The sequence below is a fragment of the Janibacter alkaliphilus genome (assembly GCF_013408565.1).
Classification (GTDB): domain Bacteria; phylum Actinomycetota; class Actinomycetes; order Actinomycetales; family Dermatophilaceae; genus Janibacter; species Janibacter alkaliphilus.
Window position 1 is genome coordinate 953,769 of sequence record NZ_JACBZX010000001.1, and the last position, 53,692, is coordinate 1,007,460.

58 protein-coding genes and 1 pseudogene (2 of these 59 only partly in view) are annotated in these 53,692 nt (G+C 71.6%); 19 read left to right on the top strand and 40 right to left on the bottom strand.

Going from position 1 to position 53,692, the window contains the following annotated elements:
* Window positions 1-152, top strand: the final stretch of a protein-coding gene (locus BJY28_RS04575) for a cation:proton antiporter domain-containing protein (protein WP_179461956.1). The gene continues 430 nt to the left of window position 1, outside the view; the window shows 152 of its 582 coding nt (coding positions 431-582); its start codon lies beyond the left edge, outside the window; the stop codon is at window positions 150-152.
* Window positions 34-1,467 (top strand): cation:proton antiporter, encoded by a 1,434-nt coding sequence (locus tag BJY28_RS04580; RefSeq protein WP_179461957.1) that lies wholly within the window; start codon window positions 34-36, stop codon window positions 1,465-1,467. The genes BJY28_RS04575 and BJY28_RS04580 overlap by 119 nt, the downstream gene beginning before the upstream one ends.
* Before the next feature lie 238 nt (window positions 1,468-1,705).
* On the opposite strand, the gene BJY28_RS04585 is transcribed toward BJY28_RS04580, so the two are convergent.
* From BJY28_RS04585 to BJY28_RS04600, 5 genes and pseudogenes are all read right to left on the bottom strand, one after another.
* A complete protein-coding gene (locus BJY28_RS04585; RefSeq protein ID WP_179461958.1) occupies window positions 1,706-2,317 on the bottom strand; it encodes an aldehyde dehydrogenase family protein in 612 nt (203 codons plus the stop codon).
* Window positions 2,318-2,518: 201 nt separating this feature from the next.
* Window positions 2,519-3,094 carry an AMP-binding enzyme gene (locus BJY28_RS16080; RefSeq protein WP_343037159.1) on the bottom strand — a complete coding sequence of 192 codons (576 nt, stop codon included), beginning with the start codon at window positions 3,092-3,094 and terminating at the stop codon, window positions 2,519-2,521.
* Window positions 3,089-3,445 (bottom strand): annotated as a pseudogene (locus BJY28_RS16085) (acetoacetate--CoA ligase); the annotation flags it as partial. The pseudogene BJY28_RS16085 and the gene BJY28_RS16080, both read right to left, overlap by 6 nt.
* Before the next feature lie 33 nt (window positions 3,446-3,478).
* Window positions 3,479-4,687: an IS110 family RNA-guided transposase gene (locus BJY28_RS04595; protein ID WP_179461960.1), complete on the bottom strand. Its 1,209-nt coding sequence runs from the start codon at window positions 4,685-4,687 to the stop codon at window positions 3,479-3,481.
* A 72-nt stretch (window positions 4,688-4,759) separates the two neighbouring features.
* On the bottom strand, window positions 4,760-5,956 hold the full coding sequence (locus tag BJY28_RS04600) for an AMP-binding protein (protein WP_179461961.1): 1,197 nt from the start codon (window positions 5,954-5,956) through the stop codon (window positions 4,760-4,762).
* A 188-nt stretch (window positions 5,957-6,144) separates the two neighbouring features.
* Here BJY28_RS04600 and BJY28_RS04605 point away from each other — a divergent pair, with 188 nt between their 5' ends.
* Window positions 6,145-6,927, top strand: coding sequence for an aspartate/glutamate racemase family protein (locus BJY28_RS04605; RefSeq protein WP_246313344.1), 783 nt, complete (start codon window positions 6,145-6,147; stop codon window positions 6,925-6,927).
* A gap of 71 nt (window positions 6,928-6,998) precedes the next feature.
* On the opposite strand, the gene BJY28_RS04610 is transcribed toward BJY28_RS04605, so the two are convergent.
* The 4 genes from BJY28_RS04610 to BJY28_RS04625 all read right to left on the bottom strand — a co-directional run bounded on the left by BJY28_RS04610 (window position 6,999) and on the right by BJY28_RS04625 (window position 10,494).
* Entirely contained in the window at window positions 6,999-7,991 is a 993-nt protein-coding gene (locus BJY28_RS04610) for a quinone oxidoreductase family protein (RefSeq protein ID WP_179461962.1), read from the bottom strand.
* A 48-nt stretch (window positions 7,992-8,039) separates the two neighbouring features.
* Entirely contained in the window at window positions 8,040-8,438 is a 399-nt protein-coding gene (locus BJY28_RS04615) for a (R)-mandelonitrile lyase (RefSeq protein ID WP_179461963.1), read from the bottom strand.
* 3 nt (window positions 8,439-8,441) lie between these two features.
* On the bottom strand, window positions 8,442-9,323 hold the full coding sequence (locus BJY28_RS04620; protein WP_179461964.1) for an aldo/keto reductase: 882 nt from the start codon (window positions 9,321-9,323) through the stop codon (window positions 8,442-8,444).
* 121 nt (window positions 9,324-9,444) lie between these two features.
* A complete protein-coding gene (locus BJY28_RS04625; protein WP_179463945.1) occupies window positions 9,445-10,494 on the bottom strand; it encodes an alcohol dehydrogenase catalytic domain-containing protein in 1,050 nt (349 codons plus the stop codon).
* 110 nt (window positions 10,495-10,604) lie between these two features.
* Between BJY28_RS04625 and BJY28_RS04630 the strand changes: the two genes are divergently transcribed.
* Window positions 10,605-11,489, top strand: coding sequence for a helix-turn-helix transcriptional regulator (locus BJY28_RS04630; protein WP_218875692.1), 885 nt, complete (start codon window positions 10,605-10,607; stop codon window positions 11,487-11,489).
* Between the two features lie 13 nt (window positions 11,490-11,502).
* Here BJY28_RS04630 and BJY28_RS04635 read toward each other — a convergent pair whose 3' ends face one another.
* Together BJY28_RS04635 and BJY28_RS04640 are read right to left on the bottom strand one after the other, a co-directional pair.
* Window positions 11,503-12,081: a PIN domain-containing protein gene (locus tag BJY28_RS04635; protein ID WP_179461966.1), complete on the bottom strand. Its 579-nt coding sequence runs from the start codon at window positions 12,079-12,081 to the stop codon at window positions 11,503-11,505.
* A 45-nt stretch (window positions 12,082-12,126) separates the two neighbouring features.
* Window positions 12,127-12,558, bottom strand: coding sequence for a helix-turn-helix domain-containing protein (locus BJY28_RS04640; protein WP_179461967.1), 432 nt, complete (start codon window positions 12,556-12,558; stop codon window positions 12,127-12,129).
* Window positions 12,559-12,688: 130 nt separating this feature from the next.
* On the opposite strand from BJY28_RS04640, the gene BJY28_RS04645 reads away from it, so the two are divergent.
* The gene (locus tag BJY28_RS04645) at window positions 12,689-13,183 is read left to right on the top strand and encodes an alpha/beta fold hydrolase (protein ID WP_179461968.1); all 495 of its coding nucleotides are present in this window, start codon (window positions 12,689-12,691) and stop codon (window positions 13,181-13,183) included.
* 184 nt (window positions 13,184-13,367) lie between these two features.
* Here BJY28_RS04645 and BJY28_RS04650 read toward each other — a convergent pair whose 3' ends face one another.
* Window positions 13,368-14,573: an NAD(P)/FAD-dependent oxidoreductase gene (locus BJY28_RS04650; protein ID WP_179461969.1), complete on the bottom strand. Its 1,206-nt coding sequence runs from the start codon at window positions 14,571-14,573 to the stop codon at window positions 13,368-13,370.
* Between the two features lie 161 nt (window positions 14,574-14,734).
* Between BJY28_RS04650 and solA the strand changes: the two genes are divergently transcribed.
* Window positions 14,735-15,874, top strand: coding sequence for an N-methyl-L-tryptophan oxidase (gene solA, locus BJY28_RS04655; protein WP_179461970.1), 1,140 nt, complete (start codon window positions 14,735-14,737; stop codon window positions 15,872-15,874).
* Between the two features lie 9 nt (window positions 15,875-15,883).
* On the opposite strand, the gene BJY28_RS04660 is transcribed toward solA, so the two are convergent.
* The 4 genes from BJY28_RS04660 to BJY28_RS04675 form a co-directional block, all read right to left on the bottom strand.
* Window positions 15,884-16,324 (bottom strand): helix-turn-helix domain-containing protein, encoded by a 441-nt coding sequence (locus tag BJY28_RS04660; protein ID WP_179461971.1) that lies wholly within the window; start codon window positions 16,322-16,324, stop codon window positions 15,884-15,886.
* On the bottom strand, window positions 16,321-17,013 hold the full coding sequence (locus BJY28_RS04665; protein WP_179461972.1) for a hypothetical protein: 693 nt from the start codon (window positions 17,011-17,013) through the stop codon (window positions 16,321-16,323). The genes BJY28_RS04660 and BJY28_RS04665 overlap by 4 nt, the downstream gene beginning before the upstream one ends.
* 68 nt (window positions 17,014-17,081) lie before the next feature.
* Complete coding sequence (locus tag BJY28_RS04670) at window positions 17,082-17,978, bottom strand: amidohydrolase family protein (protein WP_179461973.1); 897 nt, start codon at window positions 17,976-17,978, stop codon at window positions 17,082-17,084.
* 72 nt (window positions 17,979-18,050) lie between these two features.
* Window positions 18,051-18,404 (bottom strand): nuclear transport factor 2 family protein, encoded by a 354-nt coding sequence (locus tag BJY28_RS04675; protein WP_179461974.1) that lies wholly within the window; start codon window positions 18,402-18,404, stop codon window positions 18,051-18,053.
* 115 nt (window positions 18,405-18,519) lie between these two features.
* Between BJY28_RS04675 and BJY28_RS17010 the strand changes: the two genes are divergently transcribed.
* Both BJY28_RS17010 and BJY28_RS04680 read left to right on the top strand, forming a co-directional pair.
* Window positions 18,520-18,801, top strand: a complete 282-nt coding sequence (locus BJY28_RS17010; protein ID WP_218875186.1) for a helix-turn-helix domain-containing protein — start codon at window positions 18,520-18,522, stop codon at window positions 18,799-18,801.
* Window positions 18,711-19,298, top strand: coding sequence for an MmyB family transcriptional regulator (locus BJY28_RS04680; protein WP_218875188.1), 588 nt, complete (start codon window positions 18,711-18,713; stop codon window positions 19,296-19,298). Before BJY28_RS17010 ends, BJY28_RS04680 begins: the two co-directional genes overlap by 91 nt.
* A gap of 15 nt (window positions 19,299-19,313) precedes the next feature.
* Here BJY28_RS04680 and BJY28_RS04685 read toward each other — a convergent pair whose 3' ends face one another.
* From BJY28_RS04685 to BJY28_RS04705, 5 genes are all read right to left on the bottom strand, one after another.
* A complete protein-coding gene (locus BJY28_RS04685) occupies window positions 19,314-19,892 on the bottom strand; it encodes a DUF4919 domain-containing protein (protein ID WP_246313346.1) in 579 nt (192 codons plus the stop codon).
* A 17-nt stretch (window positions 19,893-19,909) separates the two neighbouring features.
* A complete protein-coding gene (locus tag BJY28_RS04690; protein ID WP_179461975.1) occupies window positions 19,910-20,929 on the bottom strand; it encodes a WD40 repeat domain-containing protein in 1,020 nt (339 codons plus the stop codon).
* A gap of 58 nt (window positions 20,930-20,987) precedes the next feature.
* Window positions 20,988-22,031: a WXG100 family type VII secretion target gene (locus tag BJY28_RS04695; protein ID WP_179461976.1), complete on the bottom strand. Its 1,044-nt coding sequence runs from the start codon at window positions 22,029-22,031 to the stop codon at window positions 20,988-20,990.
* A 101-nt stretch (window positions 22,032-22,132) separates the two neighbouring features.
* Complete coding sequence (locus BJY28_RS04700) at window positions 22,133-23,374, bottom strand: hypothetical protein (protein WP_179461977.1); 1,242 nt, start codon at window positions 23,372-23,374, stop codon at window positions 22,133-22,135.
* A gap of 170 nt (window positions 23,375-23,544) precedes the next feature.
* The gene (locus BJY28_RS04705) at window positions 23,545-23,988 is read right to left on the bottom strand and encodes a hypothetical protein (RefSeq protein ID WP_218875191.1); all 444 of its coding nucleotides are present in this window, start codon (window positions 23,986-23,988) and stop codon (window positions 23,545-23,547) included.
* 166 nt (window positions 23,989-24,154) lie between these two features.
* Here BJY28_RS04705 and BJY28_RS04710 point away from each other — a divergent pair, with 166 nt between their 5' ends.
* Both BJY28_RS04710 and BJY28_RS04715 read left to right on the top strand, forming a co-directional pair.
* Entirely contained in the window at window positions 24,155-24,550 is a 396-nt protein-coding gene (locus BJY28_RS04710; RefSeq protein ID WP_179461978.1) for an ArsR/SmtB family transcription factor, read from the top strand.
* Window positions 24,550-24,996: an SRPBCC family protein gene (locus BJY28_RS04715; RefSeq protein ID WP_179461979.1), complete on the top strand. Its 447-nt coding sequence runs from the start codon at window positions 24,550-24,552 to the stop codon at window positions 24,994-24,996. Before BJY28_RS04710 ends, BJY28_RS04715 begins: the two co-directional genes overlap by 1 nt.
* 27 nt (window positions 24,997-25,023) lie before the next feature.
* On the opposite strand, the gene BJY28_RS04720 is transcribed toward BJY28_RS04715, so the two are convergent.
* The 13 genes from BJY28_RS04720 to BJY28_RS16755 all read right to left on the bottom strand — a co-directional run bounded on the left by BJY28_RS04720 (window position 25,024) and on the right by BJY28_RS16755 (window position 35,690).
* On the bottom strand, window positions 25,024-25,803 hold the full coding sequence (locus BJY28_RS04720) for a MerR family transcriptional regulator (protein WP_179461980.1): 780 nt from the start codon (window positions 25,801-25,803) through the stop codon (window positions 25,024-25,026).
* Window positions 25,804-25,815: 12 nt separating this feature from the next.
* On the bottom strand, window positions 25,816-26,646 hold the full coding sequence (locus tag BJY28_RS04725; protein WP_179461981.1) for an ABC transporter permease: 831 nt from the start codon (window positions 26,644-26,646) through the stop codon (window positions 25,816-25,818).
* On the bottom strand, window positions 26,646-27,611 hold the full coding sequence (locus tag BJY28_RS04730) for an ATP-binding cassette domain-containing protein (RefSeq protein ID WP_179461982.1): 966 nt from the start codon (window positions 27,609-27,611) through the stop codon (window positions 26,646-26,648). Before BJY28_RS04730 ends, BJY28_RS04725 begins: the two co-directional genes overlap by 1 nt.
* A gap of 109 nt (window positions 27,612-27,720) precedes the next feature.
* Window positions 27,721-28,230 (bottom strand): SRPBCC family protein, encoded by a 510-nt coding sequence (locus tag BJY28_RS04735; protein WP_179461983.1) that lies wholly within the window; start codon window positions 28,228-28,230, stop codon window positions 27,721-27,723.
* Between the two features lie 35 nt (window positions 28,231-28,265).
* Window positions 28,266-29,057, bottom strand: a complete 792-nt coding sequence (locus tag BJY28_RS04740; protein ID WP_179461984.1) for an ArsR/SmtB family transcription factor — start codon at window positions 29,055-29,057, stop codon at window positions 28,266-28,268.
* 135 nt (window positions 29,058-29,192) lie between these two features.
* Window positions 29,193-29,618 (bottom strand): TA system VapC family ribonuclease toxin, encoded by a 426-nt coding sequence (locus tag BJY28_RS04745; protein WP_179461985.1) that lies wholly within the window; start codon window positions 29,616-29,618, stop codon window positions 29,193-29,195.
* Complete coding sequence (locus BJY28_RS04750) at window positions 29,615-29,845, bottom strand: CopG family transcriptional regulator (protein WP_179461986.1); 231 nt, start codon at window positions 29,843-29,845, stop codon at window positions 29,615-29,617. Before BJY28_RS04750 ends, BJY28_RS04745 begins: the two co-directional genes overlap by 4 nt.
* A 281-nt stretch (window positions 29,846-30,126) precedes the next feature.
* Window positions 30,127-30,564 (bottom strand): DUF411 domain-containing protein, encoded by a 438-nt coding sequence (locus tag BJY28_RS04755; protein ID WP_179461987.1) that lies wholly within the window; start codon window positions 30,562-30,564, stop codon window positions 30,127-30,129.
* A 197-nt stretch (window positions 30,565-30,761) separates the two neighbouring features.
* The gene (locus tag BJY28_RS04760) at window positions 30,762-31,379 is read right to left on the bottom strand and encodes a DUF305 domain-containing protein (RefSeq protein WP_179461988.1); all 618 of its coding nucleotides are present in this window, start codon (window positions 31,377-31,379) and stop codon (window positions 30,762-30,764) included.
* A gap of 91 nt (window positions 31,380-31,470) precedes the next feature.
* Entirely contained in the window at window positions 31,471-31,902 is a 432-nt protein-coding gene (locus BJY28_RS04765; protein WP_179461989.1) for a DUF6153 family protein, read from the bottom strand.
* 541 nt (window positions 31,903-32,443) lie between these two features.
* A complete protein-coding gene (locus tag BJY28_RS04770; RefSeq protein WP_343036961.1) occupies window positions 32,444-33,238 on the bottom strand; it encodes a transposase in 795 nt (264 codons plus the stop codon).
* Window positions 33,198-34,289 (bottom strand): hypothetical protein, encoded by a 1,092-nt coding sequence (locus BJY28_RS04775; RefSeq protein ID WP_179461991.1) that lies wholly within the window; start codon window positions 34,287-34,289, stop codon window positions 33,198-33,200. The genes BJY28_RS04770 and BJY28_RS04775 overlap by 41 nt, the downstream gene beginning before the upstream one ends.
* Before the next feature lie 486 nt (window positions 34,290-34,775).
* Window positions 34,776-35,690 carry a transposase gene (locus BJY28_RS16755; protein ID WP_179461992.1) on the bottom strand — a complete coding sequence of 305 codons (915 nt, stop codon included), beginning with the start codon at window positions 35,688-35,690 and terminating at the stop codon, window positions 34,776-34,778.
* 64 nt (window positions 35,691-35,754) lie between these two features.
* Here BJY28_RS16755 and BJY28_RS04785 point away from each other — a divergent pair, with 64 nt between their 5' ends.
* Complete coding sequence (locus BJY28_RS04785; RefSeq protein WP_179461993.1) at window positions 35,755-36,240, top strand: hypothetical protein; 486 nt, start codon at window positions 35,755-35,757, stop codon at window positions 36,238-36,240.
* A gap of 127 nt (window positions 36,241-36,367) precedes the next feature.
* On the opposite strand, the gene dnaB is transcribed toward BJY28_RS04785, so the two are convergent.
* Both dnaB and BJY28_RS04795 read right to left on the bottom strand, forming a co-directional pair.
* On the bottom strand, window positions 36,368-37,747 hold the full coding sequence (gene dnaB, locus BJY28_RS04790; RefSeq protein ID WP_425485697.1) for a replicative DNA helicase: 1,380 nt from the start codon (window positions 37,745-37,747) through the stop codon (window positions 36,368-36,370).
* Between the two features lie 422 nt (window positions 37,748-38,169).
* On the bottom strand, window positions 38,170-38,445 hold the full coding sequence (locus BJY28_RS04795; RefSeq protein WP_179463949.1) for a DUF2277 domain-containing protein: 276 nt from the start codon (window positions 38,443-38,445) through the stop codon (window positions 38,170-38,172).
* 145 nt (window positions 38,446-38,590) lie between these two features.
* On the opposite strand from BJY28_RS04795, the gene BJY28_RS04800 reads away from it, so the two are divergent.
* Window positions 38,591-39,235, top strand: coding sequence for an SDR family oxidoreductase (locus BJY28_RS04800; protein WP_179461994.1), 645 nt, complete (start codon window positions 38,591-38,593; stop codon window positions 39,233-39,235).
* A gap of 3 nt (window positions 39,236-39,238) precedes the next feature.
* On the opposite strand, the gene BJY28_RS04805 is transcribed toward BJY28_RS04800, so the two are convergent.
* Window positions 39,239-40,450: a globin domain-containing protein gene (locus BJY28_RS04805; protein WP_179461995.1), complete on the bottom strand. Its 1,212-nt coding sequence runs from the start codon at window positions 40,448-40,450 to the stop codon at window positions 39,239-39,241.
* Window positions 40,451-40,685: 235 nt separating this feature from the next.
* On the opposite strand from BJY28_RS04805, the gene BJY28_RS04810 reads away from it, so the two are divergent.
* The 3 genes from BJY28_RS04810 (at window position 40,686) to BJY28_RS04820 (ending at window position 45,286) form a co-directional block, all read left to right on the top strand.
* Window positions 40,686-42,182 carry a DHA2 family efflux MFS transporter permease subunit gene (locus BJY28_RS04810; protein WP_218913344.1) on the top strand — a complete coding sequence of 499 codons (1,497 nt, stop codon included), beginning with the start codon at window positions 40,686-40,688 and terminating at the stop codon, window positions 42,180-42,182.
* Window positions 42,183-42,618: 436 nt separating this feature from the next.
* Window positions 42,619-44,301 carry an FAD-dependent oxidoreductase gene (locus BJY28_RS16760; protein WP_179461997.1) on the top strand — a complete coding sequence of 561 codons (1,683 nt, stop codon included), beginning with the start codon at window positions 42,619-42,621 and terminating at the stop codon, window positions 44,299-44,301.
* A gap of 4 nt (window positions 44,302-44,305) precedes the next feature.
* Entirely contained in the window at window positions 44,306-45,286 is a 981-nt protein-coding gene (locus BJY28_RS04820) for a hypothetical protein (RefSeq protein ID WP_179461998.1), read from the top strand.
* 6 nt (window positions 45,287-45,292) lie between these two features.
* Here BJY28_RS04820 and BJY28_RS04825 read toward each other — a convergent pair whose 3' ends face one another.
* Window positions 45,293-46,264 carry an alpha/beta hydrolase gene (locus tag BJY28_RS04825; protein WP_179461999.1) on the bottom strand — a complete coding sequence of 324 codons (972 nt, stop codon included), beginning with the start codon at window positions 46,262-46,264 and terminating at the stop codon, window positions 45,293-45,295.
* A 126-nt stretch (window positions 46,265-46,390) separates the two neighbouring features.
* On the bottom strand, window positions 46,391-47,932 hold the full coding sequence (locus tag BJY28_RS04830) for a BCCT family transporter (protein ID WP_179462000.1): 1,542 nt from the start codon (window positions 47,930-47,932) through the stop codon (window positions 46,391-46,393).
* 71 nt (window positions 47,933-48,003) lie between these two features.
* Between BJY28_RS04830 and BJY28_RS04835 the strand changes: the two genes are divergently transcribed.
* From BJY28_RS04835 to BJY28_RS04845, 3 genes are all read left to right on the top strand, one after another.
* Window positions 48,004-49,803 (top strand): alkaline phosphatase D family protein, encoded by a 1,800-nt coding sequence (locus tag BJY28_RS04835; RefSeq protein ID WP_179462001.1) that lies wholly within the window; start codon window positions 48,004-48,006, stop codon window positions 49,801-49,803.
* A gap of 149 nt (window positions 49,804-49,952) precedes the next feature.
* Window positions 49,953-51,077, top strand: a complete 1,125-nt coding sequence (locus BJY28_RS04840; RefSeq protein WP_179462002.1) for an acyltransferase family protein — start codon at window positions 49,953-49,955, stop codon at window positions 51,075-51,077.
* Between the two features lie 159 nt (window positions 51,078-51,236).
* Window positions 51,237-51,857: a TetR/AcrR family transcriptional regulator gene (locus BJY28_RS04845; RefSeq protein ID WP_179462003.1), complete on the top strand. Its 621-nt coding sequence runs from the start codon at window positions 51,237-51,239 to the stop codon at window positions 51,855-51,857.
* Between the two features lie 60 nt (window positions 51,858-51,917).
* On the opposite strand, the gene wrbA is transcribed toward BJY28_RS04845, so the two are convergent.
* Window positions 51,918-52,517 (bottom strand): NAD(P)H:quinone oxidoreductase, encoded by a 600-nt coding sequence (wrbA, locus tag BJY28_RS04850; RefSeq protein WP_179462004.1) that lies wholly within the window; start codon window positions 52,515-52,517, stop codon window positions 51,918-51,920.
* A gap of 223 nt (window positions 52,518-52,740) precedes the next feature.
* Here wrbA and BJY28_RS04855 point away from each other — a divergent pair, with 223 nt between their 5' ends.
* Window positions 52,741-53,692: the 5' portion of a glutathione S-transferase C-terminal domain-containing protein gene (locus tag BJY28_RS04855; protein WP_179462005.1), read on the top strand. The gene runs 86 nt beyond the window's last position; the window shows 952 of its 1,038 coding nt (coding positions 1-952); it begins with the start codon at window positions 52,741-52,743; its stop codon lies off the right edge, out of view.

Consider the following 53,692-nt stretch of genomic DNA (forward strand, 5'->3'; position numbering starts at 1 on the left):
GGCCGACCGTCATCAACCCCGATCCTGCGGCAGATGCGCCCCACCCGACGGGTGTCCTCGCTGCTGCGCTGGGAGGGCATCGTGGTCGACCCGATCGGGGCCATCCTCGCGGTGCTCGTCTTCCAGGCGATCGTCGCCGGCCGCGAGGGTGACCCGGCGCTGGCCATCGCCGGGACCCTGGGGATCACCCTGCTCGTCGCGCTGGCGCTGTCCGTGCCGGTGGCGCTCGCGCTGGGTTTCGCGGTGCGCCGGCACTGGGTGCCGGACTATCTGCAGGGGGTGCTGTTCCTCGCCGTGGCGGTCGCCACGCTGGTCGCCTCGAACGCCGTCGCCAGCGAGTCCGGGCTGCTCACCGTCACCGTCCTCGGCATCGTGCTGGCCAACCAGCCCGGGCTGGAGCTGCACCACGTCCGCGAGTTCAAGGAGCACCTGCAGGTGCTGCTCGTCGGCGTGCTCTTCGTGCTGCTCGCCGGCCGGGTGAGCCTGGACGCGGCCCTCGACGTCGCCCCGCAGGCGCTCGCCTTCGTCGCGCTGGCGATCCTGCTGGTCCGGCCGGTGAGCATCGGCCTGGACCTGCTCGGGACGTCCGCCACCCGCCAGGAGCGCACCCTGCTGGCCTGCATGGCTCCTCGGGGCATCGTCGCCGCCGCGGTGGTGAGCATCTTCGCCCTCGAGCTCGGTCACGGGGCGGAGGCGGTGCGCGAGGAGGCGGCCACGGCCACCGACCCGGCGGAGGCCGCCGAGCTGACCGACCGCGCCGACGCCCTGGCCGCGCTGGGCACCGAGGCCGAGGGGCTGGTGCCGCTGGTCTTCATCCTCATCGTCGTCACCGTCGCCGTCTACGGGCTCGGCATCGGTCGGCTGGCCGAGCGCCTCGGGCTGGCCAGCACCTCGCCGCAGGAGGTGCTCTTCGCCGGGGCCGACCGCTGGGTCGTCGAGGCGGCCGAGCAGCTGGAGCGGCTGGAGGTGCCGACGATGATCGTGCACGACCGCTACCCCGAGCTCACCCCCGCCCGGATGGCCGGGATCCGCACCGTGACGACGAACATCGTCAGCGAGTTCGCCGTCGAGGATCTCGAGCTCGGCGGGCTGGGCCACTTCGTCGGCGCCACCGCGGTGGACTCGACCAACTCCACCGCCGCCCGGGAGTTCGCCCACATCTTCGGCCGGACCGGCGCCTGGCAGCTGCGCCGGGACGACGACCCGGAGGGCGAAGGGAGCCACCGTCGCCAGCCCGCCGCGCACCTCGTGGCGCGCTACCCCTTCGCCCCGGCGCCGACCCGGGAGGAGATGCTCGCCCGCAGCCGGGAGGGGATGACGGTGCGGCGGACGACGCTGACCCGGGAGTACTCGCTGGAGCGCTTCCGCGAGCTGCACCCTGACGCGGTGCTGCTCTTCACCCACAGCGAGGGGCGGCTGAGCGTCGTCACCGAGGACTCGTCGGTGCCGGGCCCTGCACGGTGCTGATCGCGCTCATGCCGCAGCGCGACGTCGAGCAGCGCGCCGAGCGGCGGGCCCGCCGCGAGAGCGGGCCGCGCAGCACCTGATGCCGGTCGTGCCCGCAGGTTGCCGCACCATCCAGCACCCGCCCCTGCACCACCATCCGCCCCCGCCCCACCACCCGCGCTGACGTATGGCGACACGCGGTAAGCCCCGGCCGATGGACGGCGTGTCTCCATACGTCAGCGTGGTCGTGCTCCGTCAGTCAGTCAGCCCGAAGGCGTCCAGCAGCACCGCCACGTGATGCTCGAAAAGCTGGTGCGGCCGAGAAAAGCGCGTAGGCGTTGATCGGGGCGACCTCGCTGAGCTTGGCGACGACGGTGTTGCCCGCGGCGAGCGCCGGCGCGACCTTGGCGACGATCTGGTGCAGCGGGTAGTTCCACGGGGTGATCGAGGCGACGACGCCGATGGGCTTCTTGATGACCAGCGAGTTGAAGACCTGCCGCTCGAAGGGGTAGCCCAGCGCGATCTCCGCGGTGGCCGACAGCGACATCAGCGGCAGCCCCACCTGGACGACGTTGCTCGTCGCGTAGGGCATGCCCATCTCCTGGGCGACGATGGTGGCGATCTCGTTCTGTCGCCGGCTCAGCTCCTCGGCGGCGAGCTTGAGGTAGCCGACCCGCTCGCTGACGTCGAGGGCGGCCCAGCCGGGGAAGGCGGCCCGGGCGGCCTGCACGGCGAGGTCGACCTCCTCGGCGGTGCCGGCCGGGACGGTGGCCAGGACGGACCCGTCGCTGGCGTTGGTGACCGTGAGGGTCTCGGTGCCGGTGGCCTCACGCCACTGACCGTTGATGAAGTGTGCGGTGCGCGAGCTCATCGGCGCCTCCTCGTCGTTGGGGTGGTGCCCTTGAATCCTTCGTCACCGAGGAGACAGCGACAATGTGCGGCCGCCACGACTTGCCCTGCTCGTCCGGGCAGCCGCACTCCCCTTCGACCTGCACAAACCTAGGACTGTCGCCCCGGCCCGGCTGCGCGCGCGGTCCGGGACGACAGTCCTAGGTTTGTCGCCCTTGCGGGCTCAGCTCGGGTAGCGCTGCGACCGGATCGAGGCGAACTCCCCGAGCAGGCTCGGGTCGTCGAGGGTCTCCGGGTTGGCCACCTTCGTCGCGTCCATGCCCTGGAGGATCCGCTTGACCGGGACCTCGAGCTTCTTGCCGGTCTTGGTGTGCGGCACCCCGCGCACCTGGACGATCTCGTCCGGCACGTGCCGCGGCGAGGCCTTCTCCCGGATCGCGGTGCGCAGCCGGGTGGTCAGCTCCTCGTCGAGCTCACGGTCGTCGGCGAGGACGACGAAGAGCGGCATCCAGTAGGAGCCGTCCTCCTGCTCAGCGCCGATGACCAGGGCCTCGGTGACCTCCGGCATGGTCTCGACGGCGGCGTAGATGTCGGCGCTGCCCATCCGGATGCCGTTGCGGTTGATCGTGCTGTCCGAGCGGCCGTGGATGATCACCGAGCCGCGGTCGGTGATGGTGATCCAGTCGCCCTGGCGCCAGGCCCCGGGGTAGGTGGAGAAGTACGCGTCGCGGTAGCGCTCGTGCCCCTCGTCGCCCCACAGCCCGAGCGGCATCGACGGCATCGGCCGGGTGATGACCATCTCGCCGACGTCCTCGCGGACCGGGCGGCCCTCCTCGTCCCAGGCGTCGAGCGCCACGCCGAGGCAGGGCGCGGAGATCTCGCCGGCCCAGATCGGCAGGGTCGGGGCGCCGCCGACGAAGCCGCTGGCGATGTCGGTGCCGCCGCTGAGCGACCACAGCGGCGCCGGGGTGACCGCCTCCTGGACCCAGCGGTGGCTGTGCGGGGATAGCGGTGAGCCGGTCGAGCCCATCGACTGCAGCGCGGAGAGGTCGTGCTGCTCCCCCGGTCGCAGGCCGGCACCCTCGCTGGCCACGAGGTAGCCCGGCGAGATCCCGAGGAAGGTCACCTTCTCCTCGGCCGCGACCTCCCAGACCCGGTCCGGGGTGTGTCCCTATGGGTTTCGTCAAGCGGCGGTGGCGGGGCGGGGCTGGTAGGGGGTGCCGTCGCGGAGCATGGCGTAGATGACGTCGCAGCGTCGTCTGGCCAGGCAGATCAGCGCGGCGTTGTGCTTCTTGCCTTGGGCTCTTTTGCGGTCGTAGTAGGCGCGTGAGGTCGGGTCGGACAGTGCGGCGAACGCGGCGAGGAACATGGCGCGTTTGAGGTTCTTGTTGCCGGCTCGGGAGGGGTGCTCGCCGCGGATGGAGGAGCCTGATCTGCGGGTGACTGGAGCCAGTCCGGCGTAGGCGGCCAGGTGGCCCGGCGTGGGGAAGCTCGACCCGTCGCCGACCTCGAGGAGGATCCGCGCTCCGGTCCTGACCCCGATGCCGGGCATCGAGGTCAGGACCGCGGCAAGAGGGTGCGCATCGAGCATCCCCTCGACCTGCGTGGCGGCCTGCTCGCGTTGAGCCAGCAGCGAGGTCAGCTGGTCGGCCAGTTGGGGCAGGACCAGCTCGGTGGCCCGGGTGCCGGGCACGGTCACGCTCTGCTCGTCCAGCGCGGACATGATCGCTTCGACGATCGCGTGGTGGCTGCGTGGAGCCCGCGCCCGGACCGCTGCAGCGATCCGGCGTTTGCCTGCTTGACGTAGGCCGGTCGGTCCACCGAAGCGGCGGAGCAGTTCCAGGATCGCCTTGTGGTGCAACTTGCCGCCGATAGCCCGTTCGAGGGCGGGGTGGATCTGGGTGAGCAGCCCGTGGATGCGGTTGGTCACCCGGGTGACCTCGGCGGCCAGGTCGTCGTCGAATCCGACGATGACTTCCAGGTCGGCTAGGGCTTCGTCGCCGGTGTCGACCCGCCGCAGGGCGTGCGGCATCGACCGTGCCGCTTCAGCGATCACGTACGCGTCGCGGGCATCGGTCTTGGCGTTGCCCGGGTGCAGGTCAGCGATCCTGCGCATGGCCAGCCCGGGAAGGTAGGCCACGTCCACGCCCACATCGCGCGCGACCGTGACCGGCAGTGCGCCGATCGAGGCGGGCTGGTCGACCACGACGAGCACGGGCCCGTGCTCGCTCAGCTGCTCGAACAGGCCCCCCAGGGCGTGCTCGTCCTGCGGCAACGGCTTGTCGTGCACCCGTCGCCCGTCAGGGTCGAGAGCGGTGGCGTGGTGCTCGCCCTTGCCCACGTCCAACCCGAGGAACACCGCGTACCCATGATCTGCTGATGGCTCTTCCATGACGGGCCTCCTTGCCCCACGCGGACAGTGATCATGCTGGCCGCGGTCAGGCGTCAGCAGCCGGCAGCCACGTTACGAAGAGACCACCCGTTCGGGGGTCGTGTCCCTATCAGCGGTCAGACCGACGCCACCAGGCCCGGTGACAACACCCCCCGGATCATCGACGAGACAGGGGCGGTCAGTCATGCCGGACCCAGCGACCAACACCCCCATCATCGAGGGCACGAAGAAGGTAACGGGGGCGACCGGGGAGCCGTCGAAGGCGACGACCGCGGCGCCGGTGGCCAGCGCGCACACCTGGATGTTCCACATCACCCAGCTCGGCGAGGTGTACCAGAAGAAACGGTCCTCCCCCGTGATGTCGAACTGCAGCTGCAGCTGCTTGAGCTGCTCCAGCAGCACCCCGCCGTGGCTGTGCACCAGGCCCTTGGGCAGGCCGGTGGTGCCGGAGGAGTAGAGGACCCACAGCGGGTGCTCGAAGGGGACCGCCACCGGTTCGACGTCGCCGGGGCCCTGGGCGACGACGTCGTCCCAGGAGATGACCCCCTCCGGGGTGTCCAGGCCGACGTGGTCGACGAGCACGACGTGCTGGACGGTGGGCAGACCCTCCCGGATCTCGGCCAGCGCGGGGCGGCGGTCGACGACCTTGCCGCCCCAGTGGTGGCCGTCGGCGACGACGAGCACGGTCGGCTCGAGCTGGGCGAAGCGGTCGACGACCGCGCCGGGTGCGTAGTCCTGGCCGACGCCGCTCCAGACGGCGCCGACGGAGGCGGCGCCGAGCAGGGCGGCGACCCCTTCGGGGGTGTTCGGGAGGTAGCCGACGACCCGGTCACCGGCCCCGACCCCGAGCTCGGTCAGGGTCCGGGCGAAGGAGAGCGCCTGGTGACGCAGCTCGGCGCGGGTGAGGCTGGTGCGCTCACCGGACTCGCAGACCCCGATGACGGCCTCCTGGTCGGGGTCGCCCTGGGCGAGCAGGTAGCTGGCGAAGCTCAGCTCGGCGCCGGGGAACCACCGGGTGCCGCCGGGCATCTGCTCACCGTCGAGCACGGTGTCGTACGGGGTGGCGTGCTCGTCGAGGCGGAACCAGTCCCACACCTCGGCCCAGAAGCCGGCGAGGTCGTCGACGGACCACTGCCACAGCGCGTGGTAGTCGGTCGGGTCGATGCCGTGCCGCTCGGCGACCCCGCGCTGGAAGCCCAGCAGCGAGGGCTCCGGCTCGGGGTCCGTCGGCGGGGTCCACAGCGGGGCGTCGGTCTCCTGGGCAGACATCGTCGTCGGCCTCCTCGTCATCGCAGGTGCTGGTCCGAAGGTGGGCGGAGCCGGGCTGGTCCTCCGGGGTCCGCATCCGTCCCCCATCTTGGCCTGTCCGCGCTCCGCGGTCCCCAGCGGCCCGCACACGATCACCGTCGCTGGTTGTGCTGCCGGCACACGACCGGGCGCCGGGGCAGACTGGGGCCATGCCGACCACGAGCGCACCGACCGCGTCCGCACCGTCTCCTGACACCCGAGCGGCCGAGGCCGACGGGTCTCCTGCGGGGAGCCCGCTGCAGACCCTCGGGCTCGTGGGCGGGATGAGCTGGCACTCGACCGCGACCTACTACCGCATCGTCAACGAGCAGGTCGCGGCCGCGCGGGGCGGGCACAGCTCGGCGAAGGTGGTCCTGGAGAGCCTGGACTTCGCCGAGATCCGGGAGTGCCAGATCGCCCAGGACTGGGACCGGGCCGGTGGCCTCATCGCCGGTGCCGCGGTGCGCTGCCAGGACAGCGGCGCCGACGTCGTGGCGATCTGCACCAACCTCATGCACCGGGTCGCGCCGCAGGTGGAGCAGGCGCTGTCGGTGCCGCTGGTGCACATCGGCGACGCGGTCGCGGCCGCCGCCCGGCGCGAGGGCTGGAGCACCCTGGGCATCCTGGGCACCGACGGGGTGATGTCGCAGCCCTTCTACGCCGACCGGCTGGCCGAGCACGGCGTGGCGGCGGTGGTGCCGGGGCCCGAGGCCCGCGCCGACGTCGACCGGATCATCTTCGACGAGCTGACCCACGGCACGATCCGCGAGGAGTCCCGGGAGCGCTACCTGCGGGTGATCGACGACCTGGCCGCGGCGGGCGCGGAGGCGGTCGTGCTGGCCTGCACCGAGATCGGCCTGCTGGTCGGCCCGGACGTCAGCCCGCTCCCGGTCATCGACAGCGCCGAGGTGCACGCGCACGAGCTGGCGGCCCGGGCGCTCGGCCAGGCCTGAGCCGCTGGGTCCAGGACCTGGCTCGGCCTGGGCCCGGCTCCGGGCCGGGCCCAGGCATGGGCGGCTGCGGCTCAGCCGAGGGTGAGCACGAGCTTGCCGCGGGCGCTGCCGTCGCGCATCAGCTGCACCACGCGCTCGTGCTCGCCCCACGACACGGTCTCGGCGACCACCGGCCGGATCCGCCCGTCGGCGACGGCGGGCAGCAGGTGCTCGCGCACCCCGGCGATGACCCGGGCCATCTCGTCCTCCCGGGCACCGAAGGACACCCCGTGCACGGTGAGGTGGCGGAAGGAGAGCGCGTCGATGTCGATCGTCGAGGCGGGACCGCCGACCCGGCCGATGTTGACCACCTGGCCGTCCTCGGCGGTGGCCGGCAGGCAGTCGGCGAAGGTCTGCCCGGCGACGTGGTCGAGCACGAGGTCGACCCCGCGACCCTCGGTGGCCGCGAGCACCGCCTCGGTGAGCTCCTGCTCGCTGGTGACGACGACGGTGTCCACGCCCACCTCACGGAGCAGGTCGGCCTTGTCGTCGCTGCGGGTGGTGCCGATGACCTGCCCCGCGCCGAGCGCGCGGACCACCTGCACCCCGATCAGCCCGATCGCCGTGGAGGCGCCGGTGATCAGCACGCTGCGGCCGTCGAGGCCTGACTCCAGCCCGGCGGCGGCGAGCGCGCCGTGCTCGGTGAGCAGCCCGGTCGGCAGGGCGCAGCCGACCTCGGGGGCCAGCCCGTCCGGGCGCGGCATGACGTAGCGCTGGTCGACGAGCACCAGCTCGGCGAAGGCCGCACCGGTCGAGGCCATCACCTGGTCGCCGACGGCGACCTGGTCGACACCTTCGCCGAGCGCGACCACCTCGCCGGCGACCTCGAACCCGGCCACCGCCTGCTCGCCGCTGCCGCCGGCGCCGGGGTCGGCACCGTCGATGATGCCGAGGTCGGCGTTGTTGACGGCGACCGCGGCCGCGCGCACCAGCACCTCGCCGGGGCCGGGGGTGGGCGCGGGCACCTCGGTCAGCGTCCAGGTGGGGCCGCCTCCGGTGACGAGGGCGCTCATCGTGCCGGTCATGTCGGTCTCCTTCGGGGTCGTGGGCGGGTCACGGGTGCCGGCGTCGCCTCAGGCGAGGTACTCCTCGTCGGTGACGTGCTCCAGCCAGGTCGTCGAGGCGGCCGGGTCGTCGGCCATGTCCAGCATCGCCAGGTGCTCCATGAAGCTGTCCGGCGAGGCCCCGTGCCAGTGCTCCTCGTCCGGCGGGCAGTAGAGGGTCTGACCCGCGCGGGCCTCGACCTTCTCCTGGCCGCGGGACTGCACCCAGGCGACCCCCTGGGTGACGTGCAGGGTCTGGCCGCGGGCGTGGCTGTGCCAGGCCGTGCGGGCGCCGGGGGCGAACCGCACCTTCGCCACGACCATCCGCTGCCCCTCCTCGCGGGGCGAGGCGATCGGGTCGAGCCAGACGTCTCCGGTGAACTGCTCCGGCGGGTTCTTCGTCGTCGGCGGCGTCTCGATGATCTCCACGGCTCAGGCCTCCGGGATCGGCATGCCGTACTGCTCCAAGGTCATCGACCCCGGCTCGGGGCCGCCGCGCTGGCCGGTCTCCAGGGCGTCGATGGCCCGCAGCTCGTCCTCGCTCAGCGTGACGCCGAAGATGTCGATGTTCTCCTGGATCCGCGAGGGGGTCACCGACTTGGGGATGACCTGGCGACCCTCCTGGACGTGCCAGCGGAGCATGACCTGGGCCGGGGTGGCGCCGTGCTTCTCGGCGATGTCGGTGATCACCGGGTCCTCCAGGGTGGAGCCGGTCTGACCGTCGCGGTAGAAGGTGATTCCGCCGATCGGGGACCAGGCCTGGGTGAGGATGCCGTGCTCGGCGTCGGCGGCGATGAGCTCCGGCTGCCGGAAGTAGGGGTGCGACTCGATCTGGTTGACGGCGGGCACGACGCTGGTCGCGGCCAGCAGCTGGTCGAGCTGGTCGGGCATGAAGTTGCTGACGCCGATGGCGCGGACCTTGCCCTGCTCCAGCAGCGTCTCCAGCGCCCGGTAGGCGTCGATGCTCGCCTGGAAGGTGGGCTGGGTGAGCGGCTGGTGCAGGATCAGCAGGTCGATGACGTCGAGGCCGAGCTTGCCGGCCGCCTTGTCGAAGGCGTGCAGGGTCTCGTCGTAGCCGTAGTCGCTGATCCAGATCTTGGTCTCGACGAAGATCTCCTCGCGCGGGATGCCGGAGGCGGCGATCGCCTCGCCGACCTCCCGCTCGTTGCCGTACGCGGCGGCGGTGTCGATGTGCCGGTAGCCGGCCTCCAGCGCGGCGGCCACGGCCTGCCGGGTCTCCTCGGCCGGGGTCTGGAAGACGCCGAAGCCGAGGACCGGCATGGTGACGCCGTTGTTGAGGGTGAAGGTGTCCATGGGGTTCTCCTTCTGCTGGTGATGCTGCGTGGTCAAGGACCCGCCGGCGCGGCGGCAGGGGGACCGGCCGCGCCGACGGGGGTCGGTGCGTCGGCAGGCACCGACGCGGGGGCGGACGACGTCAGGGGCGGAGGGCCACCTTCAGCGCCTCGCGGTCGTCCATGAGGCGGTACGCCTCGGCGGTCTCCTCCAGGCCCACGGTCCGGTCGAAGACGCGGCCGGGGTCGACGGTCCCGTCGAGGACGGCCGGGAGCAGCTGCTCGGTGTAGGCGCGCACCGGGGCCGGGCCGCCGGTGAGGGTGATGTTGCCGCCGAAGAGGCTGCCGAAGCCGACCGGGGCCTCCTCGTACTGCGGGACGCCGACCCGGCTGATGACGCCGCCGGGGCGGACGATGCCGACGGACTGCTCGTAGGCCGGCATGTGGCCGACCGCCTCGAGGACGACCTGGCTGCCGCCGTCGGTGAGCTCACGGACGGCGGCGATGCCCTCCTCGCCACGCTCGGCGACGACGTCGGTGGCGCCGAAGTCGCGGCCGAGGTCGGTGCGGACCTGGTGGCGGCCCATGAGGATGATCCGCTCGGCGCCCAGCTGCTTGGCCGAGAGCACGGCGAGCAGGCCGACCGCGCCGTCGCCGATGACGGTCACGGTGCTGCCCGGGCCCACCTTCGCCATGTGGGCGGCGTGCCAGCCGGTGCCGTAGACGTCGGTGAGGGTGAGCAGCGAGTTCAGCAGGGCCTCGTCGGCGTCGGCGCCGACGCCCGGGACGGGCACCAGGCTGCCGTCGGCGAGCGGGACGCGGGCGGCCTCGGCCTGGGTGCCGGCGGTGCCGAAGCCGGGGTCGCCCCAGAAGCCTCCGCGCACGCACGAGGTCTGCAGACCGGCGCGGCAGAACTCGCAGACTCCGCAGGAGAGGGCGAAGGGGGCGATCACCAGGTCGCCGGGCGAGACGGTGCGTACCTCCGACCCGACCTCCTCGACGACGCCGAGGATCTCGTGGCCCATGGCCGCGCCGTCCTCGGAGGCCGGCATCGAGTGGTAGGGGTGCAGGTCGCTGCCGCAGACGCAGGCGCGAGTCGTGCGCACGATGGCGTCGGTGGGCTGCTGGATGGTCGGGTCGGGAGCGTCGGTGACGCGGACGTCGCCGACGGCGTACATGTAGGTGGCTCGCATGTCGTCCATGCAACCGCATCCCGCGGACGCGCGGGAGGTGCGGACGGTCGGGGTATCAGCAGTACCCCCTTCGGCCGGCGCCGCGCCCCTACCGTGGGGGGATGAGCTCGATGGACCTGCGCGCCGAGATCCGGGACTTCCTGCGCACCCGGCGGGACCGGATCACCCCCGAGGAGGCCGGGCTGCCGGCCTACGGCGGGAACCGTCGGGTCAAGGGGCTGCGCCGCGAGGAGGTGGCGATGCTCGCCGGGGTCTCGGTGGACTACTACGTGCGGATGGAGCGCGGCAGCCTCGCCGGCGCCTCGGAGAGCGTGCTGGACGCGCTGGCGAACGCGCTGCGGCTGGAGGAGGCCGAGCGGGACCACCTCTACGCGCTGGCCCGCGAGTCCGGGGCGGGGTCGGCGCAGCGGCGGCGGCGCAAGGCACCGGAGGCCACGGTGCGACCGGCGGTGCAGCAGGTCGTCGACGCGATCAGCGACGCGCCGGCCTGGGTGCGCAACGGGCGACACGACGTGCTGGCGATGAACCCGCTGGCGCGGGCGCTGTACGCCCCGGTCTTCGACACCGAGCCGCGGCGCCCGGCGAACACCACCCGCTTCGTCTACCTGCACCCGGAGGCGGCGCAGGAGCTCTTCGTCGACTACGACCGGGTGGCCTGCGACGCCGCGGCGATGCTGCGGCTGGAGGCGGGGCGCAACCCGCACGACCAGGAGCTCATCGCGCTGGTCGGCGAGCTCTCCACCCGCAGCCAGGTCTTCCGCGAGCGCTGGGCCAGCCAGGACGTGCGCTACCACCGCAGCGGGGTGAAGCGGCTGCGGCACCCGGCGGTCGGCCAGCTCGACCTCGACTTCGAGGCGATGGAGCTGCCCTCGGAGCCGGGCCTGGCGCTGAACGTCTACACCGCCGCGGTGGGCACCCCCGCGCACGACGGGCTGCGGCTGCTGGCGTCGTGGGTGGCCACGCAGGAGGCTGCCGTGACCGAGCCGCAGGAGTAGTGGCTAGGCCCCTTCACTGCCCGGAGAGGGCCATCCACCGGAGGTGCCCCTGCACCCGCTCGGCGAAGCCGGGCCATCCCGCGTCGACCAGGGACTCCGCAAGATCGGCGGTGCCCCGCCGACCCCAGTAGTCAGCCTGCTCTGCCGCCGCCGCCGCCGCGACCGCGTCCGGGGCCGAGTCGTCGACCAGGACGAACAGCTCGTCCGGGGTCAGGACGTCGTAGTCCTCGACACCGACGAAGTCGCGAACGTTGTTGGTGAGCACGATGTCGGCGGAGCAGCTCACCGCGGCCGCGTGCACATGCAGGTCGTGCTCGTCGGTCACGCCGTCGACGGCGACAACCTCGAAATCGGTCACCCGGCCGACCTCGAAGGTGCCGGCGATGCGATCACGGAGCGTCGCGATCTTCCTGCCGGACCAGAGCGGGTGCCGACGCCGCAGGTGGTAGGCCACCTCGGCCAGCACATCCTCGGACCAGTAGACCTCGTAGGGCGACTGCTCACCCTGCAGGTAGATCAGGGCCAGCCAGTCCCGCTGGGTGCGGGAGTACAGGACGTTGGCATCGACGAAGACCCGAAGCACCCCCCGCATGACGGCAGCCTAGGGCGCCACCGCCGCCTGCAGGGTTGGCGCAGGTCAGTCTTCGTCCTCCAGGGAGCGCAGCTCGGCGAAGGCTGCACGCTCGCGCTCACGGCGGGCACGCCGCTCGGCGTGGACGTCCTCGGCCCGGAAGCGGGTGTGCGTCCCCACCTGGTGCGACGGGATCTCGTCGGCACGCGCCATCTTCAGCAGCGTAGGACGCGAGATTCCGAGGATCGCCGCAGCCGACGAGGTGGTGAGCTCGGCCGGGGTCGAGGAGATCGTCACCGTCCCTCCGTGCGCCATGACGTCGAGCACCTGCTGGAGCACGCGGCCGACCTCGGGGGGGATCGGCTCGGCGACCCGGCCGGCGTGCTCGACCCGCAGCACCCCGTCCGGCCCTTGCAGCTCGTCGAGCACCTCGCGAGCGACGTGAGCATCGCTCTCGCTGGTGATGACGCGATTCGTCGAGTCGACGCGTGCGGCCATGGTCACCACTCTCTGGTCGGCTGAAGTCCTTGGGTCGCCGGGCTCGATGTGCGTGAGCTCCGCCCGACAGACCGCCACCATAGGGCAGTTGCACATATATCTGCAACATGGATCGCGTAGCGTGATCGAGATGACGACCCTCTTCGTCCATGGTGCCGACGGCTACGAGGACGACCAGTCGATGGTCGCGGTGCTCCGCGGCCGTGACCGGGTGCGGATGCCGGCGATGCCCACCGACATGCGCCATGCCGCCTGGGCGATGGTGGTCGCCGACCATCTCGTCGACGACGTGACCGCGGTGGTGGGGCACTCCTTCGGCGGCTCGACGCTGCTGCGGATGGCCGCCGAGGGGATGCTCGGCGGACGCCGGGTGATCGCGCTGGCGGCACCGGACTGGGGACCGGACGGCTGGGACGTCGCCGACTACGCGCTGCCCGAGCGTGTCCCGGACGACGTCGGTGCCCGGGTGGCGCTGCACCACTGCCTCGACGACACCGAGGTGCCGCCGGAGCACCTGGACCTGCTGGCCTCCCGCCTGCCCGGTGCGGCGGTGACCCGGCATCCCAGCGGCGGGCACCAGCTCGAGGGTCCCGCGATCGAGGCGGTCGCCGACACCCTTCGCTGAGCTGCGGCGACCCCACGCCCATGTGACGCCCCGGCCGCAACTGCCCGGGCAGTTGCGGAGGGAGGCGTGAATTGCCCGGGCAGTTGCGGAGGGAGGCGTGATTTGCCCGGGCAGTTGCGGAGGGAGGCGTGAATTGCCCGGGCAGTTGCGGAAGGGGGCGAGAGCGTGCCCGGGCAGACGCGCGTCAGCCGATGGGGATGCGGCCGCGCAGGGAGGCCGGGTCGGTGACCGGCTGCTCGGCGGTCTCGGCGATGAGGTCACGCGCGGCGGGGGTGCTGTCCCAGACGTTCCACAGCAGCACGCCGCGCACGCGACCACCGTCGAGGTAGTAGACGACCGCCGCGGACAGGTCGTCGGCGGCGGCGTCGACGACGGTCTCCAGGCCGGCGCTGACCTCGCCGATCGCCTCGTAGCCGTCGTCGAAGAGGTCGGACCAGAAGATCGGCGTGGTCTCGTAGGCGCTGTCTTCACCGGCCATGGCACGGCCGGCGGCCTCGCCGGACTTCTCCGCATGGTCGACGTGCTCGACCCGCCGCCGGCCCAGCAGCGGATCCGGGTAGCGGGCCACGTCACCGGCGGCGAAGACGTCCGCGGCGCTGGTGCGCAGGTGGTCGTCGACCACGATCCCGTCGTCCACCTCCAGCCCGGCGGCCTCGCCCAACCCGGTCCGAGGCGTGACGCCGATGCCGACGACCATCGCGTCCGCGCTGTGCTCGCTGCCGTCCTCCAGGCGCACCGTGATGCCGGACCCGCTCACCTGTCCGTCGGCGACCGTCCCGTGCACGACCTGCACCCCGCGCTCGGTGAAGGTCTCGGTGACCCGGCGGGCCAGCTGCTCAGGGAAGGTCGCCGCCATCACGAGCTGCTCGTCGAGGACCATCGTCAACCGGACGTCCTGCTGGGCCAGGGCCGAGGCCATCTCGGAGCCGATGTAGCCGCCGCCGACGACGATGACGTGGCTGCCGGCGGTGGCGACCTCGGCCAGCGCCCGGTAGTCGGCGGCGGTGCGGTAGTAGACGACCCGCGGCCCGGGCGCGAGCCCCAGGGTGCGGGGCTCGGCGCCGGTGGCGAGCAGCAGCCGGCGGTAGCCGACCCGGGAGCCGTCGGCGAGGGTGACCTCGTGGGCGCCGGCGTCGATCGCGGTCACCTCGGTGCCGGTGCGCACCTCGAGCGCCGGGTCCGCCTCGAGCAGGGTCGAGCCGTCGAGCGCGGCGTCGTCCTCGAGCCACAGCTTCTTGGAGAGGTCCGGGCGGTAGACCGGCTCGTCCGGCTCGGCCCCGAGCACAGCGATGGTCGCGTCCGTGGAGACGGCCCGGATGCCCTGCACGGCACCCGCCGCGGCGACACCTCCACCGACGATGACGTGGTCGTAGCGGGCCGGGTCGCTCATGGGTGCTCTCCTCGGTCGGGTACGTCCCAGCCTCGCACGGGCAGGCCCTCCGGTGGGCGGTACCGGCCGCGGCGCAGCTGCTCTTGACAGCGCGAGGGCGGCGTCCCAGGCTGGCCGCCACCCGGCGCGGACCACGGCGCCGACGGCGGAAGGAAGTCGCCATGGGTCAGCTCGGCCACGACGTCATCGTCATCGGTCTCGGCGGGATGGGGTCGGCCGCGGCCGCCCACCTCGCGGCGCGGGGCCAGCGGGTGCTCGGCCTCGAACGCTTCACCCCGGCGCACGACCAGGGCTCGAGCCACGGCGGCAGCCGGGTGATCCGGCAGTCCTACTTCGAGGATCCCGCCTACGTGCCGCTGCTGCTGCGGGCCTACGAGCTGTGGGAGCAGCTCGACGAGGACGGCGAGCCGGTGCACCGGCTCACCGGCGGGGTCTACGTCGGGCCGGAGACCAGCCAGACCTTCGCCGGGTCGCTGCTCGCCTCCCGGCAGTGGGACCTGCCGCACGAGGTGCTCAGCGCCGCCGAGCTGACCCGGCGCTTCCCCGCCTTCGCCCCTCCGGCCGACCACCTCGCCCTGGTGGAGGAGAAGGGGGGCTACGCCCGGCCGGAGGCGACGGTGCGGGCGCACCTGGCCCGGGCCGCGGCGCACGGCGCTGAGCTGCGCTTCGGCGAGACGGTGCGCTCCTGGCGTGACGACGGCGACCACGTCACCGTGGTCACCGACGCGGGGACCTACGTCGCCGACCGGCTGGTGGTCGCCCCGGGCGCGTGGGCGCCGCGGCTGCTCGCCGACCTCGACGTGCCGGTGACGATCGAGCGTCAGGTCATGTACTGGATCGGGGCGAGCGCGGGGACCGGGCCGATGGTCGACGGGCCGGTGTACGTCAGCGAGACCGAGGTCGGCGAGCAGATCTACGGATTCCCGGCGATCGACGGCCCGGACGGCGGGGCGAAGGTGGCCTTCTTCCGGAAGGGGAGCACCTGCGACCCCGAGAGCATCGACCGGTCGGTCAGCGAGGCCGAGCGCGAGGCGATGCGCGAGCGGGTGCAGCGGCTGCTGCCGGGCCTGGACGGGCCGGTGCTGCGCGCGGCGACCTGCATGTACTCGACCACCCCGGACCAGCACTTCGTCATCGCCCCGCACCCGGAGCACCCGCGGGTGGTCGTCGCCTGCGGCTTCTCCGGGCACGGCTTCAAGTTCGTGCCGGTGGTCGGCGAGATCCTCGCCGACCTGGCGATCGACGGGGCCACCGCGCACCCGATCGACCTCTTCGACCCTCGGCGGGCGGCGCTGGTCTGAGCAGACGGCTCACTCGTCGAGGCGCGCCACCGTCTCGCGCAGCCGCACCATGAAGGTGGCCGAGGGCACGACCTGACCAGAGCGGTACGTGGACAACCGCGAGCCCGACGTGCCGAGGCGTGCCGCCAGCGCGGCCAGGGACATCCCGGAGCGGCGCACCAGGGCGGCCACCTCGCTCGCGACCACCTCCCCCTCGTGGCGTCGCGCCTCGTCGCGTGACCGCTCGATCGCCCGCTGCAGCAGCGGCCCCACCCCGTAGGGCCGGACGTCGGCGACGATCAGCTCGACCTGGCGCGCGACGTCCCCCCACGGCTCCTCGGCGATGGCCGTGGTCAGCCGCGCCCAGTCACGGACGCCGCCACGCTCGATGCAGGCGACGAGCGCCTCGTAGGGCCAGCTGCCGACCGGGGAAGCAGGGTCGACGTCGACGTGGCGGAACGCCGTGGTCACGGCTGGTCCTCGACGACGTGCAGCAGACCGTCGGCGATCCGGTGGCAGGCCGCCACGACGCTCGACCAGTCGTGCCACCTGGCGGCCAGCCCGCGGTAGCGGTCGAGCTGACGGGTGACGGTGGTGTCGCGCGGCTCGGGCTGGCTGAGGCGCTGCACGAGCGCGGTGAGGACCGAGCCGTCCTCCTCGGAACGGTCCGCGTAGTAGTCGTCGATCTCGACGAGCGTCGGCAGGGCGTCCAGGTGGCCGATCCGGTCCGCGAGGGCGACGGTGTCCAGGTAGTCACGCACGACGTTGCGCTGCACCACCAGGTACGCCTTGACCCGGAGCATCTCCGGCAGGGTCGGCACGGCGACCTGACCGGCGTCGTCCGGCAGGACGACCCGGGTCACCTCCAGCGGACGGGTCCGACGCAGCTGACGCAGGCCGGCCTCGATGCCGTCCAACGACCCCAGGAGGGTGAGCGGTGGCGAGCTCGCCCGGACGCTGGTCACCCACCCTTCGCTGGCCTCGACCGCCTCGACCACCTGGGCGTACCGCTCGGCCAGATCGGTGAGCACGTGGTCGTGGTCGAAGGACTCGCGGTGCCCGGCGTAGAGCGCCGCCGCCGAGCCGCCGACGAGGACGGCATCGGGGACCAGGGTCTGCAGGCGGGCCGCCGAGGCCAGCACGTCGTCGAGGGTGGTCACCTGCCGATCATATCGCTTCTGATATGCCCATGGAGGAAGAGAGGCCTCGCCTGCGGCGCTCGCCGGGCTCAGTCGCCCGGCAGCCCCATGAGCCGGGCACCGTTGTGCCACAGCACCCGCCGCAGCCAGTCCTCGCCGAGGTCGAGCCGGTGCAGCGCCTCGAGCTGGTGGGCGTAGGGGTAGGGGATGTTCGGGAAATCCGAGCCGAGCACGATCCGGTCGGCGAGCTCGCCCATCCGTCGGACGGCGTCCTCGGGCAGCGGGTCGAGCTGGGCGATGAAGTCGGTGCCGACCATCGTCGTGTCCAGGTGCACCCGCTCGTGGCGCTCGGCGAGATCGAGGAAGGCGGCGTACTCGGGCATCCCGAGGTGGGCGATGACCAGCGGCAGGCGGGGGTGGCGCCGCAGCAGCCGGGAGACCGCCTCGGGACCGCTGTGGGTGCCCGGGACCGGACCCGACCCGGCGTGCAGCACGACCGGGGTGCCGGCCTCGTCGATGAGCCGCCAGGCGTCGTCGAGCCGCGGGTCGTCGGGGGCGAAGTCGCCGACGGTGACGTGCACCTTCCACAGCCGGGCGCCGGCGGCCAGCGCGTCGGCGACGTAGCCGGTGACCCCGTCCTCGGGGTAGAGGGTGGCGCAGTGCAGCGCCTCGGGCACCCGGTCGGCGAAGTCGGCGCACCAGTCGTTGAGCCAGGCGGCCATGCCCGGCTTGTGCGCGTAGCTGAGCGCCGGGACCGCGCGGACACCGAGCTCGCGCAGGGTCGCCAGCCGCTGCTCCTCGCTGGTCCGGTAGGTGATCGGCCAGGCCAGCCCGTAGTGCGTCTCGGCGGCGTCGAAGTAGTCCCACACCTTCGCCAGGACCGGCTGCGGCATGAAGTGGATGTGGATGTCCGCCAGCCCGGGCAGCCCCAGGGCACGCAGGTAGGCGGGGACCTCGGCGTCGGTGGTGGGGGCGGCCGTGCTCACCGGCTCGAGTCTGGCAGAGCGGCGCGGCCGGGCCGCTGACGGACCCGGCCGCGATCCCCCCTTCGACGTCGGTCAGGCGGGCACCTGGTCGAGGAAGCCGCGCACCTCGCGGATGGTCTCGTCGCCGTCGGTGACGAGCACGTCGAAGCCGATGACGACCGGCTCCTCGCCGGCCGGACCGAGACCCCAGCGGAAGCGGGTCTGCTCGGCGTGGGTGTCGGCCTCGCCGACCTGGCTGAGGACGAAGCCGGGGAACTGCTGGTGCACGGCGCCGACGGTGGCGCCGACCTGCTCGCGACCGGTGGCCCGGGCCATCGGGTCGACGTAGAGGCAGTCCGGCGACCAGTGCCGCTGCAGCAGATCGGCGCGGGTCGCCTCGTCGGTGGCGTTCCAGGTGGCGAGGTAGGTGGTGACGATGTCGCTCATGGTGAGCCTCCTTCTCGTGGTGTCGGACGCCGACGAGACTGGCGGCGGACGGGGGCGGGCGTCGATGACCTCCGAGGTCATGGCGGCCGGCACGCGACGGTCCTAGCCTCGGGGCATGAGCACGACGATCTCGCCCCCGCCGGTGGGGGCGGAGCTGCGCCGATGGCGGGAGCAGCGGGCGCTGAGCCAGCTCGCGCTGGCCGGGCGGGCCGAGGTGAGCACCCGCCACCTCAGCTACGTCGAGACCGGGCGATCCCGACCGACGTCAGCGATGATCGTGCGGCTCGCCGAGTGCTCGAGGTGCCGATGGCCGAGCAGAACGCGCTGCTGCTCGGCGGCGGGTTCGTGCCGCGCTACCCGCAGCGGCCGGCCGACGGGCCGGAGCTCGCCTCGGTGATGGACGGGCTGCGCCGGCTGCTGGACGCGCACGCCCCCTTCCCGGCGCTGCTGCTGGACGACCACTGGGACGTCGTCGACGCCAACGCCGCGGTCGACGGGCTGCTCGTCGGCTGCGCCCCGGAGCTGCTCGAGCCCCCGCTGAACGTCATCCGGCTCTGCCTGCACCCCGGCGGGCTCGCCCCGCGCATCCGCAACCTGCCGACGTGGCGGGCCCACCTGCGGGGACAGCTGGACGAGCGGATCGTGCGCAGCGGCGGGGACCCGGGGCTGCTGGCGCTGCGGGAGGAGGCCGAGGCGCTCTCCCCCGGCGCGGGGCAGGGCCCGCCGCCGCGGCCCGACCCGGTGGTGCTGCTGGAGCTGGAGGCCGGCGGGCTGCTGCGCCTCTTCAGCGTGGCGACCCGGATCGAGAACCCGCAGGACGTCACCCTCGACGGGCTGCACCTGGAGACCTTCGTCCCCGCCGACGAAGCGACCCGCGCGGCGCTCTCGGGCTGAGCAGACCCCGCGCCGTCAGACCGTCGGGTCGTCGGCGGTCTCGTGTCCCCAGTGCTGGTCCACGCTGCCCCGGGTGAGGACGAACCAGACACGCCGCTCGTCGCCGACGTCGTGCCCATCGAGGAGACGGCCGCCCTCACGAACCAGCTGCTGGCGGAGCGAGGTGAGACCCTGCGCCGCCAGGACGTCGTACTCGTCGGCGACCCGCAGCACCGGCCAGGGCGCCTCCCTGGTGCCGACGCCCGCGGCGAGGACGCTGGTCACCGCGAGCCGGGCCAGCCGAGCCTCACGCTGACTGATCCGCTCGTGACCGAGCCTCTCGTGCGCCGCCGCGAGCGCGGCGTGCGCCGACGGGCTGAGGAAGGCACCGGGCATCTGAGCCCGGACCTCCGCCACGACCGCTGCCGCCTCACCGGCGTCCAGCCGGTCCTGCACGTCCAGGCGCAGCTCGAGCCCGGGGTCGAAGGTGGGCTGGGACGCCACCACCGCCCGGAGACTCGCGAGCTGCCCGGGCGTGGGGTCGGCGGTGTAGCGCTCGACGGCCTCGCGCAGGCTCGTCGGCATGCCGGCGCGGGGCCCTGTGGCGCTGGTCATCGCGTCCTCGTTCATGGTCAGGCGACGTCGATGCGTCGCAGCTCCTCGCCGGTGGCGGCCTTCCGCACGACGATCCCGGTGTCGGCGCCGGCCGTGACGAGCAGCTGCCCGTCGTCGGACCAGGCGATCCCGCGGGGGGTCTCGTCGCCGGGGACGGTGACCCGGTCGCCCCCGGACAGGGGGACGAGGATGAGCGCGTCGGCCCCGCTGTCGCCCACTGCGAGGGTGCTCCCGTCGGGGCTGACCGCGAGCGCGACCGGGCTGACGTCGCTCACCAGGTCCGTCGTCGTCCACGAGGAGGTCTCGACCCGCACGACCTTCCCCGGCGACGGCGGATCGGCGGTCGTGGTCACCAGCGTGGTGCCCTGGGGATCGACGGCCAGCGACACGCCCTGCGGCGGGCTCTCCTTGATCGTGCGCACGGAGAGGTCGTCGAGCGAGACCACCTGGACGGGCGCGTCGAGGCCGGCGACGGCGAGATGTCCCCCGTCGGGGGTGAGGGCCAGGGCGCGGGGCATCGTGCCCTCGACGTCGAGCACGTCGGAGGTGCCGTCGGCCACCGACCAGAGACGGACCGTGCCGTCTCCGCCAGCGCTGGCGAGCATCGTCCCGTCGGGGGTGAGGCAGAGCGCCTCGATGGCGCCCTCGACGGCCTCGTGTCCGGTCAGGGTGGCGACGACGTCGCCCTTGCTCTCGTCGAGCACGAGGATCTTCCCCTTCGTGCTCCCGACCGCGAGGCGGCCGGACCCGGCGGAGCGGCTCAGTCCGCCGGTCACCTCGGCGCCGATGGTGCGCTCGTGCTCCCCGGTGGCCAGCACCCACACGCCCACCCCGCCGTCGACGAGCGCCATGACCCTCTGGTCGGCGACCACGAGGTGACGGTCGTCGCGCAGCCCAGAGGCAGGAGGGCGCCGGTTCACCGCGGCGTCCCCGGTGCCGTCGTCGCTGCCGTCGCCGTCCTCGCTGCCGCATGCGACGAGGCCGACGGCGAGCGACGACGGGAGCAGCCCGAGCAGGGCACGGCGGTCGATCCGCATGTGGTGCTCCCTTCTGTCCGGCACGTCCCTGCCACCCTCTCACCCACCGCCGGACTCGTCACGAGGTCGGCGAGGGGGTCGGGGCCGGACCAGGGCTCGGTGACGGCTCGGGATCCTCGGGCTCGGTGCCGGGAGGGCCGGGCTCTCCTGGAGCCTGGGTCGGACCGTCACTGGGCTCCGGCTGCGACTCGGCATCCTCGACCAGGTCCTCGAGATCCTCGGGCGTGAGGTCGTCGACGTAGTCACGTCCTGCCTGTCGGGCGTCGACCTCGACCGGCTGCTCCCAGTACTCCTCGAAGGTGTCACCGTTGTCCTCCGACTGATAGTCGTCGAAGTTCTCATCCCAGGCCTCGACGTCCTCGGGAGAGCCCTCACCGTCGATGTACTCCGGATCTGTGCCGAGGATGCGCTCGATGAGGCTGGGGTTGGCGTCCCGGATCATCTCGTGCTGACCCGCGTGCCGCATCTCGTGGACGATCGTGTTGATCGCCATCTGAGGATCGTCGAGCAGGTCTGGGTTCAGCACGAGCTCGCGCGGTCCGTCTCGCCACACGCCGAACTCGTTGCTCGACATGGAGGAGTCGTAGGTGATGTCCGGGGGATCGATGCCGTAGCGAGCGGCCTGTTCGCGGATGATCGCGTCGAGCACGGCGTCCTGCTCTTCGGGGGTCATCTCGTCCCACGCCGCCTCGATCTCCGGGTCCAGCTCGCCGTAGACCTCGTCGTCGGGCTCCGTCCAGTGGGGGTCGCCGCTGGCGTAACCGCCGCCCGGCCCGGGCCCACCGCTGGACGGCCGTGACGACGAGCCGGCTCCCGCCCCTCCGCCCCCCGCCTCGCTGGCCCGCTCCTGGTCGGCGGCGTCGCGCTCCAGCTGTCCCGACATCGAGCGAAGGGTCTCGGTGGCCTGGGCGATCGCCTGCCGCGCGCCCGGCCAGCTCGCGCTGAAGTGCTCCAGGTCTGGTCCGGTCCAGTTCTCAACGAGCACGCCGAGCAGCGCGCTGCCGTCCTCGCCCACCTGGTCCAGGCGATCGGCGTCGGCCCCCAGCCGGCCACTCACGTCGCGGAGGCGGTCCGGGTCGGCGCCCTCGCTCACCACTCCCATGAAGAACTCCCCTGCTCTGCATCACGGTTGCGCGCCAGCCTAGGACAGTGGTGTCGCCTGGACGATGGGGAGCACTCCCCGCCGTAGGTGCTGGCGTGAGGTCAGCCGTCCTCAGGCTCGCTCGATCGGCGCCGACGGGGCACGCGGCTGGACACCTCGCCCGAGATCCGCCCACCCATGCCACGCGCCCGATCGAAGCCCGCGCTTCCCCGCTGCCTCGCGGCGTCGAAGCCGCTCGCCCCGGACGCCACCGCTCGATCGCGAACCTCACCCGCCGCCGCTCGCCAGCGACGAGCTTCCAGGGCGTCGCGGTCGCGCTCGATGCCCAGGCGCCGGTGGAAGTCGCCGAGGTCGCTCGCGACAGCGTTGCTCGACCGGACGACGACACCGGAGCTCGACGGGCTGGTGAGAACCTTGGAGTTCGCTCGCTCAGCGGCCGCGTCGAGACGCTCGATGAGTCGCTGGGTGCTGCGCACGATGACGTCCCGTCGGTTCTGTCGCGCGGCGCGAACCCCTTGTCGATGCTGATCCAGCTCTTCGGGAGCAGAGTCGAGCACCCGGTCGAGCTCGAGGAGACCGATCGCGTCCTGGAGCTGGAAGCAGCGCGCGAGGACAGCCAACCACTCGTGCGTCTCGGCGGCAGCCTGCTCACTGACCTCGGCCAGGTCGCCGATCTTCTGCTTGCTCTCGACGCGCTCGGCGATGGCGTCGATCTGGCGCAGGGCATACGCCTGCGTGCGAGCGATCGGAAGCGCTGCAGCCTGCACCTTCGACCACGTGACATCAGAGACGCGACCCGTCTCCCGGCGGATCGTCAGCGCCTCCTCGATGACGAAGTCGACGCCGACCATGTCGGCCACGGCCGCATCCTTCTGGGCGCGCAGGACCGCGTCGACCTTCTCGTCGATCACGTCGAGGTAGTCGGTGATCTCGTTCATCGTCTGCTGCATCGCCAGCTGAGCCATGAGTCCGGCTGCACCGGCCAGGGCCGCCGGGTTCGTGAGGAGCCCGCCCTTGCTGAACTCGACGAAGCCCTTGATCTGCCCCTTCGACCCCTTTACCACGCCGGTGCTGACGCCGCTGGTGGCGTTCTGGCGCAGCCCGTACTTCCGAACCGTCTCGGCCGACTCCTTGGTCAGCTTGACCCACCGGCCCGAGTTGGCCGAGATGCTGGCCGCGGCCTGAGTCGCGCCCGCACCCGCCGCCATGGTCTGGCTCAACCTTGGCAGTCCCAGGTTCTCGGACGGCAGGCCCTCGGCGGCGAGGAATCGCTCGACCGCTCGATCGTCACCGATGACGGCCAGGCCCTCACCGTCGCTGATGAGCTGGATCTCGTCGTCCACACCGCGCCCCTTCGACCTTGATAGCGGGCCGGTTCGTAGGCCTGGTCGGCCGCCCGCTGCCCAGAACGCTACAGACGTGCGTCGACTCGCGCTGCCGCTCGGCGGAGGGGCCATGAGATCACCGGCCGTGCGCGGCCGCCGGGACCCGAGACGCAGCGCGGCGGGACGCCTCACCAGTGCCAGGCGTCGCCCCCGACGTTGCGGATGACCTGCTGGAGGGGGGTGATCGTCGTGATGTAGTCCTCGCGACTGATCCCGACGCCGCGCTCCTGCCCCAACTCCCGCTGCACGCGGGCCGCCTCGCGGAAGTGCGCGCTTCCTGCGTCTGTCGGGTGGATCGTCGAGCCCTGGCGGCGAGCCCACCCCTTCGCCAGGCACGCCTCGAGGGCGTCGCGGGCGACCTGCTCGGTGTCGTTGGGACCGATCGTCTCCAGCATGCGCCGCTCGTCCAGGCCATCTGCGTGCAGGGAGAGCTGGTGCAGCACCCACCACTCCGCCTGCGCCACCCCGACCTCGGCGAGGCGCGACCGGATGCGCTCGCTGATGGCCTCGGCCGCACGCGCGGTCCAGAAGCCGATGGGTTGGTGCTCGGGCGGCTGCATCTCTCGCTCCATGGCGGGGACGCTAGGAGGTCAAGCGGACTCGAGGTCAAGCGGACTCGAGGTCAAGCGTGCTTCTGGTCCGGCAAGCCGACGTCGGCCGTGCGTGCGGTCGGGGCTGCGGCGACTTCGACGTCCGCCCCTCTTGACGCGTAGGTTTATTCCTACGCATCATGTGGGCATGCCACGCCGACTGAAGAGCGGACCGCTGGACGAGGTGTTCGGCGCCCTCGCCAACCCCACCCGCCGCGACATCCTCGACGCGCTGCTGCGCGGCGAGCACACCGCGGGCGAGCTCGCCGGGCGCTTCGACATGGCCCGCCCGAGCGTCTCCGAGCACCTGCGGGCGCTGCGCGAAGCGGGGCTCGTCGACGAGCGCCACGAGGGACGGCAGCGCATCTATCGCGTGACCGGTGAGCCGATGGCCGAGCTGATCGACTGGCTCACCCCGTACGAACGCTTCTGGCGCGAGCGGCTGACCGCTCTCGGCGGCGTCCTGGACAGCTTGGACGACCAGCCGACGCACGAGCACACGCACACGCACGACGAGCACACGGACGAAGGGACGGACAGCTGATGAGTGACGACCTGACCCGGATCGAGGTGGACCAGTTCTTCCCCCACCCGCCGGAGCGTCTCTGGCGGGCACTGACGACGCCCGACCTCATGGCGCAGTGGCTCATGCCGAACGACTTCGAGCCGGTCGTGGGGCACCGGTTCACCTTCCGCAGCCGCCCGGTCGCCCAGACGGGCTTCTCCGGCGAGATCGCCTGCCAGGTGCTCGAGCTCGCGCCTCAGGAGCGGTTGCGGATCAGCTGGGCCGATGCCGCCGACCCTGAGGGGATGGCGACGACGGTGACCTGGACGCTGCGGGCCGAGGGCACGGGTACCCGCCTCTTCGTCGAGCACGCCGGCTTCGACCTCGACGACCCCAACCAGCAGATGGCCCGGACCTTCATGGACGGCGGCTGGCGGAGCCACATCATGCGTCGCCTGGGTGAGCTGCTCGACGGCCCGACCTGAGCGCCGCCAACACCAACCGCCAACCGTTCAGCCGTCATCCGTCTTCACCACGGCGGTCCACCCGGACCATCCACGCTCGGCCATCAGCTCGTTGAGGTGACGCCACCCTGGCGCCGCGTCGAGGGCCTGCTCGTCGAGGAGGTGGGCCAGCCGGGGCCCGACGACCTCGCCACCTCGATCGAACCACTCCTCCCGCTCCCCTTCGCTGGCCTCGCTGAAGACCTGAGCGAGATCGTCGGCCAGCTCGACCAGGCGGGGGTCGTCCCGATCCCAGTCGCTGGCGTCGCCGAAGCGTCGGTAGAAGTCCATCGCGCCCGGGGTGTCGAGATGCTTGTCCTTCGCCGCGATCCACTCCGGCACATGCTCGGGGGCGTGCGCGGCGAGCATGATCCAGCCGTCACGCTCGAGCTGGATCATGCGCTCGGACATCCCGGCCTCACGCAGGCGGTCGAGGTAGGCCACCACCTCCTCGGGGAGGGCGACGGACTCGCTCGCGACCAGGGCCCGGACCCGGGCGCGCTTGCCCTGCAGCTCCCGGACCTCGTCGCCGAGCGCCCGATCGAGCTCGGCGACGGCCACGGCGAAGTCGGCCGGCCCGGCGGCGAGCAGCTCGCTCACCCTGGCCAGCGGCACACCCGCGTCGGACAGGGTGCGGATCCGGATGAGGGCGACCACGTCGTCCGCGGTGTAGCGGCGGTATCCGGACCGGTCCCGCGGCGGCTCCGCGAGCAGGCCGCGCTGGTGGTAGTGCCGCACGGCGCGCGCGGTCACCCCGGCCAGCTGGGCGACCTCACCGATGGTGAGCACGTGGACCTCCTCTCACGCCGGCTCGCGGTCGTACAGACGCCTCGAGCCTAGGTATCCGGCGAGCCCGATGACGAGGCACCACGCCAGAGCGATCCAGCCGTCGGACCCTGCCGGCTCTCCGGTGAGGAAGGAGCGGAGCGCCTCCATGACCGGCGTGAAGGGCTGGTGCTCGGCGACCCACCGGAGCCCTGCGGGCATGGTGTCGGTCGGGACGAAGCCGCTGCCGATGAAGGGCAGCAGGCTGAGGATGAGCGGGGTGTTGCTGGCTGTCTCGACGCTGTCGGCGGAGAGCCCGAGGAGCACGGCCAGCCAGGTCAGCGCGAAGGCGAAGATGGCCATCAGGGCGAGCGCGCCGACCCAGCCGGCCGCCGTCGCCTCCGGGCGGTAGCCGAGGAGGACGGCGACCCCGAGCAGGACGGCGAGGCCGAGCACCGACTGGATCATGGCACCGACGACGTGACCGGTCAGGATGCTGACCCGGGCGATCGGCATGGTCTTGAAGCGGGCGATGATGCCGGCGGTCATGTCCATGGAGACCGAGATCGCCGTCGAGCTGGCGACGCTGGCCAGGGTCATGGCCAGCACGCCCGGCACCACGTAGGCGAGGTAGTCGGCGCGAGCGTCGGCACCGTCGCCGCTCGGCGGCCCCGCAGCACCCGTGGCCCCCGCTCCCATCGTGCCTCCGAAGACGTAGACGAAGAGGAGCAGGAAGACCAGCGGCATCGCGAGCACAATGATGGTGAGCGAGGGGTAGCGGACCAGGCGGCGGACGGCGCGGCGGGACATCGTGCGGCTGTCGCGGAGCGCGGACCGGCCGCGGGGCGAGGCGTGGACGGCGGTCATCAGGCCACCTCCTCGGCGACGGTCTGATCGGCCGGTGACGCGGCATGGCCGGTCAGGGCGAAGAAGACGTCGTCGAGCGTGGGCGGGCGGGTGTCGAGGGTCTCGACGACCGCCCCGGCGCGGTCGAGAAGCCCGAGCACCCCGCTCAGCTCGGCCGGGCGCCCGTCGAAGGGGACGGTCACGGTCAGCGTCGCCTCGTCGGCGTGCACCGCCTCGCCGATCGCGGTCATCGCGCGGCGCAGGGATCGCTCGGAGTCGAGGCGCAGCTCGAGACGCCCGCCGGGCGCTCGGTGCTTCAGCTGGGCGGTGGTGCCGTCGGCGACGATCCGGCCGCCGTCGAGCACCGCGACCTGGTCGGCGAGCTGATCGGCCTCCTCGAGGTACTGGGTGGTGAGGAAGACGGTGACCCCTTCGTCGACCTGGTCCCGGACGAGCTCCCAGACGGTGCGCCGGCTCCGTGGGTCGAGACCGGTGGTGGGCTCGTCGAGGAAGATCAGGCGCGGTCTGCCGACGAGGGTCATGGCGAGGTCGAGCCGCCGCTTCATGCCTCCGGAGTAGGTCGCGGCGGGGCGGTCGGCGGCCTCGACGAGGTCGAAGCGGTCGAGCATCTGCTCGACCCTGGCTGCCGCCTCGCGGCGGCCGAGGTGCGCCAGGTCGGCCATGAGGCGGAGGTTCTCGCGCCCGGTGAAGAGGTCGTCGAGCGCGGAGAACTGGCCGGTCATCCCGATGAGGGCGCGCACCTGCTCGGGGTTCGCGACGACGTCGTGCCCGAGCACGTGGGCGGATCCGTCGTCGGGTCGTAGGAGCGTGCAGAGGATGTTGACCATGGTGGTCTTGCCTGCCCCGTTGGGACCGAGCAGCGCGAGCACGGATCCGGGCGAGACGGTGAGGTCGATGCCCTTCAGCACCTCGTGCTCGCCATAGGCCTTGCGCAGGCGTGAGATCTCGATGGCGTGGTGGTTCATGACAGGAGCGTGCGGGGTTGACCCTGGGTCAAGGTCAAGCGTGGTCGTGCGGACGGTCGGTCCGGCACTCCTTCGGCTAGCTCCCGTGGCCGAGCTCCTGCCCGGAGGATCAGCCTCGCGTGGCACCCACCCGGTCGGCCACCGCGTCGACGCTCTCGGGGGTGATCGGCGCCGCGACGCCGCCGGTGAGCAGGGCGCGCAGGCCGACGTCGAGGTGGTGGTCCCACGCGGTCGAGCAGACCTCGTGGCACTCCAGCCCGGGGTGCAGACCGTGGTGGGTGACCGTGATCTCGCTGCCCCCGTCGGCGGGGGTGATGGCGAAGGAGATCACCGTGCCGACCCAGTCCTCGATCTCGTGCGCGTGATCGGAGCGCTCGACCGTCCAGGCCAGGAGCCGCCCCGGTTCGGCGGCGGTGACGACGAGCTCGGCGTGGTGCAGGCCGGGGACGTCGACGACGAAGCGGTCGCCGACCCCTTCGGCGGAGCCCTCGATCATCGCGACCCACCAGGCGCGGGGTTCGGCCGCGGCGGCGAGCGCCTGCTCCGGGGTCACCGGGGCGTGGAAGGTGGTGTTGTAGCTCGGGCGGCTCGTGGCTGCGTGGGTGAGGTGCGTGCTCATGGGTCCTCCGGCGGTGGCGGTCGGGACGGGTGGGGTCAGGCGTGCGCGAGCCGCCAGGCGGCGTCGGGGAGCCGGTCGCCGGTCTCGAGGTAGGTCTTGAGCGCGGCGAGCACGGTGGGCCAGCCGCCGGCGATGCCGTCGTAGGTGGCGCGGTCGGGCAGGTCGGTGTGGGTGACGGTGAGCTGGACGACGCCGTCGGCCGGGACGAGGTCGAAGGTGACGACCGAGCCCGGCTGGTCGAGAGGCTGGGCCGCCGGCTGGAAGGTGTGCACGAGGCGGCGCGGCGGGTCGGCCTCGAGGATGCGCCCCCAGATGTGGTGCTCGCCGTCGAGGCTGCCCTCGCGGTGGGTCCACGTGGCGCCGACCTCGTAGTCGGAGACGTTCGCCTTGCCGCCCCAGTAGGCGAGCGTCGCCTCGGGGTCGGTGAGCGCGGACCAGACGGCCTCGACGCTGGCGCTGATGTAGGTGACGTAGACGAAGTCGGGGAACTGCTCGGGCATGTCGGCCTCCTCGGCGCGAGCCTTGATCGCCGCGAGGGCGTCGAGGCGTGGGGTGTCGAACTCGCGGATCCAGCGGCGCTGGATCGCGTGGATCGGCTCGGGGTTGAGGTAGCTGCGGCGCTCGCGGCCGCGGCGGACGACGGTGACGAGGTTCGCCGCGACGAGCAGGTCGAGGTGCTGCGTCACCGACTGGCGGGCCATGTCGATACCCGCGCACAGCTGGCCGACCGTCTGCCCGTCGTCACGACGAAGGGCGTCCAGCAGCCGGCGGCGCGTGGGGTCGGCCAGGGCCTTGAAGACCTCGTCGAACCTGTCGTCCCGATCCATGGCTTCAATATGCAGGCAGATGCCTGCCTATGTCAATGGTGAGGTACGGGAAGGCGAGATCGGGTGAGCGAGGGGGAGCTGGCGGCCGGTGCCGCTGCGGCTCGGAGGTGGCGTAGGTGCGGCGGGCTGCGGCGGTCAGGCGAAGGGGTTGACCCAGGTGACCTCGGGGAAGCGCGCGAAGTCACTGTCCGCGCTGACCACCGCCACCCCATGCTGGATCGCCAGCGCGGCGAGCTGCGCGTCCGGGACGAGGTTCCCGGTGACCTGGTGCTCCGCCACGAGCCGCCCGAGGATCGCCCAGGTCGCGGCGGTCACGTCCGGCAGCCAGGCCGCAGGAGCGGCGAGCCAGTCCTCCACGTGGCTGACGGCGGCCGCGGGGGCGAGCGGCTCACGCATCACCCGGGGATGGGTGCTGATCCGCAGGAAGGCCCCCAGGCTCTGGGCAGGGAGCCCGATCCGCACGTCGCCGTTGAGGTGGTCTTCGAGGAAAGCCCGGGCACGCTCATGCCCTCGGGCCGTCTCGTCGACGGCGTAGAGCAGGACGTTGGCGTCGAGGATCACTCGTCGCCGTCGTTCTCGAGGAGGTCCAGCACCTCACCGACGTTCGAGACGTCGACGCGGGCGCCAATCGGGGATGTCCGCTGCACGAACCGCTTCTCGGCCCCGCCGGCCCTCAGCCCGCGTCGAGCGAGCGCGACGACGGCCTCGCTCGTGCCCAACCCCTCCTCGCGACGGAGCCGGGCCACCTCCGCCTCGATGTCGGGGGTGAGGTTGACGGTGGTGCGCATGACTCTAGGATACATCACCGATGCGCCGCCGAGCGCATCAATGATGCGTCCGTTTCGCGCCGCTAGTGTCGAGAAGCAGCGCAGATTGCCCACGACACGCGTCCCACTTTGCACAGACCGCCCCTGATGGCACGGCTGTGCAAAGTAGGCCTCCGCAGCCCTGCCCAACTTCGTCGGCCGTTCGGCTCCATCACGGTTGCCTGGTGGGCATGCCCACCCCGACCTAGGAGTGGTTGCGGGGCGTTGACTGTTTCCTCCTGAGCCACCTTCGGTCGGAAGTGTCAGACCCGCTGTTGTGATGCCTTCCTCACATCGGCGAAGACCTTTGGTTCGCCGTCGGTGAGCAGCATGACCTCATAAGGGTCGAACTCGGCTTCCTGCTCCATGCCTGGCGTCCCGACAGGCATGGCTGGCACGCTCAGGCCGCGTGCGCCCTGCGGTGGGTCGGCTAGGTACTTCAGGACGAATCGTGCCGGGACGTGTCCGACGAAGACTTCTCCATCGGAGTTGAGCGACAGGTGGCAGGACTGCATGTCCAAGGGGATGTCATGGCGTTCCCAGACCTCGTGGAGGGCTTCGGGGTGCTCGGTGGTGATGGTGAACCCGTTGTCTTCGGCGTGGTCGACCCATCCGCTGCAGCACCCGCAGGAGGCATCCTTGTACACGGTCATCGCCAGTTGTGCCGGGTCGACTCCGTAGTCGGCGACCTTCGCGGGCATCGACGTCTCTTTCGCGGTGGGCGCCGGGCCATCATCCGCGCAGGCGCTCAGCAAGGACGCCGACCCGATGCCAGCCAGGAGGAGAGTGCGTCTGCTGATCTGTTGGGGGGTGCGTGAACTGGTGAACATGCGATCAGGCCCTCCGATGTGTTGAGGGGCCCGGCCGGCGTGAATCCGGCCGGGCCCGTTGGGAGAAGTCAGAGCGAGGCGCGCATGGTGCGCATCTCCTTGATCTCGGCGTTCTGGTCGCTGATGACGTTCTTGGACAACTCCACCGCGTCGGGGTTCTCCCCGTCCTGGCGGTGGTCCTTGGCCATCTTCACGGCGCCTTGGTGGTGCTCGATCATCTGGTCGAGGAACAGCGTGGAGGCTTGTTCGCCGTCGGCTGCCTTGAGCTTCTTGATGTCCTCGGGGCTGACCATGCCGTCATGGCTCATCTCGTCTCCGGAGCCGGAGTCGCCACCGTGGCCCTCGTGGCCCGAGTCGTCCTGACCCCAGTCCTTGAGCCAGGTCTGCATCTCCTTGATCTCTGGCCCTTGGGCCTTCTTGATCTGTTTGGCCATCTCCACCACGTCGGGGTTGACCCCGGACTTGTCGAGGATGATGTCGGACATCTCCACGGCCTGCTGGTGATGCATGATCATGCCTTCGGCGTAGGTGACGTCGGCCTCGTTGAACTGTGCCGACGCCTGGCTACTGCCGCTCTCGCTGCCGCCGTGGGAGTCGTGGCTGCTACTGCCTTGGGAGCAGCCACTGACGATGAGGGTGGCTGCCGCGGCGGTCGCCAATGTCTTGGTGATGGTGTTCTTGCGCATGCGAAATCGCAGTTCCTTTGTCTGGTGTCGTTGATCGGGCAGGACTGCGTCCGGCGACGCCGTGTGGCGTGCTCGGACGCGAGACACATGCTCACGTTCGGCTGATGCACAGCCGAATCAACGAAACGCGTGACAGGTGCCCCGGTAGGGGTGGTGACTGGGCAGCGAGCCAGGTCACCCACGGGGGTTGCCATCGCCACGAGGAGCCACCGCGCCGTGGCACGAGGGTCACCAGCCACAGCAGCACGAACAAGCACATCGCGGCCATCGAGCCGTGCCCGTCGCAGCCGGGAGACGGACATGAATGCGCGCCCGAGCTCGCTGGGTCTTGATGCGTGTGATGGCCCGTGCTCGCCTGCACCTGCTGGGTGGACACCTCGCCCGGCATGTGATGGCCGACGGAGAATCCGTGCATGGCAAGGATGCCTGCGACCACCGAGGTGGCCAGCCCCAGAACCAGCAGGCCCCATGGAGGCTGAAGCGTGCGACCAAGCTGCGTGCGCGCGCTGTGGTCGGGGGCCATGGACCACATTATATGAGTCGCCTGTCGTGGGATGTCGGCGGCAGGACCCCTCGCCGCGCCGGCACGTGGTCGGCGCGGCGAGGAGGCTGCGGGCAAGCCAGATCAGATGTCACCTACGCGTGCAGCAGTCCCCCTGCAACGACAGGGGGACAACCTGCTCTTCTGACACCGGCACGGGTCCAGCTATCGGGCGACCACTGAGCGGACCCCAAGCGACTACCGACGCGCTGTCCAACCATGCGGTCGACGCATGTGACCCCACCCATAACGTGAGGTGCGGTATTCCAGCTCCACGCATAACGAGACGTTTACCCTAGATACTGGCGGCCCTGCTCTAATCTGCGCTGCATCTCGACACTAGATGTCGAGATGCAGTGAAGACTGCACACGACACGCGGCCTAGATTGCACAGATCCCGTCGCCGGTGGGAGGCCACGCAATGTATCGAGTTGGGCTATGCAACGCCCACGACTCTCAAACTCGGCCCTTGCGGAAGTGCGATTCTACGGCTCTCCGCATTTGAGCGGGGCGTGTGCTGATTTCATGCTGCTGGTCTCTGCCCTCGGGCGAGGGCGATGTGGACCATGATGCGCCTTCGGTAGTTGTCCATGTTGGTGAAGCCGCATCCGACACGCTTGGTTTGCTTGATGATCCGGTTGAAGCCCTCGGTGCGGGCGTTGGTCACGTCCTCGGTGAGCGCGACGAGCACCGCTGGCCACCAGGTGTCGATCGTGGTCGCCAGGCGGCTGGTTTCCTCCATGTCGGCGCGGGCGGCGGCGTCGTAGAAGTCGTACAGCCTGCGCCGGATCTGGTGCGGCTGGTGTTCGGCCAGCAGCAGGCGCAAGCGTTCCTTGACGGCATGCGCGGCGGCGATCTCGTTGGTCGGATCCTCGGCGGCGAGGGCGGCGTTGAACCGGGCCTTTTGCTTCACGGTGAGGTGCTCGTAGCCGGTGAGCAGCAGTTGCCGGCTGGCCCAGACTTTGTCGGTGGCGGTGCCGCGGCGGCCGTGCAGTTGCCGGGTGATCCGTTGACGGACCTGGGTGACCATGAGGTTGGCGAGGGCGACGAGATGCCACTTGTCGACTGCGATCCGCGCGTCCGGCAGGGCGGTGCGGATCCCGGATCGACAGGTACAACAGCGCCCGCCCGCACACCCGCCTCGGCAACGCCCCACCCGCCGAGTACGAGGCAGCGCACTGCGCTGAGCCCACCAAGTCATCGCGACCGGCAATGACACCTGCATAGACGTGGCATCAACGCGTAGATGTTTCAGTTTCTTCTGTGCTGGGGCTGTGTCAGGTGCTGGACCGGGTGTAGGCAGCGGCGCGCACCACATCGTCGTCCTCCAGTCCAGCTCCTAGTGCTCCGCCCACGGTGGCCAGGCTGGCGGTGAGCCAGCTGATCTTCGCGTAGTCCAAAGCGTTCACTGGGTGACCGGCGACACCGGCCAGTACCTGCTCGTCGACGAGCAGCAGCGCGCCGACCCAGGACAGGATGAATAAGCCGAGGTAGAACACCACAACCCCGATGGCCACGGTCGCGGTGGTGGCCAAATTGAACAGGATCACCTGCTCACGTTGGGCTCGCCGCCGTGGGCGCTCCCACAAGTCGGCTCCCAGGATCAGGGTGGCACTCACCGCCCCGATCGCCATCACCGCCAGCAGGACCAGGCGCACCGGCCCGTAGGCCATGGCCAGTACCCATAGGTCCGAGGCCACCAATGTCAGTATGCCGGTGGCCGCTGCCACGACCATCGCCCGGGAGAGCCGGGCCACGAAGGCCCAAGGCTGGTTGGCGCGGATCATGCCCAGCAGCAACCGCACGTTGCCGCTCAGCACTCGGGCCGTGAACTGCACGACGTTGTCGTCCGGGCGTTCGTCGAGATCGGTGGACAGCTGGTGGGCTCTTCGAGCAAGATCCCGCTGGGCGTTGAGGTCTTCGGCGTCGTAGCCCAGGAGCTGCCCGACCACGTGCACGGTGGTCTCTTGCACCTTCTGCCGTACGTGCACGGCTCCCAGGGTTGGGACGGAGACCAGTCCTACCCCGTGCACGGGGCTGAGCTGGGTGAGCACCGGACGTCGGCCGGTCTTCAGGGGGATCTCGGTGAGCACCACGGCCAAATCCCAGTTCTCCTCCAGCACGCGGTTTCGGGCCGCCTCCAGCAGGTCCAAGGTCTCGGTGGGTGGATCGACCAGCCGGTCTTCGGCCATCTTCAGTTGCCAGCGCACTCCCGGATACCGCTGCACCAAAATCTTGCGCACCGAGGTGGTGACCTCGGGGCCGAGCATCGCACTCAGGGATGGTGAGACCACCAGGCCGATGAGCAGCTCGGCATCGGAAAGGGGTTCGGCAGGATCGGCGGTGGATCGGCAACGCTCAGCAGTCACCGCTCCATGGTGAGGCAACCACGGGCCGGATTGCCACTGGCTCGATGGAGCCCCCAAGGTTTCGTGCAGCACCGCGGGCCGGATTCGGTGGTCGCCTCGATCCCGGAGAGAGCGGTGCTGCTCACTGCGAAATCCTCTCCCTGCCGACGCCGCCAGCGCGAAGACATCACAGCCAGCGGGCCCGGGACCTGCCGGTGTCGAGGACGGCTTCTCGATGATGCTGCAGTGACGGATCGGTTGAAGTGCTTCGGCGGTGTGGGAGCAGTGATCAGCGTGGGGCCGGTCGATTCCGTTCGGACAGGTGATGCATCGACTGCCCAGCGGCAGGTGCGGTATGGATCGCCCCGGGTTTAGTGGAGGGCTGGTTGTGCCGTCTCGGCGGTTGCCGGGACGGTGGTCGTGTCAGCGTAGTAGTGGTCTTCGAGTTCGGTCGGCGGGATGTCTCCGCAGTGGCCGTGGAGGCGTGAGTTGACGCTTCTATATGCGTCAAGCAGCGGCGGCTGGGGCGGTTTGCTCTTGGGTCCGTAGGTGTCGGGTGGTGCGCCAGATCTCTCGGATGAGGTGTCGTTTGAGGCATCGGATGATCTCGGATTTGGTCTTGCCCTCGGCCGTTCGTCGGGTCACGTAGGTCTTGGTGCGCTCGTCGAGCCTCATGCGGACGATGACGATGCGGTAGAGCGCTGCGTTGGCCTGCCGGTGTCCACCTCGGTTGAGTCGGTGACGGTTGGTCCGGCCGGAAGAGGCTGGGATGGGGTTGACGCCGCATAGTTTGGCCAGGGCGGCCTCACTGGTGACCCTGGCGACGTTGTCGCCGATGACTGTGAGGAGCTCGGCGGCCGCGTCGGGGCCGATCCCGCACCCCTCGCGGAGCTGGGGAGCGACCGCGGTGGTCAACCGGTCCAGCTGCGCTTCGTGCTTAGTGATCTCCTCGCTGAGGTAGAGCCACCGGCGAGCCATCGCGCGCAGCGCATACTTCGTCGCGGCGGTGGGGTCATCGACCTCGCCTGGCCTGAGCCCTGCGCAGCGGCGCAGCAGGGCCATCTTGGTCAGCGGCTCGAGTTGCTCGCGCAGATCGGCAGGAGCGGTGACGATCAGGTGCCGCAGGCTGATCATCGTGGCGGCCCGGGCTTTGACCGCGGCGTGCTTGGCGCACTTGATGACGCGGATCATCTCAATGTTCCCGTCCGCGGTCTTCGCGGTTGCGGTGACAGTCCCGGCCAGCACGGCACGGGCGGCGTTCTCCGCGTCGAAGGCGTCCGTCTTGCCGCGCAGGCGACGGTCTCGCCGGTTGGGGCGGGCGACCTCATGGATCGTGACGCCCGTGGGGCGCAGGGCCGCGACCAGTCCGGCCCCATACGAGCTTGTGCCTTCGATGGCGTACGTCAGGGCAACGTCCGCCACCTGGCCAGTGACCTGTCGGCGCAGGCCCTCGGCCCACAGTGCGAGGCGGTCATATCCGGTCCGTGTGGCACTGCACCCCTCTGGCATCGAGGGGGCACACCTGTGCGTGAACCTCCGATGCCAGGACAAGAATGATCTTGGCAAGCCGTGGGTGTACCGCGTTGGCATTCATGTGGACAAGGCGACTGACGGGGCCGCTGCGCGGCGCACGGCCCATCGCCTCGCGACGGATCTCGAACCATCCCTGGATCTGGCCAGCCTCCAGTCCGCACTCGCGCAGATCACCACCAAGCCTCTGGGGGCCGCACTCAGCGGGGCCAAGCCCATCAAGCGCCCCCGAGACCGGGAGAGACGTCTTCAGAGCTGGCTGGCCGAGGTCGATGCCGCAGGCAGCAGTCGGGTGAGCCGCCATCCGGTGTTCCACCATGACGACGGGAGACGGCTGACGGCGCAGTTCTACTTGGCACCGGATCTCGTCACGGGCGCTGACCTCTTGGAACTCATCCTCGCCACCCTGGGATACCTCGCTCGCTCCTGCCGCGAGGGGTAACCCGGAGCCGTCACGACTCAGGGCCCCGCACCCGAAGTCATAAGCGAAGGTTATGCAAACTCATAACATTGGGTTTTTGCTGCAAACGAAGGCCCTCTCTGCAATCTTCGCTGCATCTCGACAACCGTCAGAACCCAGCGTCCTTCGCCATGTCCTTGAAGCGGGCGTAGTGACCCTGGAAGGCGAGGGTGATGTCGGCGGTGGGGCCGTTGCGGTGCTTGGCGACGATCAGGTCGGCCTCGCCCTCGCGGCCGGACTCGGGGTCGCGGTCGCGGTGCAGCAGGATGACCATGTCGGCGTCCTGCTCGATCGAGCCGGACTCGCGCAGGTCGGACATCGCCGGGCGCTTGTCGGTCCGCTGCTCGGGTCCACGGTTCAGCTGGCTGATCGCGATGACCGGCACCTCGAGCTCCTTGGCCAGCAGCTTGAGCGCCCGGGAGAACTCCGAGACCTCCTGCTGGCGGGACTCGACCTTCTTGCCGCTGGTCATCAGCTGCAGGTAGTCGATGACGATGAGCTTGAGGTTGTTCTTCTGCTTCAGCCGCCGCGCCTTGGCTCGGATCTCCATGAGCGCGAGGTTCGGGCTGTCGTCGATGTAGAGCGGGCTGTCGCTGATCTTGCCGACCGCCCGGCTCAGGCTGGCCCAGTCGGGGTCGGACATGTTGCCGCGGCGCAGGTTCTGCAGCGGGATGCTCGCCTCCGCCGACAGGATGCGCATGGTGATCTCGGTGCGGCTCATCTCCAGCGAGAAGACCGCCGCCGCCATCTTGTGGTGGATCGCGGCCGCCCGGGCGATATCCATTCCAAGGGTGGATTTTCCGATCGCCGGCCTCGCCGCGACGACGATCATCTGCCCCGGCAGCAGACCGTGGGTCAGCTCGTCGAGGTCGGTGAAGCCGGTGGGCACCCCGATGAGCTCGTCGCTGCGACCCGAGGCGACCTCGATCTCGGTCATCGTCTCGTTGAGGGTGTCCCACAGCGGCACGTAGTCCTCGCCGCCGCGCTTCTCGGCGACGTTGTAGACCTCGGCCTGGGCGGCGTTGACGATGTCCTCGACGTCACCACCGCCCTGGGCGTAGCCCATCTGGGCGATCCGGGTGCCGGCCTCGACCAGTCGTCGCAGCACCGCCCGCTCGGCGACGATCTCGCCGTAGTAGCCCGCGTTCGCCGCGGTCGGTACCGACTGGATGAGGTCGTGCAGGTAGGCCTGGCCGCCGGCCCGCTGCAGGTCGCCGCGCTTGCTCAGCTCGTCGGCGACGGTGATCGCGTCGGCCGGCTCGCCGCGGCTGTAGAGGTCGATGATCGCGTCGAAGATCAGCTCGTGCGCCGGCCGGTAGAAGTCGACACCCTTGACCGTCTCGCCGACGTCGGCGATGGCGTCCTTGCTGAGCAGCATCCCGCCGAGCACGGACTGCTCGGCCCCGACGTCCTGCGGCGGCATCCGGTCCTTGTAGCCGCCACCCGCTGAGGGTGCTCCGTAGGACGCCTCGAGCTCGCTCGTCGACACGCTCGCTACCCCTCCTGCCTCGCCGCCGGACCACCGTCACCACCGACGCCCCAGGCCAGACCCCTGTTGGAGATCCCTCGGCAGCGCGGTCCTCGTGGGCCCGCGGGAGCGGCGGAGGAGCAACTGTCGCACCCGGCACCGACAACGCCCAAGAGCGCCTGTGGAGGGGGCTGTGGACCACCTGTGGACGACGCGCCATGCGGATGTGCACATGCGGTGGACAACTCTGTGGAGCATGACGAAGGGTGACCGGCGACACGCCTCCTGACCTGCGGCGACGTCATGCACGGCGTGTGGAGAGCAGAAAGTCGCCGAGCGGCGCCGTCCACAAGCGCAACCCGGTGCCGAACCCCTACAGGCCAGTCACGAGCCCCGGCACGGCAGGGTCGACAGCTCCTCGGCCGTCGTCGGCGGCGCCGGTCTCAGCCGGTCTGGGCGTAGCGTTTGCGCGCCCGCTCCCGCGCCTTCTCCGCCTCCACCTCGCGGTCCTTCGGCGGCGCCGCGGTGGTCAGCTGGTCCAGCAGCCGCTGCGTGCTCGCCGCCACCTCCTCGACGGCGGCGTCGAAAGCCTCCTGGTTGGCCTGCGACGGCTTGCTCGACCCGCTGACCTTGCGCACGTACTGCAGCGCGGCGGCACGCACCTCGTCGCTGGTCGCGGGGGGCTCGAAGTTGTGGAGCTGGCGGATGTTGCGGCACATGCCCTCCAGTGTCCTCCCCAGCACCGACGGCGCCACCCGACCGGCCGCGCCGGGGCCTCTGCACGAGCGGCGACGACCGGTGCGCACCGTCCACGTCACGGTCTCCCCCTTCAGCGCTGTCGCACCCCCGTGACAGTGTGGAGACATGGCACGCATCGCAGTCTTCGGAGGCCACGGCAAGGTGGCTATGCTCGCTCACCCGCTGCTCGTCGGCGACGGTCACCAGGTGAGCGCGATCATCCGCAACCCGGACCACGCCGACGAGGTGCTCGCGACCGGCGCGGAGCCGGTGGTCGCCGACGTCGAGCAGCTGAGCACCGAGGAGCTCACCGAGCTGCTCACCGGCTACGACGCCGTCGTCTGGTCCGCCGGCGCCGGCGGCGGCAGCCCGGAGCGCACCCGGGCGGTCGACCAGGACGCCGCGATCCGCTCGATGGACGCGGCGAAGGGGGCCGGCGCCGACCGTTACGTCATGGTCAGCTACCTCGGCGCCGGGCCCGACCACGGCGTGCCGGAGGACAACCCCTTCTGGCACTACGCCGAGGCCAAGGCGGCCGCGGACAGCCACCTCAAGGGCTCCGACCTCACCTGGACCATCCTCGGCCCGAGCAGCCTCACCCTCGAGGAGCCGACCGGCCGGATCAGCGTCACCGACCAGGCCGGCGAGGTCTCCCGCGGCAACGTCGCCGAGGTCATCCGCACCGTGCTGGCCGGCGACGGGGTCGCCGCGCACCGGTTCGTCGAGTTCGTCGACGGGGACACCCCGATCGCGGAGGTCTTCACCGCCTGAGGCTCACGCGACGTCGGCCTGCCAGATGTCCGGCCCGAAGACCTCGTACTGGATGTCGGCCGGGGCGACCCCGCGGGCGAGCAGCTGCTCGCGCACGTGCTGCATGAAGGGCATCGGTCCGCACAGGTAGTAGAGCGCGTCCTCCGGCAGGTCGACGTGCGCGAGATCGAGGTAGCCGGGGTGCACCCGCGCGGCCGGATCGGAGGCCTCGGCCGGCGGCTCCTCGTACCAGTAGTGCAGCTGGGCCGAGGGCAGCACCTGCACGTCGTGCTCGATCTGCCAGCGCAGCGGCACGCTGGCCGGCGTCGAGTCGGCGTGCAGCATGACGAAGGGCAGCGTCGAACCGGCCCGGGCCAGATGGGAGAGCATCCCGGCCATCGGCGTGATCCCCACCCCGGCGGAGGCGAAGACGACCGGACGTCCGCCGTCGTCGAGCACGATCGCCCCGTAGGGCGAGGAGAGCGTCAGCTCCTGCCCCTCGACGAGATCGTCGCAGAGCAGGTTGGAGACCTCGCCGTCCGGTGCGTCCTGGCCGTGCACCCGCTTGACCGTGATCTGCCGGTGCTCGCCGTCGTCCGCGGCGGTGAGGCTGTACTGCCGCGGCTGGTGGGTCCCGTCGGGCATGGCCACCTGGGCGCTGACGTACTGGCCGGGCAGCGAGGCGCGGACCAGCCGGTGGTCGGCCCGGCGCAGCACGAAGGTGACCACCTCGGCGCTCTCCTCGATCCGCCGCTGCACCGTCCAGGGTCGCCAGACCGTCTCCGGGGAGGCGCCACGGGCCGAGTAGAGCCCGCGCTCGATGTTGATCAGGGCGTTCGCCATCAACCAGTACACCTCGTCCCAGGCCGCCGCGACCTCCGCGGTGACCGCGTCGCCGAGGACGTCACCGATCGCCCACATGAGGTGCTCGTGCACGATCGGGTACTGGTCGGGCCGGATGCCCAGCGAGGCGTGCTTGTGCGCGATCCGCGCCATCATCGCCTCCGGGCTGCTGCCCGGGTGCTCCAGCAGGTACGTCGCGTAGGCGGCCACCGATCCGGCGAGGGCGACGGGCTGCTCCCCGGCGGCCTGGTTACCGCGGTTGAAGACCCCGTCCAGCAGCTCGGGACGGGCGGCGAACATGTGGCCGTAGAAGCGGCGGGCGATCTCGACGATGTGCTCGCCGACGACCGGCAGGGTCGCCTCGATGATCGGGCGGGACGTCTCGGACAGCACGGCAGGGCTCCTTCGCTCCGGGGATGGCTCAGCCACCGTACTATGCTCCGTAGTAGTCGCGGAGGGTCTCCGTCGGCCGAGGCCGGGTCGGCTCACCGTCGGGACTGGTCCTGGAGCGGGGCCTGGCGGCTGGTCCTGGAGGCTGGTCCTGGGGCGCTGGGTTTCATGGAGGCTGAGCCGGGGTGTGGGAAGAATCGAGTTGGTGCGGGCCTGTCCGCTCCCGCACCATGAGGAGGTGACCGCACCCTCCACCCAGGCGCCCCACCCCGGCGCCGACCCCGCGGGGTCCACCGACCCCCGCACCACGATCATCCTGCGCACGCTCACCGTCGCGGCCTTCGTCGTGATCCTCAACGAGACGATCATGAACAACGCGCTGCCGCGGCTGATGGCCCACTTCGAGGTGCCGGCGACCACCGCGCAGTGGCTGTCCACCTCCTTCATGCTCACCATGGCCGTGGTCATCCCGACCAGCGGCTGGCTGCTGCAGCGGCTCGGGGTGCGCGGCACCTTCGTGCTCGCGATGAGCCTCTTCACCGCCGGCACCGCGCTGGCCTCGGCGGCGCCCACCTTCGAGGTGCTCATCGGCGCCCGGGTCGTGCAGGCCAGCGGCACCGCGGTGATGATCCCGCTGCTGATGACCACGCTGATGAACCTCGTCCCGGAGAACGACCGGGGCCGGGTCATGGGCAACGTCTCGCTGGTCATCGCCGTCGCCCCGGCGATGGGGCCGGCCGTCTCCGGGCTGCTGCTGCAGATCGGCAGCTGGCGGCTGATCTTCCTCGCCGTGCTGCCGATCGCCGCGATCGCGCTCGCCATCGGGATGCGCCTGCTGCCCCGGATCGAGGAGAGCGGTCGCACCCGCCTCGACCTGCTCAGCCTGCTGCTGTCGGCGGTCGGCTTCGGCGGTCTCATCTACGGGCTGTCCTCGCTGGGCGGCGGCCACGGCAGCGCCGACGAGCCCGCCCCCGAGCCGGTCGTCGACCCGCCGGTGGCCATCGCCGTGTCGGTGCTGGCGCTGGCCCTCTTCGCCTGGCGGCAGATCCGGCTGCAGCGCGGCGCCGACCCGCTGCTCGACCTGCGGGCCTTCACCTACGGCGGGTACACGGCCGCCTTCGGCACGATGTGCCTGAGCTTCATGGCCTTCCTCGCGACGATCATCCTGCTGCCGATCCACCTGCAGCAGGTGCTCAGCCTGAGCACCCTGACCACCGGGCTGCTGCTCATCCCCGGCGGCCTCGCGATGGGTCTGCTCGGCCCGACCGTCGGTCGCGCCTACGACCGGTACGGGGCGCCCCGGCTGGTGCTGCCGGGCACGGTCGCGATGACCCTCATGCTCGGCCTGCTCGCGCTGCTGGCACCGGTGGCCGACGCGTGGCTGATCCTCGTGCTGCACGTCTGCCTGTCGCTGGCGCTGGCGATGACCTTCACCCCGCTCTTCACCGCCGGGCTGGGGTCGCTGCCGAGCCACCTCTACTCGCACGGATCGGCCATCCTCGGCTCGCTGCAGCAGGTCGCCGGGGCCGCCGGGACCGCGCTGTCCATCGCCGTGATGTCGCTCGTCGCCGGATCCCTGGTCGACAGTGGCGAACCCGGCCCTGACGAGCTGGCCGTCGGGATGCGCGCGAGCTTCGGGGTGCTCGCGGCGGTCGGGCTGCTCGCGATCGCCTGCGCCACCCGGGTGCGCACCCCGCCGCCGGGCACCGAGCGCTCCGACGCACCCACCCACTGAGCCGGGGCGCGTCCCCTTCCCCTCTGCTGCGCAACTGCCCGGGCAGTTGCGCAAGGGGGGCGAAGTTTGCCCGGGCAGTTGCGCAAGGGGGTGCAGAGCTCACCCGGGCGAACGCGTCCCACGTCGCCGGTGGAGGTGACCGCACGCGCCCCAGCGCGTCGACATACCTCCACCCGCCGGGCACCCATCCCCGGTGGAGGTGATCGCACGCGCCCCAGCGCGCCGGGATACCTCCACCCGCCAGGCACCCCTTCCGCGACGGAGGCGACCGCTCGCAACTGCCCGGGCAGTTGCGCGGGGGTGACATTTGCCCGGGCAGTTGCGCGCAGGAGGTCCGGAGTGTGCCCGGGCAGTTGCGCAGGGGGAGTGTAGTTTCCCGGGCAGCTGCGCAGAGGGCGTGGGGGACCGACTTGACCGGGCCGGACAGAATGCCGGTGTGAAGCCCAACGAGCTCGAGAAGCAGACGACCGCGATCATCCTCGTCGCCGGTCCCGACGCCATCGGGCGGCTGGTCGACTCGGTCAGCCGCCGCTACTCGGCGGAGTACACCGTGCGCTCCTTCGGCACCAAGGCCTCGGCCCTGGTCGGCATGGCCGACATCATCGGCGGCGGCGGCGACATCGCGCTCATCGGCGCCGACCCCGACCTGCCCGACGGGCACGGCCTGGACCTGCTCGCCAAGGCGCACCGGCTCGTGCCCACCGCCCGCCGGGTGCTCATGCTCTCCGACTGGGCCAACCAGTTCGACGACCGGATCCGCAACGCCTCCTCCGACGGCCAGCTCGACGCCTACCTCGGCGTGCCGCGCGGCACCCGCGACGAGGAGTTCCACGCGGCCGTCTCCGAGATCCTCTCCGAGTGGGCCTGGACCTCCCAGGCGGTCACCGTCGACGGCCTGCAGATCGTCAGCAACGTCGACACCCCCGAGCTCGCCCGGATCATCGACGTGCTGCAGCGGATGGGCATGCCCTACCGCCGCTACATGCAGGACTCCGAGGTCGGCGAGGAGATCATCGAGCAGACCGGCACCGACGACCCGCGCTTCCCGCTCTTCCGCACCTTCCTCGGCGACGTGCTGCAGGACCCGAGCATCGCCGACATCGGCGCCCTGATGTACGGCCGGATCGAGCACCTCGACGCCGACCACGTCGCCGACCTGCTCATCGTCGGTGCCGGCCCGGCCGGGCTCGCCGCCGCGGTCTACGGCGCCTCCGAGGGACTGGGCACCGTCGTCGTGGAGAGCGAGGCGATCGGCGGCCAGGCCGGCACCAGCTCGATGATCCGCAACTACCTCGGCTTCCCGCGCGGGGTCACCGGGATGCGGCTGGCCCAGCGCGCCCGCATCCAGGCCACCCGCTTCGGCACCCGGTTCTTCGCCGGCACCGCCGCCTGCGACCTCGTCCCGGGCCACGACGGCGCCCCGCACACCGTGCGGATGGAGGACGGCGCCGTGCTGCGCGCCCGCTCGGTCGTCGTCGCCACCGGCGCCCAGTACCGCCGCCTCATGGTCGACCCGATCGAGGAGAGGGTCGGCGCCGGCGTCCACTACGGCGCCGCCACCAGCGTCGCCCGGGAGACCTCCGGCCGCGACGTCTACGTCGTCGGCGGCGGCAACTCGGCCGGGCAGGCGGCGATCCACCTGGCCCGCTTCGCCCGGACGGTCACCATCGTCATCCGCCGCCCCGACCTCACCTCGACGATGTCGGAGTACCTCATCCGGGAGATCAACGGCACCGGCAACATCACCGTGCGCCCCGGCACCGAGGTCGTCGACGGCTGCGGCGAGGGCCGGCTCGAGGGGATCACGCTGCGCGACCGGGAGAGCGGCGCCGTCGAGGAGGTGGACTGCTCGGCGCTGATGCTGCTGCTCGGCGCCGACCCGTGCACCGACTGGCTCACCGACAGCATCTGCATCGCCGACGACGGCTTCGTCCTCACCGGCCGCGAGGTGCCCCAGGAGAAGTGGGTGGACGGCCTGCCGCCGGAGTCCCTGGCCACGAACATCCCGGGCATCTTCGCCGTCGGCGACATCCGCAAGGGCTCGATGAAGCGGGTCGCCGCCGCCACCGGCGAGGGCGCCGCGGTCGTCCCGCTCGTGCACGCCCACCTCGGTGCCTGACCCGATGACCGGCAACGTCGACGCCGTGGACCCCGACGACCTCGTCTGGCACTACACCGACGGCCACGGGCTGATCTCGATCCTCTCCGGCCACGCGCTGTGGGCGACCTCGTCGGCCTTCCTCAACGACCGCCAGGAGATCGCCCTCGGCGGCGATCTCGTCGCCCGACGCATCCGCGAGCTCGCCGACGGCGACGACAGCGGCGTGCTGGCCCGGCTCGCCGCGAAGGTGACGACCTCGACCGAGCACGGGGAGGGTCCCGGCACGGCCGACTTCTACATCCTCTCGGCCAGCCGGCACCATGACTCGCTGGCGATGTGGCGGCTCTACGGCGGGGCGGCCGAGTCCTACGCCATCGGCCTCGACCCCGCTGCCCCGCTGGCGGTGCTCGGCGACGCCGACCTCCCCGTCGGCCGCGAGAACGGCCTCTACCTGCACCACGAGCCGTGGCAGCCGGTGCGCTACCAGGAGGCCGAGCAGATCGCGCTCGTCGACGGGGTCGTCCAGGCCCTGCCCGGCATCCTCGAGCGGCTGGGGCCGGTCGCCCGCGACCAGGCGTTCGACCCCCAGCAGCCTCCGTCGCCCGAGCTCGGCCACCAGATCGAGCGGCTCCTCGACGACATCCAGGAGATGCTCTTCCTCATCAAGCACCCGGGGTTCGTGGACGAGCGGGAGTCGCGCTACGGGGTCGTCCTGGTCACCGGGGGCCGCGAGCGCCCCAGCATCCCGGAGATCGAGGCCCGGCTCCTCTCCTACCGCCCCACGGCCTACGGGATCGCGCCCTTCGTCCGGCTCACCGGCGGCGACCCGGCGGGCGGGCCACGCGGGCAGGTGCGGCCCGACCCGTCGCCGCTGCCGGTCCGGGCGGTCGCCATCTCCCCGTCGCCGAACGGGCCGGAGTCGACCGCCTCGCTGCGACGGCTGCTCGTACGGCACGGCTACGACGTGCCGGTGCTGCGCTCGGGCATCCCCTTCCGCGGCTGACCCGCCTCAGGCCTTGGCGTCGCCGGTGACCTGCTCGACGAAGGCGATGACCGCCGCCTCCATCTGGGCCAGCCCCGGCTCCTCCAGCGGCAGGTGGCCGGCGCCCTCGAGGTGCTCCACGCTGACCGGGACCTTGGTGATCTGGTCCAGCACCGGCGTGCTCACCTCGTAGGGGGTCCACCGGTCCTCCGCGGGCTGGGTGAGCAGCACCGGGCAGGCGTCGAAGTCGGCCGGCTCCACCGCGGGCACATAGGTGATGTAGTCGGCGAGGAAGCGCAGGCTGACCCAGTTGCCGGCCGAGCTGCGGTCCTTGGCGAGCAGCCGCATCGCGTCCTTGTCGTTGACCAGCGCGCTCATCTTGCCGGCGAGCGACATCGGGTAGGGGATCGTGCCCAGCGGGGTGGGGCCGAGGAGCTTCATCGCCGGGCCGCCGACCCGGGAGGTGACGATGTCGTGAGCGGTGGCGTCGAAGACCGACTGCACCCGCTGGTCGAGGAAGGTCATCCCGACGATCCCGGCGATCGAGCCCTTCGGCGCGGCCGCGGCCACGTGGTAGGTGAGCATCCCGCCGGCGCTGAGCCCGTAGAGCACCACCGGGCGGCCGTCGTCCTCCTCGGCGAGCAGGTCGAGCACCAGCTGCACCCAGTCGTCGTAGGTCGGGGTGGCGCCCTCGGCGACGTCGGTCAGGCCGTAGCCGAGGTTGTCGACGGCGACGACGTCGTAGCCGGCCCGGGCCAGCGGCGCCCCGAGGATGAGGCTCATCTGCCGGCCGTTGGTGCCGACCCCGTGGTGCAGCAGCACCCGCACGGCGGCGTCCGGGTTGCGGTAGCGGTCCAGGTGGACCTCGTGCCCGCGCCAGCGCCAGCGCTCCTCGGTGGGCTCCTGCTCCGGCTCGGTCAGCCGAAGCCGCTCGGGCAGGAACTCCTGCAGGTCCCGCCAGGTCTGCTGGTCACGGTAGGTGCGCGGTGTCGTCGTCATGCCTCCACGCTCCCGCAGAACCCCACCTGACCCCATGGGCACGTGCCCACCGGCGCTCCCTCGCTCAGGCGCCGCGCACACCGCCGACGTGCGCCATCCGCGGGGACGACGCCCGGGACGCCCCGGTCACCGCTCCCCCGGCGACCAGGCGCTCTCGTGCCGCACCCCGGCCCGGTCCCCCCAGACGTCCCGGACCAGCGCCACGCACAGCGCCAGCAGGATCACCGTGAAGGGCACGGCCGCGACCACCGCGGCGTCCCGCAGGCTGCCCGGCCCGCCGGCCAGCAGCAGCACCGCGGCGAAGGCGGCCGCGAAGGACCACATCAGCCGCAGCGGCCGCGGCGGGCGCATCGACCCGCCGGAGGTCGCCGAGCCGAGCATGAAGGAGGCCGAGTCCGCCGAGGTGATGAAGAGCAGCGCCAGCACCGGCACGAGCAGACCCAGCGCCAGCCCGCTCAGCGGCAGGGTGCCCAGGACCTCCAGCGTGGCCACCGACTTGTACTCGGCCGCGACCTCGGCGACATCGGTGGCCCCGGTCCGCTCCCGCTGCAGCGCGGTCCCGCCGAGCACCGAGAACCACGCCACGGTGACCAGCCCGGGCACGCCGACCGCCCCGAGCACCAGGCCCCGGATCGTCCGCCCGTGCGAGATCCGGGCAAGGAACGTCCCGACGAAGGGCGCCCAGGCGATCCACCACGCCCAGAAGAAGTGGGTCCACTCCCGCTGCCACGCCTGGCCGGCCTCGCCCCCTTCGGTGCCCAGGCTCATCGGTACCAGATGCCGGACGTAGTCGGCGACCCCGGTACCGGCCGTGCCGAGGATCTCCCGGGTCGGTCCGAGCACGAGCACCAGGACGAGCAGCACCGCGCAGAGCGCGAGGTTGGCCAGGCTGAGCAGCCGGATCCCGCGGCCCAGCCCGGTCATCGCCGAGATCGTGCTCACCGTCATCAGCCCGACGATGATCGCCACCTTGGTCCCGTACGAGTCCGGCACCGCGTGGGTGTGCTCCAGCGCCGCGTTGAGCTCGCGGGTGCCCAGGCCGAGGCTGGTGGCGACGCCGAAGAGGATGGCGATCACCGAGAGGATGTCCACCACCGTGCCCAGCGGCCCGTCCGCGTGCCGACCGAGCAGCGGGCGCAGCGCGTCGCTGATGAGCACGGTCCGGCCCCGCCGGTAGCTGGCGTAGCCGACCGCGGCATAGAGCGCCCAGGCGTGGACGCCCCAGAAGAGGAACGACCAACGCATCCCGTCGCGGGCCGCGGCCTCGCTGCCCGGGGCCGCCTGCCCGGCCGGCGGCTCGACGGTGTGGATCAGCGGCTCGGCGGTCCCCCAGAAGAGGAAGCTCAGGCCCACCCCGGCGCTGAGCAGCATGGCCAGCCAGGAGAGCGCCCCGAACTCCGGCCGCGAGTCCGGCTCGCCGAGCCGGATCCGCCCCAGCGGGCTGATCGCCAGGCCGAGCACGACGAGCAGCACGACGAGCACGGTCAGCGGGTAGACCGGCCCGAGCCGCTCGACGACACCCTCCCGGATGCCCCCGACGGTGTCGGCGACCGTCTCCGGGGAGAGCACCCCGACGAGCACGAAGGTGAGCGAGAAGGTCACCGAGACCCAGAAGACCGCCCCGAGCCGCGGCCGGGCCGCCGACGGCTCGGGCGGGGCGCTGGTCATGCTCCGTCAGCCTAGCCAGCACCTGATCGGTTCTCGGCGGACGCACAGCCTCCCCGTGCGAGACTGAGCCGATGCCTACTCTCCTGCTCGGCCCCCTCGTGCGCAGCGTCGAGGCCACCTCGGCCGCGGTGTGGGTGGAGACCGACACCGCCTGCCAGGTGCGCGTCACCGCCGGCGACGTCGAGGCCGTCGCCCCCACCTTCGCCGTGCACGGCCACCACTACGCCCTCGTGATCGTCGACGGCCTGCCCACCGGCGAGGCCACGCCCTACCAGGTGCACCTCGACGAGACCGGCGTGTGGCCGCTGCCGGACTCCCCCTTCCCGCCGTCGGTGCTGGCGACGATGGACCCGGAGAAGCCGCTGCGGCTGGCCTTCGGCTCGTGCCGCACCAGCGTCCCGCACGACGCGGAGGGCAACGCCACCCACGGGGTGGACGCGCTGCGCGCCTACGCGCTGCGGATGGCCGGGCTGAGCCGCTCCGACCAGGACCCGGAGGGGCAGCAGGTGCGCTGGCCGGACATGGTGCTCTTCCTCGGCGACCAGGTCTACGCCGACGAGACCACCGAGCCGATGCGCGAGTTCATCGCCTCCCGACGGTCGCTGGACGAGCCGCCGTGGGACGAGCTGAAGGACTACGACGAGTACGCCCACCTCTACAAGATCGCCTGGTCCGACCCGGCGATCCGGTGGCTGCTCTCCACGCTGCCGAGCGCGATGATCTTCGACGACCACGACGTGCGCGACGACTGGAACACCTCGCTCACCTGGCGCCGGCAGATGGAGGCCACCTCGTGGTGGCACGAGCGGATCGTCTCCGGGCTGGCCTCCTACTGGGTCTACCAGCACCTGGGCAACCTCACCGCCGCCGCCCGCGCCGGGGATGCGCTGTGGCAGCGGATCCAGGCCCAGGACGGTGCCGGCGAGCTCGACCTCGGGCCGGAGCTGGACGCCTTCGCCGACCGGGTCAACGAGGACCCCACCGCCTACCGCTTCAGCTACGTGCGCGACTTCGGCACCGAGGCGCGGCTCGTCGTCGTCGACAGCCGGGCCGCGCGGGTGCTCGAGCCGGGACGGCGCTCGATCGTCGACGACGTCGAGATGGCCTGGCTGGACGAGCAGCTGACCGGCGGCTTCGACCACCTGCTCATCGGCACCTCGCTGCCCTTCCTGTTGGCCCGCGGGCTGCACCACCTGGAGGCCTTCAACGAGGCGCTCGCCTCCGGGGTGTGGGGCGAGCGCGCCGCCCGGGTCGGCGAGAAATTGCGGCAGGCCGTGGACATGGAGCACTGGGCCGCCTTCCAGGACGGCTTCGCCGAGGTCAGCGACATGGTCGTGTCGGTGGCCTCCGGGGAGCGCGGCCCCGCGCCGGCGACGGTCACCTTCCTCTCCGGGGACGTGCACCACAGCTACGTCTCGGAGGCCACCCACAGCCGACGGCGCCAGAAGGAGGGAGCCGCGCCGCTGCGCAGCCGGGTCATCCAGGCGGTCTGCTCCCCGATCCGCAACCCGCTGCCGCGGGCGGTGCGCTTCGGCACCGCCTTCCTCTCCTACGGGGTGGCCGGGCCGATCGGTCGCGCCGCCTCGCTGTCCACCCGGGTGCGCAACCCGGTGCTCGGCTGGGAGTACCTGCGCGGGCCGTGGTTCGACAACAACCTGGCCACCCTCGAGGTGCACGGCCGCGACCTGCGGATGTGGTGGGCCCGGGGAGTGGTGCACGACGGCCAGCACGACCGGCCGCGCCTGGAGCAGGTCGCCGACATCACCGTCCGCGAGCAGGCGTCCCAGCACTCCCGCACCGGTCGGGAGGACGAGACGGGCGAGTCCGGCCAGCCCGGTACGGCGCAGCGGCAGGGTGCCACCAGCGGCTGACCCCGCCCCACGCCCTTCCGGCCAGCGGCTGACCAGCGCGGACGGTGCGCCACGGGCGGCGAGCCGGTAGCCTGGGGTCCGCGATCCTCGACGTCGACCCTTGGTCTCCGAGGCTCGCTCCCCTGGCACCCTGAGGAAGGCACCCGCGCATGGCGACGTCCCGTCACGCGTGGGTCGACGTCGCCAAGGCGATGTCGATCATCCTCGTCGTCGCCCACCACGGGCGCGGCGCGATGGCCACCATCGGTGTCGACGACCCGGCGGTGGACGCGACCGTGCGCTTCTTCACCGAGCTGCGGATGCCGCTCTTCTTCACCGCCTCCGGGCTCTTCGCGGCCAGCTGGGTGCGGCGCAGCTGGGGCGAGCTGGTCCAGGGCAAGCTGGCCCTGCTCATCTGGGTCTTCCTGCTGTGGCAGCCGGTGGTCATCGCCTACCAGGCGGCCAACATGCTGTGGATGGCGCAGCCGCCGCGCACCCCGGACGAGGGCCTGCTCTGGACGCTGATCACCGCGCCGCTGAAGCCGCGCGGCGAGGTGTGGTTCCTCTGGGCGCTGGTCTGGTACTTCGTGCTCGCCCGGGCCACCGCGCGGTGGCCGCGCGGGCTGGTGCTCGGGGCCGCCGCCGCGGTCTCGGTGGCCTGGGCGCTGATCTACCCGAACCTCCCGCTCGGGGTGCCGACGATGCTCGGCGTGTGGTCGGGGCTGCCGAAGTTCATCGTCTTCTTCGCCGCCGGCCTGGTGCTCTCGCCGCGGATCCTGACGTTCTTCGGGGGGCTGCGGCCGTTGCCGGCGCTCGCGCTGACGCTGCCCTGGGTGGCCGCGGTGCTGCTCCAGCGCAACCACGGCGGCGGCGAGGCGACGGCCCACCTGCTCATCGGGGTGCTCGGCGTCGTCGCCGGCTTCGCCATCGCCACCAGGCTGGCGTCGGTGGCCGGCCTCGCCCGGCTCGGCCAGCTCACCCTGCCGGTCTACGTCGCGCACACCGCGATGCTCACCGCCCTCGGGGTGCTCATCGCGAACACCCCGCTGCTCGGCCCGGCCCAGGCCAACCCCGCGATCACCATGCTGCTCGTCGTGCCGACCGCGATCCTGCTGTCGCTGCAGCTGCACACCTGGGCGACGTCCCGCCCGGTCGCGCGCTACGCCTACCTGCCTCCGCCGTGGTTCCTCGGCGCCGGGCGCTACGGCCGGGCAACGCGCACGCCAGCCTCCTCGTCGGGCGCGACCCAGCAGCTGACAGCAGCTCCGGCACGGCCCGAGTCCGATCCTCGCTGAGCGACGAGGCGCCGCTGCTGACGACCGTCCCGGCCGGGTCGCGGCGAGGCGGCACCAGGGGTCCGCAGCGGGACCCTTCCTCGGTGACGGCAGCACCTCCGTCACCGACCGCGCGGGTAGCATGGCCGTGCAGCGATCACTTGGGCCAGGAGGTGGGCGATGGACGCCATCCCTGGCCCCCACCGTTCCGCAGGCGGCCTGCTGCCGGTCGGCCGCGAGCGGTCGGACGCTGCGGCGAACAGGGCCAGGATCCTCGCGTCGGCAGCCGTGCTCAGTGACCAGCGTGGCCTCGCCAACCTCCGGATGGACGAGGTCGCCGAGCATGCCGGGGTCGGTGTCGGCACCATCTATCGTCGTTTCGGCGACCGCTCCGGACTCATCCTGGCCCTGGTCGATCACAGCGAGGTGGAGTTCCAGCAGGCCTTCCTCTTCGGTCCACCCCCGCTGGGACCTGGCGCCGATCCCCTGGCCCGGATCCGAGCCTTCGTCCGGGCATTCGTCGATCGCGTGGTCCTGCGCGGGGAGGCCCTGCTCGTCGCCGAGACCTCCGCGCCCTTCGGTCGGTTCAGCCGCGCGTACGGGCTGCATCACACGCATCTGGCATCGCAGATCGCCGCCGCTGATCCCGAGGCCGACGCGGCATGGCTCGCGGACGCGGTGCTCGCGGCCATGTCGGCGGAGCTGGTTCAGTACCAGCTGGACGAACGACGGTGGACGGCGGAACGTATCGTCGACGGCGTCCTGACGCTCGTGGCTGCCTCGGTGCGGACCACCTCGTGACGCGTTGACGAGACGGTCCGTCCTTCTCTGAGATCACGCATTGCGCCGCGGACCGGACGGTCACCTCACCATCACCGGAGCCAGCAGAGCCGCCTTCTCGACCACCCGACGGCCCTGGAACCGGGCGGCGGCCAGCGCGGCCTCGTCCGGTCGGCCGGTCGCACTGCTCCCGTACGGATTTCCTCCCGCGGGGAAGATGCAGTCATCGGTGTACCCGGGAGGTACGAGGATGCATCCCCAGTGGATGAAGACGTTGTAGAGCCCGAGCAGGGTCGACTCCTGGCCACCGTGCTGCTCCGCCGTGCTGACGAACCCTGACGCCACCTTGTCCGCGAGCCGACCCTCCTCCCAGATCCCACCAGTGGTGTCGATGAACTGCTTCAGCTGGCTCGCCATGACGCCGAACCGGGTCGGCGTCCCGAAGATCAGCGCGTCGGCCCACACGAGATCCTCGTGGCTCACCTCGGCGACGTCCTGGGTCGCCTGCGCATGGGCTGCCCATTCCGGGTTGGATGCGATGGCGGCCGGAGGCGCGAGCTCGGGGACTCGCCGGAGCCGCACCTCTGCTCCCGCCTCCTCCGCCCCGTCACGGATCGCTTGCGCCATCGCGTGCACGTTCCCGGTCGCGCTGTAGTAGACGATCGTCAGTCGAGCTGTCATGTCTCGGTCTCCTTGCGTCTCGGTCTGCCGATGATCGGCGCCACTATTGAAGCAAAGCGGAGTATGTTCCGCAACGGCCCGCTCCTGCGAAACACATGCAGCTGCATGTAAAGATGCCACGTGAGCGCCCTGCTCTCGATGAGCGAGCCCCTACTATTCGGAATATGTTCCGCGCAGGGCACCGCACCTCTGGTCGTCGGACCGCGACACCCAGGACCCGGCCATGAGCCCGGGGCCCGACCCGCTGGACCGGCCGGGGACGACCGGCACCCGACATGACGGTCCGATCGTCGCCCGCTTCGGGCCGGGCGACGGGGACCGCACGCCCGAGGCTGGCCGGTACCGGCTCGTCGTGGCACGGGCCTGCCCGTGGTCGCACCGGGCCGTGATCGCCCGTCGACTTCTCGGGCTCGAGAGCGCGATCTCGATGGCGGTCGTGCATCCCCTGCACGACGACGAGGTCGGCTGGAACTTCGGCCTCTACCCGGGTGGTCGTGATCCGGTGCTCGGGGTCAGCACCTTGCGTGAGGCGTACCAGGCGGCGCGACCCGGCTACTCGGGGGGCATCTCGGTGCCTGCGCTCGTGGACACGACCGACGGAACCGTCGTGACCAACGACCACCCGAGCCTGACCCTGGAGCTCAGCAGCAGCTGGCGACCGCTGCACCGCCCCCGTGCACCCGAGCTGCTGCCTACCGGTCGCGGGCACGAGATAGACGAGCTGCACGCCCTCATCGAACTCGTCGCCATCGCCCCGTACCGCGCTGGCTTCGCCGACGGGCAGAGAGAGCACGACGAGGCGGTCGCGCAGCTCTTCGCCGGCCTCGACACCGTGGAGGGCCGGCTCAGCCGACAGCGCTTCCTGCTCGGCGGGAGCCTCAGCGAGCCGGACCTCCGGCTGTGGCCGGTGCTGGTGCGCCTCGACCCCGTCTACCGACCCCTGTTCCGCTGCAGCTGGAAGGACCTCTCGCACGCCTACCCCGCGCTCTGGGGCTACGCCCGCGACCTCCTCCACCTCCCCGGTTTCGGGGACACCCTCGACCTGCGGGCGACCATGGAGCACTACTTCGGCCAGCTGCGGGCGCTCAACCCGAGCGGCGTCGTCCCACGGACCCCCGACCCGGGACCGTGGCTCGCGCCGCACGGCCGGGAGGCGCTCGGTGGGCACCCCTTCG

Excerpts from the sequence above, each read along its gene's own strand:
- BJY28_RS04580 (WP_179461957.1), top strand. The coding sequence starts at position 34 with ATGCGCCCCACCCGACGGGTGTCCTCGCTGCTGCGCTGGGAGGGCATC.
- BJY28_RS04585 (WP_179461958.1), bottom strand. The coding sequence starts at position 2,317 with ATGAGCTCGCGCACCGCACACTTCATCAACGGTCAGTGGCGTGAGGCC.
- BJY28_RS16080 (WP_343037159.1), bottom strand. The coding sequence starts at position 3,094 with ATGGTCATCACCCGGCCGATGCCGTCGATGCCGCTCGGGCTGTGGGGC.
- BJY28_RS04595 (WP_179461960.1), bottom strand. The coding sequence starts at position 4,687 with ATGGAAGAGCCATCAGCAGATCATGGGTACGCGGTGTTCCTCGGGTTG.
- BJY28_RS04600 (WP_179461961.1), bottom strand. The coding sequence starts at position 5,956 with ATGTCTGCCCAGGAGACCGACGCCCCGCTGTGGACCCCGCCGACGGAC.
- BJY28_RS04605 (WP_246313344.1), top strand. The coding sequence starts at position 6,145 with ATGCCGACCACGAGCGCACCGACCGCGTCCGCACCGTCTCCTGACACC.
- BJY28_RS04610 (WP_179461962.1), bottom strand. The coding sequence starts at position 7,991 with ATGACCGGCACGATGAGCGCCCTCGTCACCGGAGGCGGCCCCACCTGG.
- BJY28_RS04620 (WP_179461964.1), bottom strand. The coding sequence starts at position 9,323 with ATGGACACCTTCACCCTCAACAACGGCGTCACCATGCCGGTCCTCGGC.
- BJY28_RS04625 (WP_179463945.1), bottom strand. The coding sequence starts at position 10,494 with ATGCGAGCCACCTACATGTACGCCGTCGGCGACGTCCGCGTCACCGAC.
- BJY28_RS04630 (WP_218875692.1), top strand. The coding sequence starts at position 10,605 with ATGGACCTGCGCGCCGAGATCCGGGACTTCCTGCGCACCCGGCGGGAC.
- BJY28_RS04635 (WP_179461966.1), bottom strand. The coding sequence starts at position 12,081 with ATGCGGGGGGTGCTTCGGGTCTTCGTCGATGCCAACGTCCTGTACTCC.
- BJY28_RS04640 (WP_179461967.1), bottom strand. The coding sequence starts at position 12,558 with ATGGCCGCACGCGTCGACTCGACGAATCGCGTCATCACCAGCGAGAGC.
- BJY28_RS04645 (WP_179461968.1), top strand. The coding sequence starts at position 12,689 with ATGACGACCCTCTTCGTCCATGGTGCCGACGGCTACGAGGACGACCAG.
- BJY28_RS04650 (WP_179461969.1), bottom strand. The coding sequence starts at position 14,573 with ATGAGCGACCCGGCCCGCTACGACCACGTCATCGTCGGTGGAGGTGTC.
- solA (WP_179461970.1), top strand. The coding sequence starts at position 14,735 with ATGGGTCAGCTCGGCCACGACGTCATCGTCATCGGTCTCGGCGGGATG.
- BJY28_RS04675 (WP_179461974.1), bottom strand. The coding sequence starts at position 18,404 with ATGAGCGACATCGTCACCACCTACCTCGCCACCTGGAACGCCACCGAC.
- BJY28_RS17010 (WP_218875186.1), top strand. The coding sequence starts at position 18,520 with ATGAGCACGACGATCTCGCCCCCGCCGGTGGGGGCGGAGCTGCGCCGA.
- BJY28_RS04680 (WP_218875188.1), top strand. The coding sequence starts at position 18,711 with ATGGCCGAGCAGAACGCGCTGCTGCTCGGCGGCGGGTTCGTGCCGCGC.
- BJY28_RS04685 (WP_246313346.1), bottom strand. The coding sequence starts at position 19,892 with ATGACCAGCGCCACAGGGCCCCGCGCCGGCATGCCGACGAGCCTGCGC.
- BJY28_RS04690 (WP_179461975.1), bottom strand. The coding sequence starts at position 20,929 with ATGCGGATCGACCGCCGTGCCCTGCTCGGGCTGCTCCCGTCGTCGCTC.
- BJY28_RS04695 (WP_179461976.1), bottom strand. The coding sequence starts at position 22,031 with ATGGGAGTGGTGAGCGAGGGCGCCGACCCGGACCGCCTCCGCGACGTG.
- BJY28_RS04705 (WP_218875191.1), bottom strand. The coding sequence starts at position 23,988 with ATGGAGCGAGAGATGCAGCCGCCCGAGCACCAACCCATCGGCTTCTGG.
- BJY28_RS04710 (WP_179461978.1), top strand. The coding sequence starts at position 24,155 with ATGCCACGCCGACTGAAGAGCGGACCGCTGGACGAGGTGTTCGGCGCC.
- BJY28_RS04715 (WP_179461979.1), top strand. The coding sequence starts at position 24,550 with ATGAGTGACGACCTGACCCGGATCGAGGTGGACCAGTTCTTCCCCCAC.
- BJY28_RS04725 (WP_179461981.1), bottom strand. The coding sequence starts at position 26,646 with ATGACCGCCGTCCACGCCTCGCCCCGCGGCCGGTCCGCGCTCCGCGAC.
- BJY28_RS04730 (WP_179461982.1), bottom strand. The coding sequence starts at position 27,611 with ATGAACCACCACGCCATCGAGATCTCACGCCTGCGCAAGGCCTATGGC.
- BJY28_RS04735 (WP_179461983.1), bottom strand. The coding sequence starts at position 28,230 with ATGAGCACGCACCTCACCCACGCAGCCACGAGCCGCCCGAGCTACAAC.
- BJY28_RS04740 (WP_179461984.1), bottom strand. The coding sequence starts at position 29,057 with ATGGATCGGGACGACAGGTTCGACGAGGTCTTCAAGGCCCTGGCCGAC.
- BJY28_RS04750 (WP_179461986.1), bottom strand. The coding sequence starts at position 29,845 with ATGCGCACCACCGTCAACCTCACCCCCGACATCGAGGCGGAGGTGGCC.
- BJY28_RS04755 (WP_179461987.1), bottom strand. The coding sequence starts at position 30,564 with ATGCCCGCGAAGGTCGCCGACTACGGAGTCGACCCGGCACAACTGGCG.
- BJY28_RS04760 (WP_179461988.1), bottom strand. The coding sequence starts at position 31,379 with ATGCGCAAGAACACCATCACCAAGACATTGGCGACCGCCGCGGCAGCC.
- BJY28_RS04765 (WP_179461989.1), bottom strand. The coding sequence starts at position 31,902 with ATGGCCCCCGACCACAGCGCGCGCACGCAGCTTGGTCGCACGCTTCAG.
- BJY28_RS04770 (WP_343036961.1), bottom strand. The coding sequence starts at position 33,238 with ATGTGGTGCGCGCCGCTGCCTACACCCGGTCCAGCACCTGACACAGCC.
- BJY28_RS04795 (WP_179463949.1), bottom strand. The coding sequence starts at position 38,445 with ATGTGCCGCAACATCCGCCAGCTCCACAACTTCGAGCCCCCCGCGACC.
- BJY28_RS04800 (WP_179461994.1), top strand. The coding sequence starts at position 38,591 with ATGGCACGCATCGCAGTCTTCGGAGGCCACGGCAAGGTGGCTATGCTC.
- BJY28_RS04820 (WP_179461998.1), top strand. The coding sequence starts at position 44,306 with ATGACCGGCAACGTCGACGCCGTGGACCCCGACGACCTCGTCTGGCAC.
- BJY28_RS04825 (WP_179461999.1), bottom strand. The coding sequence starts at position 46,264 with ATGACGACGACACCGCGCACCTACCGTGACCAGCAGACCTGGCGGGAC.
- BJY28_RS04830 (WP_179462000.1), bottom strand. The coding sequence starts at position 47,932 with ATGACCAGCGCCCCGCCCGAGCCGTCGGCGGCCCGGCCGCGGCTCGGG.
- BJY28_RS04835 (WP_179462001.1), top strand. The coding sequence starts at position 48,004 with ATGCCTACTCTCCTGCTCGGCCCCCTCGTGCGCAGCGTCGAGGCCACC.
- BJY28_RS04840 (WP_179462002.1), top strand. The coding sequence starts at position 49,953 with ATGGCGACGTCCCGTCACGCGTGGGTCGACGTCGCCAAGGCGATGTCG.
- BJY28_RS04845 (WP_179462003.1), top strand. The coding sequence starts at position 51,237 with ATGGACGCCATCCCTGGCCCCCACCGTTCCGCAGGCGGCCTGCTGCCG.
- wrbA (WP_179462004.1), bottom strand. The coding sequence starts at position 52,517 with ATGACAGCTCGACTGACGATCGTCTACTACAGCGCGACCGGGAACGTG.